At 58.6% G+C, this 56,539-nt stretch carries 52 protein-coding genes and 3 tRNA genes (2 of these 55 running past the window's edge); 24 read left to right on the top strand and 31 right to left on the bottom strand.

The genetic code is table 11. The features are described 5' to 3' along the window. Positions 1-1,458, bottom strand: the 5' portion of a protein-coding gene (locus HGP12_RS03600; protein ID WP_168839149.1) for an anti-phage dCTP deaminase. It extends 147 nt beyond the left edge of the window; the window shows 1,458 of its 1,605 coding nt (coding positions 1-1,458); it begins with the start codon at positions 1,456-1,458; its stop codon lies off the left edge, out of view. Positions 1,459-1,555: 97 nt separating this feature from the next. Between HGP12_RS03600 and HGP12_RS03595 the strand changes: the two genes are divergently transcribed. The 3 genes from HGP12_RS03595 to HGP12_RS03585 all read left to right on the top strand — a co-directional run bounded on the left by HGP12_RS03595 (position 1,556) and on the right by HGP12_RS03585 (position 4,139). After that, positions 1,556-1,726, top strand: a complete 171-nt coding sequence (locus tag HGP12_RS03595; RefSeq protein ID WP_168839148.1) for a hypothetical protein — start codon at positions 1,556-1,558, stop codon at positions 1,724-1,726. A 588-nt stretch (positions 1,727-2,314) separates the two neighbouring features. After that, positions 2,315-2,908 (top strand): hypothetical protein, encoded by a 594-nt coding sequence (locus HGP12_RS03590; protein ID WP_168839147.1) that lies wholly within the window; start codon positions 2,315-2,317, stop codon positions 2,906-2,908. 187 nt (positions 2,909-3,095) lie between these two features. Further along, complete coding sequence (locus HGP12_RS03585) at positions 3,096-4,139, top strand: NAD(P)-dependent oxidoreductase (RefSeq protein WP_168839146.1); 1,044 nt, start codon at positions 3,096-3,098, stop codon at positions 4,137-4,139. A gap of 26 nt (positions 4,140-4,165) precedes the next feature. Here HGP12_RS03585 and HGP12_RS34605 read toward each other — a convergent pair whose 3' ends face one another. The 3 genes from HGP12_RS34605 to HGP12_RS03575 all read right to left on the bottom strand — a co-directional run bounded on the left by HGP12_RS34605 (position 4,166) and on the right by HGP12_RS03575 (position 6,992). After that, positions 4,166-4,348, bottom strand: coding sequence for a DUF6527 family protein (locus tag HGP12_RS34605; RefSeq protein ID WP_246703245.1), 183 nt, complete (start codon positions 4,346-4,348; stop codon positions 4,166-4,168). 146 nt (positions 4,349-4,494) lie between these two features. After that, a complete protein-coding gene (locus HGP12_RS03580) occupies positions 4,495-5,892 on the bottom strand; it encodes a ThiF family adenylyltransferase (RefSeq protein ID WP_168839145.1) in 1,398 nt (465 codons plus the stop codon). Then, the gene (locus tag HGP12_RS03575; RefSeq protein ID WP_168839144.1) at positions 5,889-6,992 is read right to left on the bottom strand and encodes a multiubiquitin domain-containing protein; all 1,104 of its coding nucleotides are present in this window, start codon (positions 6,990-6,992) and stop codon (positions 5,889-5,891) included. The genes HGP12_RS03580 and HGP12_RS03575 overlap by 4 nt, the downstream gene beginning before the upstream one ends. Positions 6,993-7,167: 175 nt before the next feature. On the opposite strand from HGP12_RS03575, the gene HGP12_RS03570 reads away from it, so the two are divergent. From HGP12_RS03570 to HGP12_RS03555, 4 genes are all read left to right on the top strand, one after another. Further along, positions 7,168-7,755, top strand: coding sequence for a transposase (locus HGP12_RS03570; RefSeq protein WP_168839143.1), 588 nt, complete (start codon positions 7,168-7,170; stop codon positions 7,753-7,755). Further along, on the top strand, positions 7,755-8,129 hold the full coding sequence (locus tag HGP12_RS03565; protein WP_168839142.1) for a hypothetical protein: 375 nt from the start codon (positions 7,755-7,757) through the stop codon (positions 8,127-8,129). Before HGP12_RS03570 ends, HGP12_RS03565 begins: the two co-directional genes overlap by 1 nt. Further along, a complete protein-coding gene (locus HGP12_RS03560; RefSeq protein ID WP_168839141.1) occupies positions 8,116-8,901 on the top strand; it encodes an ImmA/IrrE family metallo-endopeptidase in 786 nt (261 codons plus the stop codon). Before HGP12_RS03565 ends, HGP12_RS03560 begins: the two co-directional genes overlap by 14 nt. A 421-nt stretch (positions 8,902-9,322) precedes the next feature. Then, on the top strand, positions 9,323-10,480 hold the full coding sequence (locus tag HGP12_RS03555) for a beta family protein (protein WP_168839140.1): 1,158 nt from the start codon (positions 9,323-9,325) through the stop codon (positions 10,478-10,480). Here the strand turns inward: HGP12_RS03555 and HGP12_RS03550 are convergent. The 7 genes from HGP12_RS03550 to HGP12_RS03520 all read right to left on the bottom strand — a co-directional run bounded on the left by HGP12_RS03550 (position 10,440) and on the right by HGP12_RS03520 (position 22,301). Next, the gene (locus HGP12_RS03550) at positions 10,440-11,081 is read right to left on the bottom strand and encodes a sce7726 family protein (RefSeq protein ID WP_168878677.1); all 642 of its coding nucleotides are present in this window, start codon (positions 11,079-11,081) and stop codon (positions 10,440-10,442) included. The two genes, HGP12_RS03555 and HGP12_RS03550, sit on opposite strands and share 41 nt — an antisense overlap. Before the next feature lie 158 nt (positions 11,082-11,239). Beyond that, the gene (locus HGP12_RS03545) at positions 11,240-13,036 is read right to left on the bottom strand and encodes an ATP-dependent helicase (protein WP_168839138.1); all 1,797 of its coding nucleotides are present in this window, start codon (positions 13,034-13,036) and stop codon (positions 11,240-11,242) included. Then, the gene (locus HGP12_RS03540; protein ID WP_168839137.1) at positions 13,029-14,822 is read right to left on the bottom strand and encodes an ATP-dependent endonuclease; all 1,794 of its coding nucleotides are present in this window, start codon (positions 14,820-14,822) and stop codon (positions 13,029-13,031) included. Before HGP12_RS03540 ends, HGP12_RS03545 begins: the two co-directional genes overlap by 8 nt. A 357-nt stretch (positions 14,823-15,179) precedes the next feature. Beyond that, entirely contained in the window at positions 15,180-18,983 is a 3,804-nt protein-coding gene (locus tag HGP12_RS03535; RefSeq protein WP_168839136.1) for a vitamin B12-dependent ribonucleotide reductase, read from the bottom strand. A 770-nt stretch (positions 18,984-19,753) separates the two neighbouring features. Further along, positions 19,754-20,251, bottom strand: coding sequence for a xanthine phosphoribosyltransferase (gpt, locus tag HGP12_RS03530; protein ID WP_168839135.1), 498 nt, complete (start codon positions 20,249-20,251; stop codon positions 19,754-19,756). A gap of 316 nt (positions 20,252-20,567) precedes the next feature. Then, on the bottom strand, positions 20,568-21,413 hold the full coding sequence (locus HGP12_RS03525) for a universal stress protein (protein ID WP_168839134.1): 846 nt from the start codon (positions 21,411-21,413) through the stop codon (positions 20,568-20,570). 114 nt (positions 21,414-21,527) lie between these two features. After that, positions 21,528-22,301, bottom strand: coding sequence for a competence/damage-inducible protein A (locus tag HGP12_RS03520; protein WP_168839133.1), 774 nt, complete (start codon positions 22,299-22,301; stop codon positions 21,528-21,530). Positions 22,302-22,540: 239 nt separating this feature from the next. On the opposite strand from HGP12_RS03520, the gene wrbA reads away from it, so the two are divergent. Continuing rightward, on the top strand, positions 22,541-23,140 hold the full coding sequence (wrbA, locus tag HGP12_RS03515) for an NAD(P)H:quinone oxidoreductase type IV (RefSeq protein ID WP_168839132.1): 600 nt from the start codon (positions 22,541-22,543) through the stop codon (positions 23,138-23,140). 75 nt (positions 23,141-23,215) lie between these two features. Here wrbA and HGP12_RS03510 read toward each other — a convergent pair. Continuing rightward, positions 23,216-23,301 (bottom strand) — tRNA-Leu (locus tag HGP12_RS03510). Positions 23,302-23,653: 352 nt separating this feature from the next. Here HGP12_RS03510 and ilvA point away from each other — a divergent pair. After that, complete coding sequence (gene ilvA, locus HGP12_RS03505) at positions 23,654-24,904, top strand: threonine ammonia-lyase (protein ID WP_168839131.1); 1,251 nt, start codon at positions 23,654-23,656, stop codon at positions 24,902-24,904. 37 nt (positions 24,905-24,941) lie between these two features. Continuing rightward, on the top strand, positions 24,942-25,280 hold the full coding sequence (locus tag HGP12_RS03500; RefSeq protein ID WP_168839130.1) for an HlyU family transcriptional regulator: 339 nt from the start codon (positions 24,942-24,944) through the stop codon (positions 25,278-25,280). A 114-nt stretch (positions 25,281-25,394) separates the two neighbouring features. Here HGP12_RS03500 and HGP12_RS03495 read toward each other — a convergent pair whose 3' ends face one another. Further along, positions 25,395-26,171, bottom strand: a complete 777-nt coding sequence (locus tag HGP12_RS03495) for an SDR family oxidoreductase (protein WP_168839129.1) — start codon at positions 26,169-26,171, stop codon at positions 25,395-25,397. Positions 26,172-26,276: 105 nt separating this feature from the next. Between HGP12_RS03495 and HGP12_RS03490 the strand changes: the two genes are divergently transcribed. After that, complete coding sequence (locus HGP12_RS03490; protein WP_168839128.1) at positions 26,277-26,858, top strand: TetR/AcrR family transcriptional regulator; 582 nt, start codon at positions 26,277-26,279, stop codon at positions 26,856-26,858. Positions 26,859-26,911: 53 nt separating this feature from the next. Here HGP12_RS03490 and HGP12_RS03485 read toward each other — a convergent pair whose 3' ends face one another. Further along, on the bottom strand, positions 26,912-27,526 hold the full coding sequence (locus tag HGP12_RS03485; protein ID WP_168839127.1) for an FMN-dependent NADH-azoreductase: 615 nt from the start codon (positions 27,524-27,526) through the stop codon (positions 26,912-26,914). A 137-nt stretch (positions 27,527-27,663) separates the two neighbouring features. Between HGP12_RS03485 and HGP12_RS03480 the strand changes: the two genes are divergently transcribed. Further along, positions 27,664-28,632, top strand: coding sequence for a LysR family transcriptional regulator (locus tag HGP12_RS03480; protein ID WP_168839126.1), 969 nt, complete (start codon positions 27,664-27,666; stop codon positions 28,630-28,632). 45 nt (positions 28,633-28,677) lie between these two features. Here HGP12_RS03480 and HGP12_RS03475 read toward each other — a convergent pair whose 3' ends face one another. Both HGP12_RS03475 and HGP12_RS03470 read right to left on the bottom strand, forming a co-directional pair. Further along, positions 28,678-30,666 (bottom strand): bifunctional 2',3'-cyclic-nucleotide 2'-phosphodiesterase/3'-nucleotidase, encoded by a 1,989-nt coding sequence (locus HGP12_RS03475; protein WP_168839125.1) that lies wholly within the window; start codon positions 30,664-30,666, stop codon positions 28,678-28,680. A 138-nt stretch (positions 30,667-30,804) separates the two neighbouring features. After that, complete coding sequence (locus tag HGP12_RS03470; RefSeq protein WP_246703232.1) at positions 30,805-31,182, bottom strand: PilZ domain-containing protein; 378 nt, start codon at positions 31,180-31,182, stop codon at positions 30,805-30,807. Positions 31,183-31,323: 141 nt separating this feature from the next. On the opposite strand from HGP12_RS03470, the gene HGP12_RS03465 reads away from it, so the two are divergent. Further along, entirely contained in the window at positions 31,324-32,127 is an 804-nt protein-coding gene (locus HGP12_RS03465; RefSeq protein WP_168839124.1) for an endonuclease/exonuclease/phosphatase family protein, read from the top strand. A gap of 6 nt (positions 32,128-32,133) precedes the next feature. Here HGP12_RS03465 and HGP12_RS03460 read toward each other — a convergent pair whose 3' ends face one another. Next, on the bottom strand, positions 32,134-32,595 hold the full coding sequence (locus HGP12_RS03460) for an Lrp/AsnC family transcriptional regulator (protein WP_120663731.1): 462 nt from the start codon (positions 32,593-32,595) through the stop codon (positions 32,134-32,136). A gap of 152 nt (positions 32,596-32,747) precedes the next feature. Between HGP12_RS03460 and ald the strand changes: the two genes are divergently transcribed. Continuing rightward, the gene (ald, locus tag HGP12_RS03455) at positions 32,748-33,866 is read left to right on the top strand and encodes an alanine dehydrogenase (RefSeq protein WP_168839123.1); all 1,119 of its coding nucleotides are present in this window, start codon (positions 32,748-32,750) and stop codon (positions 33,864-33,866) included. A 6-nt stretch (positions 33,867-33,872) separates the two neighbouring features. On the opposite strand, the gene HGP12_RS03450 is transcribed toward ald, so the two are convergent. From HGP12_RS03450 to HGP12_RS03430, 5 genes are all read right to left on the bottom strand, one after another. Further along, complete coding sequence (locus HGP12_RS03450; protein ID WP_168839186.1) at positions 33,873-34,382, bottom strand: DUF1203 domain-containing protein; 510 nt, start codon at positions 34,380-34,382, stop codon at positions 33,873-33,875. An 80-nt stretch (positions 34,383-34,462) separates the two neighbouring features. Continuing rightward, complete coding sequence (locus tag HGP12_RS03445) at positions 34,463-35,077, bottom strand: GNAT family N-acetyltransferase (RefSeq protein WP_168839122.1); 615 nt, start codon at positions 35,075-35,077, stop codon at positions 34,463-34,465. Beyond that, the gene (gene sseA, locus HGP12_RS03440; protein ID WP_168839121.1) at positions 35,032-35,889 is read right to left on the bottom strand and encodes a 3-mercaptopyruvate sulfurtransferase; all 858 of its coding nucleotides are present in this window, start codon (positions 35,887-35,889) and stop codon (positions 35,032-35,034) included. Before sseA ends, HGP12_RS03445 begins: the two co-directional genes overlap by 46 nt. Before the next feature lie 60 nt (positions 35,890-35,949). Next, on the bottom strand, positions 35,950-36,687 hold the full coding sequence (locus HGP12_RS03435; RefSeq protein WP_168839120.1) for an alanyl-tRNA editing protein: 738 nt from the start codon (positions 36,685-36,687) through the stop codon (positions 35,950-35,952). A gap of 4 nt (positions 36,688-36,691) precedes the next feature. Then, the gene (locus HGP12_RS03430) at positions 36,692-37,732 is read right to left on the bottom strand and encodes a cysteine synthase A (protein ID WP_168839119.1); all 1,041 of its coding nucleotides are present in this window, start codon (positions 37,730-37,732) and stop codon (positions 36,692-36,694) included. Positions 37,733-38,027: 295 nt separating this feature from the next. Between HGP12_RS03430 and HGP12_RS03425 the strand changes: the two genes are divergently transcribed. Next, positions 38,028-38,858 (top strand): SDR family NAD(P)-dependent oxidoreductase, encoded by an 831-nt coding sequence (locus HGP12_RS03425; protein WP_168839118.1) that lies wholly within the window; start codon positions 38,028-38,030, stop codon positions 38,856-38,858. A gap of 248 nt (positions 38,859-39,106) precedes the next feature. Further along, positions 39,107-40,219, top strand: coding sequence for a sn-glycerol-3-phosphate import ATP-binding protein UgpC (locus tag HGP12_RS03420; RefSeq protein ID WP_168839117.1), 1,113 nt, complete (start codon positions 39,107-39,109; stop codon positions 40,217-40,219). Between the two features lie 169 nt (positions 40,220-40,388). Here the strand turns inward: HGP12_RS03420 and HGP12_RS03415 are convergent, their stop codons facing one another. The 3 genes from HGP12_RS03415 to HGP12_RS03405 form a co-directional block, all read right to left on the bottom strand. Beyond that, entirely contained in the window at positions 40,389-41,303 is a 915-nt protein-coding gene (locus HGP12_RS03415) for an ABC transporter permease subunit (RefSeq protein ID WP_168839116.1), read from the bottom strand. Positions 41,304-41,310: 7 nt separating this feature from the next. After that, positions 41,311-42,195 (bottom strand): ABC transporter permease subunit, encoded by an 885-nt coding sequence (locus HGP12_RS03410; protein ID WP_168839115.1) that lies wholly within the window; start codon positions 42,193-42,195, stop codon positions 41,311-41,313. 99 nt (positions 42,196-42,294) lie between these two features. Beyond that, positions 42,295-43,647 carry an extracellular solute-binding protein gene (locus tag HGP12_RS03405; RefSeq protein WP_168839114.1) on the bottom strand — a complete coding sequence of 451 codons (1,353 nt, stop codon included), beginning with the start codon at positions 43,645-43,647 and terminating at the stop codon, positions 42,295-42,297. Positions 43,648-43,975: 328 nt separating this feature from the next. Here HGP12_RS03405 and HGP12_RS03400 point away from each other — a divergent pair, with 328 nt between their 5' ends. Beyond that, a complete protein-coding gene (locus tag HGP12_RS03400; RefSeq protein ID WP_168839113.1) occupies positions 43,976-44,533 on the top strand; it encodes a sugar O-acetyltransferase in 558 nt (185 codons plus the stop codon). Positions 44,534-44,537: 4 nt separating this feature from the next. Here HGP12_RS03400 and HGP12_RS03395 read toward each other — a convergent pair whose 3' ends face one another. Beyond that, positions 44,538-44,849 (bottom strand): hypothetical protein, encoded by a 312-nt coding sequence (locus HGP12_RS03395; RefSeq protein ID WP_168839185.1) that lies wholly within the window; start codon positions 44,847-44,849, stop codon positions 44,538-44,540. 116 nt (positions 44,850-44,965) lie between these two features. On the opposite strand from HGP12_RS03395, the gene HGP12_RS03390 reads away from it, so the two are divergent. Together HGP12_RS03390 and HGP12_RS03385 are read left to right on the top strand one after the other, a co-directional pair. Beyond that, positions 44,966-45,040: transfer RNA gene (locus HGP12_RS03390), tRNA-Asn, on the top strand. Positions 45,041-45,348: 308 nt separating this feature from the next. Continuing rightward, entirely contained in the window at positions 45,349-45,768 is a 420-nt protein-coding gene (locus tag HGP12_RS03385; protein WP_168839112.1) for a DoxX family protein, read from the top strand. Positions 45,769-45,984: 216 nt separating this feature from the next. On the opposite strand, the gene HGP12_RS03380 is transcribed toward HGP12_RS03385, so the two are convergent. The 3 genes from HGP12_RS03380 to HGP12_RS03370 all read right to left on the bottom strand — a co-directional run bounded on the left by HGP12_RS03380 (position 45,985) and on the right by HGP12_RS03370 (position 48,738). Then, positions 45,985-46,296 (bottom strand): hypothetical protein, encoded by a 312-nt coding sequence (locus tag HGP12_RS03380; RefSeq protein ID WP_168839111.1) that lies wholly within the window; start codon positions 46,294-46,296, stop codon positions 45,985-45,987. A gap of 210 nt (positions 46,297-46,506) precedes the next feature. Next, positions 46,507-47,613, bottom strand: coding sequence for a porin (locus HGP12_RS03375; protein ID WP_168839110.1), 1,107 nt, complete (start codon positions 47,611-47,613; stop codon positions 46,507-46,509). Between the two features lie 678 nt (positions 47,614-48,291). Beyond that, positions 48,292-48,738 (bottom strand): acetyltransferase, encoded by a 447-nt coding sequence (locus HGP12_RS03370; protein WP_168839109.1) that lies wholly within the window; start codon positions 48,736-48,738, stop codon positions 48,292-48,294. Positions 48,739-48,901: 163 nt separating this feature from the next. On the opposite strand from HGP12_RS03370, the gene HGP12_RS03365 reads away from it, so the two are divergent. Continuing rightward, positions 48,902-48,975 (top strand) — tRNA-Cys (locus HGP12_RS03365). 858 nt (positions 48,976-49,833) lie between these two features. Here the strand turns inward: HGP12_RS03365 and HGP12_RS03360 are convergent. Continuing rightward, a complete protein-coding gene (locus HGP12_RS03360; protein ID WP_168839108.1) occupies positions 49,834-50,259 on the bottom strand; it encodes a Rap1a/Tai family immunity protein in 426 nt (141 codons plus the stop codon). A 452-nt stretch (positions 50,260-50,711) separates the two neighbouring features. Here HGP12_RS03360 and HGP12_RS03355 point away from each other — a divergent pair, with 452 nt between their 5' ends. The 3 genes from HGP12_RS03355 (at position 50,712) to HGP12_RS03345 (ending at position 55,484) form a co-directional block, all read left to right on the top strand. Then, positions 50,712-51,380, top strand: coding sequence for a protein-L-isoaspartate O-methyltransferase family protein (locus HGP12_RS03355; protein WP_168839107.1), 669 nt, complete (start codon positions 50,712-50,714; stop codon positions 51,378-51,380). A gap of 246 nt (positions 51,381-51,626) precedes the next feature. Next, complete coding sequence (locus HGP12_RS03350; RefSeq protein WP_168839106.1) at positions 51,627-52,520, top strand: PopZ family protein; 894 nt, start codon at positions 51,627-51,629, stop codon at positions 52,518-52,520. Between the two features lie 120 nt (positions 52,521-52,640). Beyond that, positions 52,641-55,484, top strand: coding sequence for a valine--tRNA ligase (locus HGP12_RS03345; protein WP_168878676.1), 2,844 nt, complete (start codon positions 52,641-52,643; stop codon positions 55,482-55,484). A gap of 11 nt (positions 55,485-55,495) precedes the next feature. Here the strand turns inward: HGP12_RS03345 and HGP12_RS03340 are convergent, their stop codons facing one another. Further along, the gene (locus HGP12_RS03340; RefSeq protein WP_168839104.1) at positions 55,496-55,687 is read right to left on the bottom strand and encodes a hypothetical protein; all 192 of its coding nucleotides are present in this window, start codon (positions 55,685-55,687) and stop codon (positions 55,496-55,498) included. A gap of 299 nt (positions 55,688-55,986) precedes the next feature. Between HGP12_RS03340 and HGP12_RS03335 the strand changes: the two genes are divergently transcribed. After that, positions 55,987-56,539: the beginning of an OmpP1/FadL family transporter gene (locus HGP12_RS03335; protein ID WP_168839103.1), read on the top strand. 704 nt of this gene lie beyond the right edge of the window; 553 of the gene's 1,257 nt are visible here — the first part of the coding sequence; the start codon lies at positions 55,987-55,989; the stop codon falls past the right edge of the window.

The following is a 56,539-nucleotide window of genomic DNA, read 5'->3' as shown; positions in this document are numbered from 1 at the left end:
ATACGACGGGCTCTTGTCCTCGATCCTAGGGATCGGCTTTTTCTCCGCCCATTGAATGGCCTTTCCGTCGGAGCCCTTGCGCTTCTTCTTTTCGAAGATATCGCGGTAGCGGCGAGGGGAGATGCCGATAAACGGCTCGAAGAGCACTTTCGAATACTGCTCGGACAACGAAAAGGTGATCGAATCTTCGTGAAGGTCCTTTGCGTGGCTCTTGGGATATGGCTCAAGGAACACGACCCGCCGGATTCCGGAGGAGACGATATGCTTTGCGCACATGTGGCATGGGAAGGTCGTCGTGAAGAGGATCGAATCCGCCAGCGCCTTGCCCTTGCGAGCGGCGTCGGTGATCGCCGACATCTCCGCGTGGATGATGCGGCCGAATTCGATGATGTCCATGACGCGCGAATCCGAGATCAGTCGCTCGGTCATCATCTTCTTAACCTGGTTCGAGGTAGCGCCTTCCTTTTCCAACTTGTCCGAGAGATAGCCGAGCTGTCCCATCCGGTCGACGAGGTCGTGGAGCAGCCTCAGCTTGCGGCTGTGATTTCCATCTTCGCCTTCCTCGAAGTCGCGATGGCGGGTACCTGCGTCGTCGCACCAATACGTTCCACCGAACGCCTTCGGCACTTCGTTGCAGCCCAGAGTTATCACTTCGCCGCGATCCGAAAAGATTGCAGCTCCGATCTGACGCGAGAGATCGAGTGATCGAAGCGAGGCGCCGGCCGCGGCGTACATACCGTATTCCGCTTTGGTCGGCGAAAGCCCGTTGTGGCCGAAGAAAGCATTGACGAATCTTTCAACGACTTCCTTTGCTTCGCGGCCACCCTGGCCTGGGACGAACACGTCTCCGAGCGGGAACACGTCGGACACACGCTGGCCGAAGACCTCATCGACCTCGTTATTGTCTTTCGCGATGAGTCCTATCGCTTCCTTTTCGGCTTCATCGTCTTCAATGATTTTGGTGCCGAAACCTTTGATCTTCTTCATGAGCTGACGACGGCGCTCGTCCGGATCCGAATAGATCGAGACCTGCACGAACTTCCGGCCGTAGACCGCTCGAAGAAGCGTGATCTCCTCTTCGCGCTTAAGCTGTCGGACGATGTAGACGGTGCCAAGAGTCGGTTCGTCGGGACGGCGGCTTTCGTTGCGGCGAGCTCTCATGCGCCGGATTTCGCTGATCGCAAGGCAAGCCAACGCGGCGTTGTTGTTCACCTTCCGCCGGACGTCGTCCGAGTGGCCGATCAAGGACTCGTACCTGTTCATATAGCTCGATTCATCCACAACGATCTGCGGCAAGACATCCCGCATCACCCGTGTAATGTGGATCAGCTCGCTCTTGTACTGGACTTTGCCCAGTGCTTCCTTCAAGAACTCAACGACCGCGTCGAGGTCGACGCCTATCGGTCCGACGAGTCCCATGACGATCTCCGGATTGTCCACGGTCGCAGCAGTTGTCACTCGTGACTCCTAGGGGAACTTTAAGACTGTGATGCGATTATCATATCGCTAGTTCGTTAATACAGGTATTATCGAGTCGGATCACTTGGAGGGTGTAGTGATGAAATTAAACCTAGCCGTGCAAGACAAGTCCACAAGCCAAGAGCGGGGAGACGAACTGCGCGCCATCATGAGGGACGCTGTAAAGAACGTGCTGGAGCGGCCTGAAACCCTTCGAGGGCCGTACGTGATCCGGGACGCCGATCTGAAACTCAAAGAGCGTCGCTGATCCGCTGCGTTTGCATTCTTCGGCCTGTGGCCGATGTCTCAGGCGATTTTTGCCTGCCAGATTCAACTTTCGCACCAAAGAACGATCGCCACATTCAGAAAGCGATCATAGCGCGTTGGTCGACGTCCAGCAGCGGACTATTTTAGTTCTGTATGCTGCGTCAGCGGGGTCCCGATCCGCGAGAAGCGTTTCCCAATGGCGGGTAAGATTCGTTACAAATGCCCCAGCGCACCTGCATGAGGAAACGGTCGGCCTCATGGAGCGAGGTCTGGCTGAGGGTCAAATTCACTTTTGCACGCGCCTCTGAAGAAATCATCGGTTCGACTGACATAAGTGCTCGAATCTGACCCCAGGCTTCATCCGAGCAGATTTATAGCAGTGCTGCAGGAGCCCAATCTGGACTTGGACTGCATTGGATACCGATGCGGATCGCAAGGGGCCAAGCCTCCCCAAGACATTTATTCCGATGGAACATCGGAGACTTCTTAGAAAACGCCACAGTCTGCAACCACTTAAACGCGTAAGTGCCGTTGAGTAATTCCCGAATCACCTGTAATCAGGAGCAGTTGCTTTCGGATACGCACTTTTATGTCCTTCCTCTTCTGCAAGGCTGATCATCACCTCGAGGTCATAGACCGGGCCTCGATGACCTTTCGCTCCGAACACAGTTTCCTGCTTGAGGCGACCGTGCCGAGCCGGTTCTTCCATCACGATTACTTTTGGACTGGTTCGGGCGCCGAACGCGAGACACTTCCCGAAGTTGTCTCAGAAATTGACGATTGGGGCTTTCCGCAGCATAGGATTCATGGCCCCCTCATTGTGGAGGGAAACGCGCGAATCCTTGTGGTCGATCTGGGAAGAACACTTAGACCCGGTGAGCAGACGACAGTGCATTTTCATCATAGGATGAAAGATTTGAGAGGAACGTTTAAACCGATGCTTCAGGTGCGCCCATCGTCGCAAGTCCGCGGGGAGATCACGTTGAAGCTGACGGTGCCAAATTGGCGTGGCCTCGAGGTGAACTTCCGTCAATTCACACACGATACGGAAAAGATACTTGTCTCGCGCAAGGTTGATCCGAAAGATTTGGATAACGGCCGGCTTGAGTTTGAGGCGATAATCGTTAACCCGGATAGTGGAAATTTCGGGCACAAGCTTGAATGGACCCACTATGAAACGTAGACAAGGTGTGAAGTCCGCACTAGCTAGTAGTAGAAGAACGAAAAGGGAGCAGGAAAATGGGCGTCGACACGTAACACGATCTACTGATGAAAAATCCGCAGGTGCGAGAAGGGCAACCGCATTCTTCTCGCACCTTGTGAGCCTTCTCGGAGCTGAGCCGAACGTCTACTGTTTAGCAGTGGCCCACATGGTTCCTAACACAGTCCTGTTCGTTCCCGAAGCACTTGACAAGCTGATGAACGTAAGCGCCGTGCTGGCGAAGCCGAAATCGGTCGAGCGGGCTGAGTACGACGAGATCGCTGCAAGATTTCCAACACCGCCTCTTTCTCGTGAATGGTCGGCTGATCCTGTCGCCGTCGTAAGTGAGCTGAAAAAGCTGGGCCTTTCACGCAAGTCGGTCGTCCTAGTCGACATCGGCGGCTACTTCGCCTCGTCGATAAACGAGATCGCCAAACTCTTCGATGGCAAGATACTTGGTGTTATGGAAGGCACCGAAAACGGCGTCCAGAAGTACGAAGCGCACCTGCCAATTTCCGTACCTATCATCACCGTCGCGAGAAGCCCGCTAAAACTGCCAGAGGACCACCTGGTGGCCTCGAGCATTGTATTCTCTATCGAGGCAGTTCTCCGCGGCCAGGCCGAAATTCTGCAGACCCGAACGGCCGCCGTGATCGGCTACGGCCGCGTTGGGCGATCGGTCGCGAGCATCCTCCGAAGCAGAGGAATTAACACGGTTGTATACGATTCCGATCCCATCAAACTCGCCGAGGCCGCCGCACGCGGCTTCCAGGCCAATACAAGGCTTGACCAGGCAATTGGGCAAGCGTCTCTCATCGTCTGTGCCACCGGGAACAAATCGCTGGACCTAAGGGGATTCGGAATGCTGCAATCGGGATGCGTCGTGGCTAGCGTCACCTCGGCGGACGACGAGTTCGACCTAGGCAGCCTTTCGAGAGGCTATCGTCGGATAGAGATTGAGAAGAATTACATTCGCTACGAAGAAAACAGAGAGAGCGGGCGCCACTTCTTCCTAATCGCTGACGGCAATGCCGCAAATTTCATCCACGGCGCCGTCATCGGTCCCGCCATTCAGCTTATCGAAGGCGAAAAGCTCTACGCCATAAAAAAGTTGATCCAAGGTGAGGTTCCACTCGCAGCGGAAAGCCTTGCCGAACTCGATAAAAAGTCCCGTGGCGAAGTTGCGGAAATCTGGATCGAGCACTTCCTGTAAACGCAGGGAATGCTTGAGACGGCTGACTACTCGCACCAAAGAACTCGACCTTCTCGAACCCAGAAGTGGGACTTGCATCCTGACTTCCGCCAGACTGACGGGTGGAGCGATGGATATCCAGCCTTGTTGACGCTGATGTCCCATCGCGGGAGAGCCTCCTTCAAGATTAGGAGCTCGATCTTGTCCCCACATCCGCACGGACACCGCATGCCGACGCTCCAGTCGTCGCCATCATCTCGCACCAGGACAAGATCGCGTGCCGGCAAGTCCGACGGCAAGGCGTCGCCCTCGATAATCTGCAGCCGACGGGCTGGGCCACACTTGTCCCACAGCCGCCGGAACCAGCGAACGATCCTCATGCTACATCCTTTCTCGGCTTACGGAACAGCGGCAGCCCGAGCAACGGCTCGACAGCTCCCCGACCAAGCAGCGCATTCTCGGTTCGCTCGAAGTCGTCTTCAGTGTGGTGATCCTCGTCACAAGCTGCGAAGCTGAATGCGATGCGGGCATAGTTGCGATTCGGCTCCTGGCGATAGGGGTAGGCGCGAGCGATGAACTCGTTCACCAAGACAGAAGCGGCCCTCATGTTCAGCGTGATCACCGACGGCGCCTCTTCGTGGATACCCTTAATGTATCCTGCGGCGAGCTCGTCCTGGAACGCGGCTGGGTCGGTTCGCTGCAAATACTCGGCTCGCAGGCTTTCCTGCGTGTACACGCCGCGGTCGGAAAGCGTAGAGCCGCCTGGCTGGACGTAGTCGATCCGGCCGCTGACATCAGCAACGGCAACCTTGCCGTCGTCAAGGAATGTCGGGATCGTGACACCGACATCAAGGAGGGGGATGAGGAACGCTGATGCGATCAGATCGGCATATTGGCGACCCTCCTTGCTGTCCACGCAACAGAAGATGACGTCACACTGACCAACCGCTTCGACTGCCTTCCGGGTTCCGAGCGTGTCTGTGATGCTGATGGCAACGCCGTCGCCGCGATGTTTGGCAATAGCAGCGGAGAACATTTCGACCTTCGAACGTGCTTGCTCGGCGTCCGCCAAAGTCGCATTGAGGATGCGGTTGAGGTTCTTCTTCTCGATCTTGTCCGGGTCGACGAGGGTAACAGAGCCGAAGCCAAGACGCGCAACCTGTTCCGCGGAAATGGATCCCGTTCCTGATACGCCGATCACAGCCGCGGACAGGCAGGAGAGTTCCTCGGTCATCGCACCTGTGAAGGCAAGTGGCCGATCTGCTGGGAGGCCATTGACGATCCGGTCGTTCCACCAGTAGCTGATATCGTCGCCTGCGATCGTCACGAGATCGACGGGCTGCGGTGTCATGTCGGGCGAATAGAGGCGAGCACGAATTGCACCTTCTGGGGTCATGATCGCCGAACCGTGGCAACTGTCGAAAGCTTCGAACAGACCGGGGATAACGCGCGCGTCGCTTTCGTTGTCGATATGCGAGAACTGCAACCAGCCACCCGGATGGGAATGAAGCAGGATGATCACGAGTCCTTCAGCTTCGGCGATATCGATAGCTTCTTCAATGTAGCCGCCGGGCCAGACGATGGCGTCCGGCTTGCGAACCGGACAGGCTTCGTGCGGAACCAGCAGGGCCTGCCGAACAACGAGCCGCTGTCGGGGACCGGGCGAGGGGGCGCAGATGAGGATTGCCGCGGCCTCATTGCCGTCAGAGAGCAAATGAGCCTTGAGCATGGAGTGTGTGACGCCCGCCATCGCAAGGGTATGTTCGGGCATCATTCGCCAACCTCCTTAGCGAGAGAGGACTCTACCAGAGCGAGGTGGGTGACGACGTTGTCGCGCTGGGGATTCCACGGGACAACATTGCCACGGTGGCGCGACCAACGCTGGAAGGGAAGACCGCCGATACTCTGGACCGCCTCGGTCGCAGGGATGGGGGCTCCCGTCGCTCGCTGCAGGGGCGGATAGACGTAGAACATGTCGATCTGCGACTGCGGGTACGTAGGCGGGATCATGAGGGCGAGCGTCGTGGTGGTCGCCGTGTAGCCAGCGGGAACCGGATAATCGTGAACTATCAGCCAGCGATGACCGTCGCTGTTGCGGGTTTCCCACTGGAGGCCAAGGCCGCCCAGGTAGGACTCGTCAACTTCCAGAAGCGCGAAGTCACGGTGAGGCGCGGTGCGCGCCTCACCGTTGCTCACATCCTTTGCCGTCAGGCGGATCTTCTCAATTCCCGGCGCGCGCAAATCGATTTCGTCACCGACCGAAAGCTGACGCTTGGGCTGGCCTTGGACCTTGAGGATGATGATCCAGGCGTTCGGATCGAAACCTGCGCGGGTAAGTGCGTCCACCACCGAAATCACGGGGGTGATGGAGATGATCTTCTTGCCCTGCACGTTCAGTTCCCAGACCTCGGGCTTCTGACTGCGGAACTGTTCGATGCCGTCCTTCTTGATCTTGATGATATCGCTATCTTCTAAAAGGCGGTCAGGCTCGTCAGTGCGCTCGAGATAGATAGAGCGGTCAGCAGGGATCCGACCGAGCTTGCGGACAACGGCCCCGGAGATCTCGTCGGCGGGCCAATCGAGTGCTTCACCTTCGATGGCAATGCGATTGCTGCTGTCGCTTTCGGCGACAATGAACTTCGTGCCCTTGCCGAGGTCGGCTTCTTCCTGGGCACGGAGTTCTTCGAGATCACCGTCATCACGCCACTGGAGGACGTAGGGGTACTGGTCCGCGTTGAAGCCAGCGGCCTTCGCGATCTTGCCACCGCTAGGCGTATTGGTGTCCAGTAGAAAAGCGTGGAAGTTGAGGTCGAGACCGGCGATTTCGACAGTAGTGTTCTTGCCGCGGTCCGTTTCCTGATGTTCGATAGTCATAATTTGTGATTCCTAGTTGATAAAGTTTTGGGAGGACAGGTCGTCCACCTCCTTTGCGGACGGCACCGGCGATTCCGACACGAAAGAAATTTGTCGGAATCTGCGTTGCCGTGCGCAAGCAGACTGAAGATCAAGGAGGAGATCGACATATGTATAAGAAAATGCGGAGGAGCTGGTGGGTCAGCCTGACGAAGAACACTATGGAGCAGAAGACGCCATTGCGGCGTTCGACGCGCTTTCCGACAACGATCGGAGCAACCTTGCCCGCATCGCCCGCTTCATAGCGGGCACCAGCGGCTTCCCATCTCCAGATGACCTGATCAACGAGGCATACGTTCGAATCGCCGAAGGGAAACGACGCTGGCCGCGGGAGCACGGATTCATCCCGTTCGTGGCGGGCGTGATGAAGAGCCTACGCAGCGATAGCGTATTCGTGACCGATGAAAGAAAGGTCGTGCGCCTGGAGCAGGGCTTCGCTATCGTGACCTCCGAGGATCTCCAGATGGTGGCCGCGAACGACGACGATGGCGGGCTTGCCCGCAAGGTAATTATGGAAGACGCGATATCCAAGCTGGAGGAACATTTCGCGGATGATGACGAGATGCTGCTGCTCCTCATGGGTATCCAAGAAGGTTTGATAGGAAAGGATCTGCAGGAGGCTGTGGGAGTAGACGAGAAGCGCCTTGAAGCGTTACGCACCCGGCTGAAGCGGAAGATTGACAAGCTCGCCGATGGCTATCGAGCGAAGGAAGGGCTGGCGTGATGAGCGACAAGAAGGACGCCGTGGACAACTTCATAGACTTCATCCTCTCCGACGATAGCCCTGTCGGTCCGGAAGATGAGGCAAACATTCAGATGTTCAACAATGCTATCGAAAGTGCAAAAGTCAGGCTCGCGAAGTCGCGATTAGAGCGCGCTCGCGCCGGTGCATTTTCCAGCAATATGTCTAATGGTGTAAGCAACCTCGATAAGGAGCGTGCGAAGCGTCGGTATGACCGCGCGAAAGCGGGTGATTCAACCGCAGGTCTCACTTTGGCTGCTCGTTTTGGTGATGGTTCCATGGACGATGATCTCGAAGCAATTCTTGAAGATCTCGCGGAATTGGAAGACGAAGACAGAAACAATGAAGAGAATTGATCCGCTTCCTACAAATTTGTCTCCAGATGCATTGCTTCGCTCCCTTGGAATTACAGAACCTCGCGATATCGATATCGAGGCGATAGCTTACTATGTCGGCCTTCGCGTAAAGCGGCGCTGTCTCAAGTGCTGTGAGGCAATGATCACAGGTCTGGGGAATAAGGGCATCATATCGGTCAATCCGGGTGGCATGCCTCAGCGCGAGCGCTTCTCGATTGCTCATGAACTCGGCCATTGGGCTCATCACCGCGGCGAGACCGTTGCCTGCCGCGCAACCGACATCGGAAAGTTCTCGAAGACGAATAATGTCGAGCGCTCGGCCGACCAGTATGCCGCCGATCTCCTGATGCCGTGGTCCATGTTCAAGAACGAGTGCCGCAAGCATCCTCGTCTGGATTTGAAGGCGCTGAAGGAAGTGGCGGGTATCTTCAAGACTAGCCTAACAGCCACCTTGATTAGGATGATCGACAGCGACACTTATCCGGCATCGATGATGATCCGTCACGGTACTGGTGGTAGGAAATGGCATAGATCCGCTCCTAAAATGCCAACCTGGTGGTTCCCGAAAGAGGAATTGGATGCGGACAGCTTTGCGTTCGAATTGCTCCATAATCAGAACCAGGAAGAGCAACGCTTCCCCCGAAAAATCGGTGCGGACGCGTGGTTCGACAAGGCTTCTGCTGCCAGGTATGAAATTACGGAACAGTCGTTCCGAATTCCTGGAGAGGGCGTCGTAACGATCTTGAACCTCGACCCAAATATGGTTGGTTGAGGCTATTGGGTCCGGACGTCTGCTTGCCAAGAGAACGCTCTCGTACGGAGCGCACCAGTTCTCGGTCGGTCTTCCAAATAGAGCGATCGAATTTACTTCATCCTCAGCCAGTTCGATTCGGGCAAGTATCTCCATCGCCTTATGATGCTTGCCACGCAGCTCCTCAGGGAAAAGGTAGAAGCCGACACGCGCCTTTCTCCCCAATAGTGGTGCTATGAACATCTCGTTGATGTGCTTTGGATCCTTGATGGACACATCTTCGCTCGGACCACGTGATCAGCCGTCGCGGATGCTATGACAGGCAGTTCACGCTGTTCGGATCTGTGAATTGAAGACAGGCTGCATGCGCTGCGCTTTGTTTCGTGTCAAAGTTGAAAAGCGATTCGTTTATGCGACACGCCGTGCACAAATGGAGTCCTTGATGGTCGACGGAATATATTTCCCTTGTCTGAGTACCAAAGCCTTCGAGTTTCTGGCCTATGAGAAGAGTGACGAAGGCGTGAAGGACGGATGCATCCCCGTCGTCACGCTGACGCGATACGGCAAGGCCGAGAGTTTTCAGGAGGCTGCGGGTTTCCTTCTGTCCGCTCTCGATGGGCGTCCTGCGATCGTCGACTTCGACCCCACACCAGTGGAGGTGACTTCGGCCGCCGAGGCAGAACGGGATCGCCAGCGTCGAAGCGCAGCCAGGGTGCAAACTGGCGGGAAGCCGATCAAGGGTCGCAGCGAGAGGCAGCTTGCCAGCGATCAGCGCGACAGAGACGGCAAGGAAGCCTTCAACACGCATCTTGAGATGCTGGGCGACCCCGTGAAGGGGCCGACATCCTGGATAGGCATCATCGCTGGCTTCCCATCCCTTATTCCCACGGTTCGACTGCCAAGTCCCGAGGTTGTCGCCGAACAGATCGCACTTGCCAGGGACCTCGGCTGCGGCTGTGCGGTCCGTGTGAGGCTCAAGGAGCCCGCTGACACTTCAAACTTCCTTCGATCACTGCCACTCATCGAGTCCTGGCCTGACGGCAAGTCATTCCTCCTGGTTGATGCTGGCTACATCCGCAACAAGGTTCCTGCGAACGCAGAGGCGGTGAAGGACTTCCTTTCCCGAACAAAGGCAGCAATGGGGGATCTATTCAACCGAATCGAGGTGGTGCTGCTCTCGAATAGTTTCCCAAAGGATTCATTGAAAGACTATCCGGAGGTGATCGCGATGGGCGAGGTGGAGCTCTATCGGTCCGTTATAAGGCACTGGAAGATCAGCTACGGAGACTATATGTCCGTGGCGAAAAGACCGAAAGGCTCCGGAAGCAATGGCTGGTATCCTCACGTCGACCTGGTCGAAGCGGAGAGCTGGCGCATCAAACTCGACATGGTGAAAGACGATCCACAAGGGTTCGTGCGAGCAGCGACAGCTCTGATCGGCGAACCTGCGTGGCAGGGCCGCGAGCGTTGTTGGGGAACGACCGTGATTGAAGCGGTTAGGGAAGGGAAGCTAAAGGTCGACGGAACCACCTTCACCGTACCCGGTCCCTGGCTTTCGGTTAGAGCAAACCAGCACCTTGCGAGGATGGCCCGCAGATGATTGCCGCTCGCGCGAAAGCGGACCGCCCGTGGAGAACCTCGAACGTTGCACGTACCTTCAGCACGTGTTTCACGAAGGATGCGATATCTTTGGCCTTGATGCCGGATGTAGCGGTATCTGCGAGTTCCGAAAAGATCTTACGGCTCGCACCTTTCTGAAGGGAATGGATGGAGAGCAGTGTCATTAGCTCTTGACGTTCGAGCATGTTCACCAGCGCCCACGCACTGAGCGACCGGTTTCGGTGCCCCTTGCGGAGACTCCTCAGCCTGCAGCTTTCTCCATGCGGCCGCGCCAGGATTACCGACCACCAGTCTGGTATCAATTGCACGGCCTCGTCGAGATGCCGCTCACCGACGACAAGTGTCATGCGGTCAGCGATTTCGCCATAGAGCATTGCCTGTCTTTCGAGGCGCTCAAGTGTGTCCTTGTCACTCTTGATTTCGAAACCATCGATGAGGCCGTTCACGACGGCGACATCGATGCGTGCGGAACCCCGGCCAACGCGTAGCTCGTCCACGATCACGGCATCCTGGCCGTCATGCGTGGTCGCAAGCCGCTGCCGGATCACCTTTCGGATTATGGGGTCGTTGGTCAGGGTCATGGGCCTTCTGGGCGTGTCGAACTTCTTAGGGCACTGCGATCACGCAGCGTGGCTACTATCGTCATCGTCGGCGGCGAACAAGTCACTTTCAAAGACGATAGACGTGTTCGTGTTAACGTCAGGTTTGCTGGAGGCCGCCATTGCGTCGGCTTCGCATTTTAGGAAAGGTTTGGTTCGGCACTGATGCGGTCTTCCACTTCGGTTATGAAACGCGAAGGTCTTGGGGCAGACCAAGCCAGATGGACTTCGGATCGGGCGCGGGTGAAGCCGACGTAGAACAGGCGCCGCTGTTCTATCACGTCGTTCGGTGTAGGATTCGGTCTGGGAATCCGACCCTCATCGATCCCGAACATGATGACGACATCAAACTCCCTCCCTTTAGCGCTATGGAGGGTGCTTAGATTGATCCGATCGTTCGCTTGGCCGACCCCGAAGAATTGTCCTAGGGTTACGTCCGCAAGATCCGTGTCACTTTCCAAGCGTGACGTGAGCGTTCTCATGATGGCAATTTCGTCGGACATTGCCCTGCAGCCGATCGCAAGCGTCTGAAGAATTTGAGCATCAAGTTCCCGGAGCCATACCGTAAAGGAAAGCGAGCTATCTCGCCGAGCCCACATAAATTCCAACAGAGCACGCTTGAACTGCGAGCGATCAGCATCCGAGGTGAGGGTCTCCGAGAACATGCGCATCCCTGCTGACGCGATCCTTGCCCATCGAGGTTCGCCGGTCTGCCATCCGCCGCAGCACCAGCGCGCGCAATTTTCGATCCAGCGCATGATCCTGCTGGATCTTGGATAAAGCGCATTCGTATCAGTGCGGACAAAGGACCGCCCGTGCTCTGCTGCTGCCGCGGCTACCGCGTCGCCAATGAATGCCGCAGCATAGAGAATCGCAATGTCGCCCCGAGGAATGCCAGGATTTCGGGCTTCGATATCGGGAAGCAGCGTTGAGAACAGCCATGCAGCTTGTTCCTCATAATTCCCGGTAATCGGATGGAAGTAGACAGTGCCTTCCGACGCTCCTTCCGCAGCTTGGTAGCCGCGAGCTTCTCCGAGAGCATACTCCGAAATGGCTACGATTCTGTGGCCGCTACGGTAATTGAGGCCCAACGTGACAGTCTCGACTTCGTCGCGCTCGGAAAGCCGCTGCAGCAACTCCGGTCTGGCGCCTGTGAAGCCATAGATCGACTGGTCTGGGTCGCCTACTGCAAGAAGCCGTATGCCCGTTCGAAAGCATAACTCCAGCACCATCTGGTGGAGAGCCGTGCCGAGGTCTTGGTATTCGTCGATGGCGAGAACCGGATACTTAGCGAGAAGTGCGCGACGAAGCCATGGATTTCTGACCAGGGCCCTCAGTGCCAACAACGGCATGTCGTCGAAATCTATGAGACCTGCCTCCCGCAACGATGTCTCGTAGGCCGAGGCGAGGGCGGCACGCTGCGGGTTGAAATTGACCCACGAGGGATGCGTGCGGTCCAGATGCGTGCGACGGTGTAAATCCATGCCAAAGCGAAAATCTTCCGGATTTCCGGGTCCGCCGATCACCTCTCTGTGCGCTCGAGCAAGTGCATGCCTCTTCTGCTGAATGTCGGCCACTTGGAACTGGTCTGGGAGGCCGATGCCTAAGGAGTTTGCATAGGGGATTAGAATCTGCGTCAGCGAGAAGGAATGCACGGTGCCGATGAAGACACGCTTTCCTGGTTCGATCCCAAGGGCAGAAAGACGATCTTCTAGCTCTCGAGCACATTCGTTGTTGTAGGTGATACAGGCCACGCCGCGGGGTGCCTTAACATCCTCGCCGAGGATGCGGGCCAGCTTGATCGTCATGGTCTTCGTCTTGCCGCTTCCGGGGCCTGCGAGGATGACACAATGGCCTACTGACTGGTATGCCTGCCACTGATCCGGGTTTGGTCTCAATTCCTCCGATGCGGTCAGATAGAGAGAGGAGTCAGACACGGTCGGTCAGGTGTTCGATTGCACGCTTGATGTATCCGGGCACGTCGATCCCGCCGACGCGAGTAGCCAGTCGTTGTGCGAATCGCCCCTTGCCGATGTCCTCTATCATGGACAGCAGGTGCTCACGGTCCATCGATCTCGGATCGTCTTCCCAGGTGTCGATCCTATCCCTGCGTACCTTCCCGAAGTCGCCCTCCCGGAGACCTGTTATTATCGCGGCACTGAATCCGCCTTTGAAGAGGTCTACCTCGAGTGTATCGGCGTTGGTGAATACACCGAACTCCCCGATGCTCTGATCGAAGCGCTCCCATTCATCCGTGCCGAGAAGTTCGTCGAAGTAGTCATCATCGTATTTTTCGGTTCGTATGCCATCCAACAGCCGCGCGAGCGCGACCGTTCGCTTTTGCCCCCTGTCGGCATCCGGATCGAAGTCCGTGATTATCGAGAACGGAATCTTCAGAGACTCGAGAAACTTGGCATATGGGGTGAAGTTTGTTCCGGCGACGGAACAGACCGTGATGCCCAGTCCATCGAGGTCGATATTAAGTTCTTCCGCAAATCTCGGGACCATAAAGCGTTCAGCGTCGCCCTCTACAAGAATAATACCTCTTGCGAACAGCATTTCGGCGCGTGTGATGTCTAGGTACCGAGCGAGGTCATCAGCCTCGCTCACGCTCAAGTCGAGAGACGCCGTAGAGCATCCGACGGTCTCGCCTTCTTCTTCACGAAGAAGAACAAGCGAACGGACTGGTGCAACGCTGGCGATGTGAGGCGAGTGCGTCGTCATTATCACTGACAAGGGGGGATCTAAACCATCATCCTCGGGTTCGCTGGCATCTTGGAAAAGGCTCCGGTAGACGAGTCTCTGAAGATGCGGGTGAAGGTGCGCTTCGGGTTCCTCAATGGCAAGCAGTGAATGATCCCGCTTGTCGCCCGCGATGAGATTATGTAGTTCCATTGTCTTCAATGTGAGAAAGATCAGATTTGCTGAGCCGAGGCTCGCTTCGGCGATACCGCGCTGCCCGGAATCAATCAGCAATTTTATTTGCCGATGGAGCTTCGAGGCGTCCGTTGCTGAGAACCCTAAAGTGGGGTTGACGTCCTGGCGAGCTCCACTCATCGTGCGAAATGACTGGGCGATGTCATCCTCAAGATCAGACACCGCTTGGAAATCCATGAGCTGTCCCGTAGCCGCAGCTATCTGATCGGCAACGCCTTGCAACCCATCCCGGTCGATGGTGGCGAACGCAGAATCTATAAGTGGTCGAAGTGGTGAGCGCCGCCAGACCGCGAGGTCTCCCTCGGCATCGCGAAGGGCTGGCAGCACATCCATTGTAATTCGGCTCCGTACATCGTAGCCGAACCTCCTTGTTAGATCTCGACCGCCATAACAAACGAACTCGAAATCCTTCTCACTCGCCGGTGCCCTTAACAAGCCGGGTCGCGCCTTGAATTCATAGGTCAGTGAAGCCGTCTGAGGGTCGCCTGGGATACGAAAGTCCGTGAGAACGGCGAGCACATCGGGATCGTCTTCGAAATCCTTGATCTCGACGGAAATCTTAACCCGCGTCTCCCGCTCGTATTCTTCGATGCCATCCCAGAAGTCACCGAGCTGAAGATCCCTCGCGCTGTCCGGTAGTGATGGATCGAAAATCAGGCGGAGACCATAAACAAGGTTCGACTTTCCAACACGGTTTTCTCCGACGATCACGACGCTGCCGGCAAGTGCCACGTCAAGATTTCTAAAGTTCCTGAAGTTCTCGATCGCAATCCGTGAAAGATACATGAGAGTTCCCGCCCTAGTCATTCAAACAGATATGCGATTCTCGGAGCGGTTGCCTTTTGAAAAGAACGCCGGAGCCGCTTCGTTCGCTGTTTCGTGGCTGTTCACGACGTCCCCCTGCTTGAGCTGAGAATACTGCGAAAGCCTTGAACGATTGCTAGCAGCTCCAAGGGTGTTGGTTATGGGATAGCCAGTTTCTGCGGTATTTGGCCAGGACCAGCTTGGGTTTCTCACATAGGCTCTAACGAACAAGAGCGGCCTTTCGACCGCTCTCTGACATTTCTATCGGTACAGAATGTACGGAAACCTGGGCACAATGACTTTTGTTACAAGCCGAAGCAAAGCGGATCGATTGAACACTCAGCTGCAGCCGCTCGTTGCTCCACACGTGTCGCACTTCTCGCAGGTCCCATTCCGGACCATCGTGAAGTTCTGGCACTCCGTGCACATGTTGCCGGTATAGCCCTGCATGATGGAGCGGGCGCGGCGTTCGGATTCCAGCTTCTTGGCTTCCGTCTTCGCCGTTGCTGCGTCGTTTGCCGCCTTGTCGGTGAAGAGGCCGGTGGTTTCAGTGGTTTCGCTCGCTAGTTCCTCTGCGATCTCTTCGGCCAATTCCTTTGCGCGCTCCTCATAGTCGCGCTTGAAGGCGACCACTTCGGAGGTCGCGACCGCACTTGTCGGCTCCAGCTTGCGCACCGTATTGCCGGCGAAGGCGGTAACGGTCGAAAGCGAGGCTGCGCGCGCCGGGGCGGCCGTTGCCGAACCCTTGGCGTCTGCCGAACGGTCACCCGATGTCGGAACCAGCGTCGGCTTGTAGCCGCGGGTCAGGCCCTTGGAGACGACATCGGCCTTGCCTTCGGAAACACCGCGGCCGAGCGCCGTGTTGTTGAAGTCCGAAGTGTCGACATGGGCAAGATCGTGCCGGCCGAGATAGGAGATCGCCAGCTCACGGAACACGTAGTCGAGGATCGACGTGGCGTTCTTAATCGCGTCGTTGCCGGTGACGATGCCCGCCGGCTCGAACTTCGTGAAGGTGAAGGCGTCGACATATTCCTCGAGCGGCACACCATACTGCAGGCCGAGCGAGACGGAGATCGCGAAGTTGTTGATGAAGGCACGGAGAGCCGAACCTTCCTTGTTCATGTCAAGGAAGATTTCGCCGAGGCGGCCATCGTCATATTCGCCGGTGCGCAGGAAGATCGTATGTCCGCCGATCTTGGCCTTCTGGGTATAGCCCTTGCGGCGACCCGGGAGCTTTTCCTGCGTGCGCACGATCTTTTCGATCACGCGCTCGACGATCTTTTCCGTGATGGTCACGGCCTGTGCGGCTGCCGGCGCCTGCAGGAATTCCTCAAGCGCAGCCTCGTCGCTGTCGTCCTCGATCAGCGAGGAATTGAGCGGCTGGCTGAGCTTGGAGCCGTCGCGATAGAGCGCGTTGGCCTTGAGGCCGAGCTTCCAGGACAGCATGTAGGCGTTCTTGCAATCCTCGACGGTCGCTTCGTTCGCCATGTTGATGGTCTTGGAGATCGCGCCCGAGATGAAGGGCTGGGCAGCCGCCATCATGCGGATGTGGCTTTCGACCGACAGGTAGCGCTTGCCGATCTTGCCGCAGGGGTTGGCGCAATCGAAGACGGCGAGGTGCTCTTGTTTGAGGAACGGCGCGCCTTCCAGCGTCATCGCACCGCAGACATGGATGTTGGCGGCCTCGATGTCCTTCTTGGAGAAGCCGAGATGGTCGAGCAGGTTGAAGCTCATATCGGCCATCTGCTCGTCGGATACCTTCAGCGCGCCCTTCAGGAAGTCGGCGCCGAGCGTCCACTGGTTGAAGACGAACTTGATGTCGAAGGCGCTCTTCAGGGCTGCGTTGACGGCATCGATCTTCTCGGCGGTAAAGCCCTTGGCCTTTAGCGACGACGGGTTGATGGCCGGCGCCTGGTTCAGGTTGCCATGGCCGACGGCATAGGCTTCGATCTCGGCGATCTGGCTTTCGGAGTAGCCGAGCGTGCGCAGCGCTTCCGGAACGGCGCGGTTGATGATCTTGAAGTAGCCGCCGCCGGCAAGCTTCTTGAACTTCACCAGGGCAAAGTCCGGTTCGATGCCGGTCGTGTCGCAATCCATGACGAGGCCGATCGTGCCGGTCGGCGCGATTACGGTTGCCTGTGCGTTGCGGTAGCCGTGCTTCTCGCCGAGTTCCAGCGCCTTATCCCAGGCGGCTTTGGCATGGGCAACAAGGTCCTGATCCGGATTGTCGCCATGGATGAGCGCTACGGGATTGACCGACAGGTTCTCATAGCCCGAGGTCTCGCCATAGGCGGCGCGGCGATGGTTGCGAATGACGCGCAGCATGTTCTCGCGGTTCGGCTGGAACATCGGGAAGGTCCCGAGTTTGGACGCCATTTCAGCCGAGGTCGCGTAGGCGATGCCGGTCATGATCGCGGTCAGCGAGCCGGCGATGGCGCGGGCTTCGTCGCTGTCATAAGGAATGCCCGACGACATCAGCAGGCCGCCGATATTGGCGTAGCCGAGGCCGAGCGTGCGGTATTCGTAGGAGAGTTCGGCGATGCGGCGCGAGGGGAACTGCGCCATCATCACGGAGACTTCGAGAACGACGGTCCAGAGGCGGACGGCGTGCTCGTAATCGGCGATGTTGATGCGCTTCGTCGCCGCATCCTTGAAGGTCATCAGGTTCAGCGAGGCGAGGTTGCAGGCCGTGTCGTCGAGGAACATGTATTCCGAGCACGGGTTGGAGGCGCGGATCGGGCCGGCCGCCGGGCTGGTGTGCCAGTCGTTCATCGTCGTGTTGAAATGCAGGCCCGGATCGGCCGATGCCCAGGCGGCGTAGGAAATGGATTCCCACAGGTCGCGCGCCTTCAGCGTCTTGATGATCTTGCCGTCCTTGCGGGCGGTCAGGTGCCACTCGCCGTCATTCTCGACAGCGCGCAGGAAGTCGTCCTTGATGGAGACGGAATTGTTGGAGTTCTGGCCCGATACGGTCAGATAGGCTTCCGAATCCCAATCCGTGTCGTAGGTCTTGAATTCGAGATCCTTGTAGCCCTGGCGGGCGAACTGGATGACGCGCTGGACGTAGTTTTCCGGAACCTGGTCCTTCTTGGCGGCGCGGATCTCGCGCTTCAGGGCAGGGTTCTTGGCCGGGTCGAAGCAATCGTCATTGTCGCCTTCGCAGTTGACCGTGGCCTTCATGATCGCCTTCAGGTGCTTGGCGACGATCTTCGAGCCGGTAACGAGAGCGGCAACCTTCTGCTCTTCCTTGACCTTCCAGTTGATGTATTCCTCGATATCCGGATGGTCGATGTCGACGACGACCATCTTGGCGGCGCGGCGCGTCGTGCCGCCCGACTTGATGGCGCCGGCGGCGCGGTCACCGATCTTCAGGAAGCTCATGAGGCCGGAGGAGCGGCCGCCACCGGAGAGCTTTTCGCCCTCGCCGCGCAGCATCGAGAAGTTCGAACCGGTACCAGAGCCGTATTTAAAGAGGCGGGCTTCGCGAACCCACAGGTCCATGATGCCGCCTTCGTTGACGAGATCGTCCTCGACCGACTGGATGAAGCAGGCATGCGGCTGCGGATGCTCATAGGCCGACTTGGACTTCGTGAGCTTGCCGGTAAAGGGATCGACATAGAAATGGCCCTGGCCGGGGCCATCGATGCCGTAGGCCCAGTGCATGCCGGTGTTGAACCACTGCGGCGAATTCGGTGCGACGCGCTGGGTAGCGAGCATGTAGGCAAGCTCATCGCAGAAGGCGGAGGCATCTTCCTCGGAGGAGAAATAGCCGCCCTTCCAGCCCCAGTAGGTCCAGGTGCCGGCAAGGCGGTCGAAGACCTGGCGCGCGTCGGTTTCGGAGCCGCTATGCTGCTCTTTCGGCAGGTCCTTCATGGCCGCATCGTCGGGAACCGAACGCCACAGGAAGGAAGGAACGTCGTTTTCCTCGACGCGTCTGAGCTTGGCGGGCACGCCGGCCTTGCGGAAATACTTCTGCGCAAGGATGTCGGCGGCGACCTGCGAGAACTGCGCGGGAACGTCGATGTTTTCGAGGCGGAAGACGATCGAGCCGTCGGGATTCTTGATCTCGCTGGTCGCCTTGCGGAATTCGATATCCGCATAGGGTGACTGGCCGGCCTTCGTAAAACGGCGTTCGATGCGCATGGTCCCAATCCTCATTCGTTGGTGCGCGCCCGCATCAAGGCAGGGCGCAAAAATTTTCATTCCGGCATCGCGATTTCAACGCGCAGCCAGCTTTCAATCCGCTTTCTGACAGGAGGTGTCGTCCGGAGATGACTTTCCTGTATCTTGTGGTGATGGTGGCTGCAAACACTAAATATAGTATTAACAGCTTATTGCCGCCAGTCCCCGCACATATTTTTTCGACGGCATCGAGATCGACACAAAAACCCCCGCAGCGGTCACCGGCAAAGGTGAATCGCCTTGAATCCAGATCCGATTTCGAATTGAGAACCAGCCCTCGTTAACCCGCCTGGTCCAGTCGCCGCCGCAACGTCGTCCATTAACTTTGAAAGACCCGATTCCGTCAAGGGGTGGTTTGCGATGGATTGTTAACCACAATATCTTGTGGGCTCACCTGTGGAAATTGGGGAAACGCCAGTAGAGTAGAAGATTCAAGAGCTTGGTGGGAGATGCTCGCCCTTTGTGCGACCGAAGAAGGCGCAAGGCTCATCACTGCCGGAGTCAAAAACGACAAAATTGTGACCGTGACCGTGATGCCATTGGCAAGGCAGCGAAATCATGCCGTAGCGCATCATGATTCGCGCGGAAACCCTTGAATCCCACGCATTCTCGCTATTGTAACGCCTACTAAATCTAGTGGGCGCCGCAGCGCCCACCTCTATTACCGTCTTCCGGTTCCATTTTGACGCGCAGCAGAATCAACAGGTGATTCGCAAAGCGAACAAGCAGGCTTAACCGCGGGGACCCTTGGCGATCGGCTCCTGATAGGTGAAGCCCATGTCCCAGGGGAAGTAGATCCAGGTGTCCTGGCTGACTTCGGTGATGAAGGTGTCGATGGTCGGCACACCCTTCGGCTTGGCATAGACGCAGGCGAAATGCGCCTTCGGCAGCAGGTTGCGGACTTCGACGGCAGTCTTGCCGGTATCGGTCAGGTCGTCGATGACAAGGACGCCTTCGCCGCCGTCGACCATCAATTCCGGCGCGATGCCTTTCAGCAGGGTCATTTCGCCCTGGCTGGAATAGTCGTGATAGGAGGCGACGCAGACCGTCTCGATCAGGCGGATATTGAGCTCGCGCGAGATGATGGCGGCCGGCACGAGGCCGCCGCGGGTGATACAGACGATTGCCTTGAAATCGCGGTTGAGGCCGGCAAGCCGCCAGGCAAGCGCGCGCGCATCGCGGTGGAACTGATCCCAGGATACGGGAAAGGCTTTATCGGGCAGGGACATGGCAGAAGCTCCGGGGCATGGAATAATAACGCGCCGGCACCGCCGGCGACCCTGAGCAGACCCCGCGGCGGGCGCGGACCATGAACCAAATCCGGAACGCGATTCGCTTGCTATCTGCTTGAACAGGATCTCATCGGGAAAAAAGCCATATGCTTTTTCGGGACCATGCTCCGTCGACCGCGCGAACGGTTCCCTGGCGGGAATTCTGTCATCGGTCGCTGCTTTCTGCTGGATTTGCCGGCAAAAGGCAATAGTCGCAAAGCGGGCAATCGGTGCCCATCTATACCGGAAACCGTTTGATTCGAGCTTTCGCGGCTCAGCGGGCCAGAAGCGTCATCGCCGTCATCGATTGCAGCAGGGTACGCGTCGTGCCGCCGAAGATCATCTGCCATAGCCAGGAATGCGTATAGGCGCCCATGACCAGCAGATCGATGCTGTCATCCGCCAGGCGGTTTTCGATGACCTGCGACGGCGTCAACTTGCCGGTGCAGGCCGCCGTTTCGAACTTGGCGCGAACGCCATGGCGCGTCAGTGCCGCCGCGATGCGAACGCCGGTTTCCCGCGATGGGCGGGTTTCCTTCTCGGACGTGCTGACCGAGAGGATCTCGACCGAATCCGCGGCCTTCAGGAAAGGCAGGGCATCGAAGGTGGCGCGCGCCGCTTCCTTGGATCCGTTCCAGGCGATCAGCACGCGGCGGATCGGTTTCGGAACGGTCAATATATAGGGAATCAGAAGCACCGGGCGGCCGCTGTCGAACAGGAAGGTTTCGACATCGACCTGAGAGTCGCCATATTTGGATAGGTCCGGCTGCACGGCAACCAGCAGATCGGCGCTGCGGGCGCTTTCGATCAGCGGTTCGGTGCCATAGCCGATCGTGCTGGCAAAGCTGTGCCATTCGTAGTCGAGGCCGGCGCGTTCCATCTTCGTGCGGAACAGCCGCTCGATTTCGACCGCCTGATTATGGGCGACATCCTGGAGAGCCTGCACGGCGACAGGGTCCGGGATTTCCATCGGCGCCACCAGCGGTACGGTCGAGACGATTTCCGCATGAAGGCCGACCACGTAAGCGTCGTGCTCCTTCGCCAGCGCTGCCACAAAATCGGCGGCGATGCGCGTGTTGCCGGGATTGTCGAGAACGGTCAATATGGTCTTGTACGCCATGACGTGATCTCCCATGCGGAGGGTTGAATCTGCGCATTATATCTCTATTCCGCGATAAATTAATGCGCTTTGATCACCTCTGGTTCCCCAGCGGACGCACTTATTCGTTGAGTGTCATGCCTCAGCCGACTGATTTTCCTTGGCTTTCGACTGTCTGATGGTTTCGATCATCGCGCGTACTTCGGCCGCGACATTTTCAACCAGTTCGGCGGAGCGGCCCCTCACGACGATTTCGGTCGAGAAGAATTGGCCGACATAGCGCGGATAGGAGCCGATACTGGTATCCGGATGTGCCTTCTGGATAAGCCCGAGCGGCGTGCCGATCTCGCCCTCGCCGTAAGGGCAGGAAATGGCGGTCGACAAAACACGCGCCCCGGTCTTGAGCGTCGGTATGACATTATCGAGCATCGCCTGGAAAACCTGCGGCACACCCGCCATGACGTAGACGTTGCCGATGTTGAAGCCGGGAGCGGTCGAGACCGGATTGGCGATATGCTTCGACCCCACAGGCATACGGGCCATGCGCTGGCGCGCCTCGGTGAATTCCATCTCGCGCCGCGCATACATTTCGCCCATGATCCGCATGGCTTCGCCGTCGTGCTCGCAGGGCACGCCGAAGGCCTTGGCGATGGCATCGGCGGTGATGTCGTCATGGGTTGGGCCGATGCCACCTGACGTGAAGACATAATCATACTGGCCGCGCAGGGCATTCAGCGCCGATACGATGGCATCCTCTTCATCGGCAACGATGCGGACTTCCTTCAGGTCGATGCCGGCCAGCAGCAGCACATCGGCGAGATGGCCGATATTCTTATCCTTTGTCCGGCCGGAGAGCAGTTCGTCGCCGATGGCCAGCATGGCCGCTGTGACAATGGTATCGTTTGACATGAGGAGATCCGTGAAAATGCGCATCGGCGCGTTCGCAAAAAGTCCGAAATAGGTAGCGCCGTTTTCCGCGAATGCAAACGGTCGATTTCGCATCGTCGGCAATCATCGGAAGGCAATGCAAATGAATTTTCGTCTATAAGGGATGAACAGTGCGTTCCGGGCATGGGGGCTGCGCTGCTGTCGCATCGCTGATACAACATCCCGCAACAATCAACGCGTCCAACAAACGGGAGACGTTCATGGCTAAGGTTCTGGTTCTTTATTATTCCTCCTACGGTCATATCGAGAAGATGGCCTATGCCGTGGCGGAAGGCGCAAAGTCCACCGGTGCGGAAGTCACCGTCAAGCGCGTACCCGAACTCGTGCCGGAAGAGGTTGCCAAGGCCTCCCACTTCAAGCTCGACCAGGAAGCCCCGGTTGCAACGCCGGACGAACTGGCTGACTATGACGCCATCATTGTTGGCGCCGGCACCCGCTTCGGAACGGTCGCCTCGCAGATGCGCAATTTCTGGGATCAGACCGGCGGCCTCTGGTTCGACGGCAAGCTCGTCGGCAAGGTCGGCTCGGTCTTCACTTCGTCCGCCACGCAGCACGGCGGCCAGGAATCGACCATCCTCGGCTTCATCCCGACCTTTCTGCATCAGGGCATGGTTGTCGCCGGACTTCCCTATGCCTTCCAGGGCCAGATGGGCACCGAGGAAGTCAAGGGCGGCTCGCCCTACGGCGCTTCCACCATCACCAACGGCGACGGCTCGCGCCAGCCTTCCGAAATTGAGCTGGAAGCCGCAAAGTACCAGGGCGCCCACGTCGCCAAGATCGCGGCCAAGATCGCGGCTTGATCTCAGCTTTGCATATTATCGAAAGAGGCGCGGCGAAAGCTGCGCCTTTTCCGTTTGGGCTACTGGATTGGTCTTTGGTGCGGACGACGGGGGTCGAACCCGTACAGCCAAAGGCCGAGGGATTTTAAGTCCCTTGCGTCTACCAGTTTCGCCACGTCCGCGCGCCTTTCCCCTTCAAGCACTTGAGCGATTCAGTCAAGGAAATGTTTTTCGAGACGGACCAAGTTGTATCAGCGCCGAAATAGCCGTTGAGAATGCTGTGCAAAACAGGCGAAGCCCGCCGGAGCCGACGGATCGGTTTTGGGCGGGCCTCTAACCATCGTCATGATGGCTGTCACGTATTGGAGACAGGCAAAGCCGCACTGTCAATTCGCAGAATTAGGGGATGAGGCGGCGGACGGCATCATTGGGAAGAATATCGTTCCGGCAGGCCCAAAACCGCGCTAAACAGGCTTTCTTTACTCATCTTTCCTGTGTCATAGCGGGCGTGGATTGAAGAAGGACGGATAGACCGTGGACAAGCAGACTGTTCTCGAAGCCACAGAGGCCATGCGTGGCCTTTTCCCCGCAACGCCGCTGCAGTTGAATGAGCATCTTTCGGCCCGCTACGGCGCCGATATCTGGCTGAAGCGCGAGGATCTGACGCCGGTGCGTTCCTACAAGATTCGTGGCGCCTTCAATTTCCTCCGCAAGGTGATTGCTAAAGGCGGTACGGAAAAGACCTTCGTCTGCGCCTCCGCCGGCAATCACGCCCAGGGCTTCGCCTTCGTCTGCCGGCATTTCGGCGTGCCGGGCGTCGTCTACATGCCCGTGACGACGCCGCAGCAGAAGATCGACAAGACCCGCATATTCGGCGGCGAGTTCATCACCATCAAGCTCTTCGGCGATTTCTTCGACCAATGCTATCAGGCCGCGCGCGATCATGTCGAAAGCATCGACGGCGTCATGGTACCGCCTTTCGATCATGCCGATATCATCGAAGGGCAGGCAACCGTCGCTGCCGAGATCGCCGAGCAACTGCCTGACGGCGTTGTCGCCGATCATATACTTCTTCCAGTCGGCGGCGGCGGTCTTGCGGCCGGGATCACCGGCTATTTTGCCGACACGCTTGCCCGTGACGCCTTCACCTTTGCCGAGCCGGCGGGAGCGCCGAGCCTTCGCCGCAGCATCGAGGCGGGGCAGGTGGTGACGCTTGCCAAGGTCGATAATTTCGTCGACGGTGCTGCCGTCGGCCGTGTCGGCGAGCTGAACTTCGCCGCCCTGAAGGGTTTTGCCGCAGAACAGGTCAAGCTCATCGACGAAAACGCCATCTGCGTCACCATCACCGATATGCTGAATGTCGAGGGCGTCGTGCTGGAGCCGGCCGGCGCTCTGGCGATCACGGCGTTGGAAAAGCTCGATCGCGACAGCATCCGCGGCAAAACCATCGTTGCAGTCGTCTCCGGCGGCAATTTCGATTTCGAGCGCCTGCCCGACGTCAAGGAGCGCGCCATGCGCTATGCCGGACTGAAGAAATACTTCATCCTGCGCCTGGCGCAGCGCCCCGGCGCGCTTCGCGATTTCCTCAACATGCTCGGGCCGGAAGACGATATCGCCCGCTTCGAATATCTGAAGAAAAGCGCCCGCAATTTCGGCTCCATTCTGATTGGCATCGAGACGAAGAATCCCGATAATTTCAAGCAGCTTATCGCCAATTTCGAAAGTTCCGGCATGGGCTACGAGGACATCACCGAAAACGACATCCTGGCAAACCTGATCATTTGACTTTGCGAGCCCGCAACCTTCATGCTAAAGGCGATCCATGGCTTCGTTGTTTTCAAATATCCTTTCGATCTTCACCGGTGGCGCATCGCAGGCGGGCACCGAAAAGTCTGCCGCTCCGGCTGTCAGCGCCGAGCCGCAGATGCATGGCGGTTGCACGATCTATGCGACACCGCAGCGCGAGGGTAATCAGTTCCGCCTCATGGGCCGGATCGAGAAGGATGTGAACGGCGAGATCCTGGTGCGCAATTTCATTCGCGCCGATGTTTTCACCTCGTCGGATGATGCCGTGGAATCGACCTTCCGCAAGGGCCAGCAGATCATCGATCAGAACGGCCCAGGTCTCTTCGGCGACGGCGAAAAGGTCCGCCAGGTGTGATACCAGGCGGATTTCCTTAATATGCGCCTGCTGGTGCGGGGGCCGCATCCCACATCTGCTTAGGCGGCCCATAACACTCACTGAATCGATAGCTGGTCGGACTTTCGCTACGGCTCAAGCCGTGCGGAACATCTTCGCGCCGGCGGGGGCGTTGACGGCGCCTCCGTCGACCGTGATTTCGATCGCCGTGACATTGGCGGAATCGTCGGAGGCGAAGTAGAGCGCGGCCTTGGCGATTTCATCGGCTTCGCTCATGCGGCCGAGCGCGCTCAGGCCGCCAAAGCGGGCCTGCAACGCATCCAGGGCCTCCGGCGTGGCAGCGCGGGGCTCCCAGATCGGCGTCTTGGTGGCGCCCGGCGTAACCTGGTTGACGCGGATGCCGCGGGGCGCAAGCTCGGAGGCAAGATTGCGGGTCATGGCGCGGACGGCGCCCTTCGTGCCGGCATAGGCCGAGGCGCCGGGAATGCCGAGGACGGCATGCACGGAGCCATTCAGGATCACGGAGCCGCCATCGTTCAGATATGGCAGGGCGGCTTGCACGGTGAAGAAAACGCCGGTGAAATTGATGCGGACGATGGTTTCGAACTGCTCGAGCGTAGTGTTGCCGAGCGGGGTATCGCCGGCAATGCCGGCATTGGCAAAGACCGCATCGAATTTTCCAAGCTTCTCCGCAGCCTCGGCAAACGCCCTCTCCATGGCGGGGATGTCGGTCGTGTCGGCCTGCAATGCCAGCACGCCGCCGCCGAGTTGTTCCGCTGCCGCCGCCAATGTCTTGGCGTTGCGGCCTGTTATGGCGACCTTGGCGCCTTCGGCGAGGAAGAGGCGGGCGGTGGCCAACCCGATACCGCTGTTTCCGCCGGTGATGACGGCAACCTTGTTCTTGAGACGCATGTTCGTAGCTCCTGTTGGCTTTTGTCGCGATCTGGATTATGATCGTCATCTATAAGGATTATGATCGTAATCCATTTTGTCAAGCCGGGCACGAAAGGATTTTCGATGGGCCGCTCACAATTGGAAAAGCAGAAGACGCACGAACGCATCGTGACGCTCGCCGCCAAGCGTCTGCGCGAGGAGGGATTGGAAGGGATCGGTGTTGCCGACCTGATGAAGGAGGCGGGTCTCACCGTCGGCGGCTTCTACAAGCATTTCGCCTCGCGCGACGAACTCGTGGCGGAAGCCATGGAATCGGCGATCGGATCATGGCGGCGGCAGCAGGAGGACAAGGGGATCGATCCCGAAAGCATCTCGCTCGACGAGTACGTCGATGCTTATCTCAGCGAACGCCACCGGGATCATTGCGGCGAGGGCTGCGCCTATGCGGCGCTGACGGCGGATATGGCGCGCGGCAGCGATGCGGTCCGCTCTGTTGCGACGGATGGCCTGCGAAGGAATTTCGACGCCATGACGGCGCGCATGCCGCGGCTGGGAACCGCCGAAGCAAGGCGAAAGGCGATCATCGCCTCATGCCTGATGACCGGTGCGCTCGGCCTTGCGCGCGTGGCGAGCGACGAGGCTCTTTCCGATGAAATCCTGGAAACCGTCAAGCAATTCGTCAAGGAGCTGCCGCGAGCAGAATAGCAAAGCGGCCGATTGAAGCCGGCCGCCTGTCAGTATCTGAATATCGCAGTCAATTAAGCGGCGAGGGCCAGCTCGGAAGCGCGGACCTGGGCGGCGCCGATTGCCTTCTCGGCAGCTTCCGGACCGAAGGCAACGCCCTCGATGTAAACGGTCTCGACATCGGTGATGCCGATGAAGGCGAGAACCGACTTCAGGTAGGGAACGGCATGGTTCAGCGGAGCAGCCGGGCCTTCCGAATAGACGCCGCCGGAGGCGAGTACGATATAGGCCTTCTTGCCGGTAGCGAGACCCTTCGGGCCGGTTTCCGTATAGGTGAAGGTGCGGCCGGCGCGGGCAATGTTGTCGATCCAGGTCTTCAGCGAAGAGTAGATGTTGAAGTTGATGAGGCCGGTGCCGATGACCAGCGTGTCGGCTGCGAGCAGCTCGTCGACGAGCGCGTCGGAAACCTTGACCAGTTCCTGCTGCTCGGGCGTACGGGCGTCGGCCGGCGTGCGGATGGCAGCGGTGAAGGGGCCGTCGATGTGCGGCAGGTTGTCTGCAGCGAGGTCGCGGTGAACGAGGGTCTTGCCGGGATTGTTGGTCTTAATCTTCTCGGCAAGCTCGGTTGCGATCTTCGTGGAGAGCGAGTCCGGACGCGGGCTCGAAGTCAGAAGCAGAATGGACGACATATCCGTTTTCCTTTTCAATAGGTTGCGAAAATCGGCTGGGAGAGTCCGATCACGTTCGCCTCCATAAATAAGTCGTCAGTGCTATCGAGAAAAACTGTGATAATATGGATCGGAATTATCGATAGAATGGATGGCAGATGCTCCCCAATCCCACCCTTGACCAATTGCAGGTCTTTCTGACCGTCGCTGAATCAGGCAGTTTCTCCGCCGCCTCGCGCGCGCTCAATCGCGCTCAATCGGTGATCAGCTACACGATTGCCAATCTGGAGGCCCAGCTCGAAATGCCGCTGTTCGAACGGTCCGGTTCGCGCCAGCCGAAATTGACGGATGCGGGCAGGGTGATGCTGGAGGATGCCCGCCGCATTCTTTCCGATCTCCAGGTGATGCGTGCGAGAGTGAAGGGCCTGAAGAGCGGGCTTGAGGCGGAGGTGGCCGTTGCCATCAGCGTCATGGTGCCGGTGCATGCCACCGTCGACGTGCTGCGGGAATTTCGGGATCGCTTCCCGTACGTTTCCTTGCGGCTCGATACCGGCGAACTTGGTTCGATGCTGGAGCTCGTCACCGGCGGCAGATCGACGATCGGTATTGGCGGCTCGGTGTTGAAGCAGGATGATGCCCTGGTCATCGAGCGCGTCGGACATTCCTTCATGATGCCGGTTGCCGCCCCGACGCATCCGCTTGCTCTGCTGGGACGACCGCTGACGCTTGCCGATGTGCGCGAAGAAGTGCAACTGGTCGTCACCGACGCGTCAAACCTCACCAACGGCAAGGATTTCAACGTCCTGTCCTACAAGATCTGGCACCTCAGCGATATCGCCACCAAGCATCAGCTGATCCGCGGTGGTCTTGGCTGGGGCGGCCTGCCGGCCTCGTTCATCATGGAGGATCTGCAGAAGGGCAGGCTCGTGCCGTTGGCGCTTGATGCCTATGACCAGAGCGAATATCCGCTCTATGCCATCCGCAAGGTTGATAATCCTCCGGGTCCTGCGGCCGCCTGGCTGATCGAGGCTTTCCGCGATCGCCTGTCGCGATGCCCCAATCAGGAAGACTTCAAGGCGGCGGTCGAAATGTTCCATCCCGGCGACAAGCGATTGGCTGCCGAGTGAAAAAGGCCTCTCCCTGTAACGGGGAGAGGCCAGCAGCTGTCGGGATTACAGAACCAGCCGGTAGTTGCGGAAGCCGTCCGCACCTTCGCCGGCGTCTTCGATCTTCACGCTCTTGACCTGGTCGAGGAAATCCTTGGCCTTCGGGGAGCTCTGGAACGTCGCCGTCGCGCCGGACAGCGGCGTGAAGGTCCAGTTGCCGTCGGCGGTCGGATTGATCGTGCCCTGATCATGGACATAGCGCACGATGACGTCGCGGTTGGTGTCCGGCGCCTGATAGACGACCTTGTCCGCGGCGATCTCAGGGAAATTGCCGCCGCCGCCGGCGCGGTAGTTGTTGGTCACGACCAGGAACTTCTGCGCGACGTCGATCGGCTTGCCGTCGAATTGCAGGTTCTGGATGCGGTTGGCATCGGCATTCAGAACCTTGCCGTCATCGCCGAAGCGGCGCGGCTGCGAAAGGTCGATCTGATAGGTGACGCCGTCGATGACGTCGAAGTTGTAGGACGGGAAGCTGTTGTTGATGAGATCCGCATCCTTGGCGCCCAGCTTGACCTGGTTGAACATGGCCGCCGACATTTCCAGCCAGTTCTTGACCTGTGCGCCGTTGATGACGACGGCCTGCACGGTATTGGGATAGAGGTAGAGGTCGGCGACGTTCTTAATGGCGATATTGCCGGCGGGAACGTCCGTATAATAGTCGGCGCCGTTGCGTCCGCCGCACTTGAAGGGGGCTGCCGCGGAAAGAACCGGCAGGTCCTTATACTGCGTTTCCTTCAGCATATTCTTGATGTACCAGACCTGCGCCTGGCTGACGATCTGCACCGACGGATCGTCGGCCACCAGCGCGAAATAGGAATAGAGCGGCGCGGAGGTCTTGCCGACGGGCGTGCGGACATAGGTCAGCGTCGCCTCATGCTCGGCCTTTGCCGCTTCCACCACTTCCTTCTTGTCGGCGACGTCGGCGATGACCTTCTTCTTGTCGTCGCGGTGGTAGATCGGCCGCGCTTCGGAGGTGAAATCCACGATCTTCCAGCTCTTGCCGTCCTTCTCCAGAAGCAAGTCGATGAGGCCGAGATGCGAGCCCCAGAAGCCGGCCATGACGGCGGGCTTGCCATGCAGCGTTCCCTTGACCGGATCGGCGTCCTTGATGCTGTCCCAGGTCTTCGGGCCAGGGAAGACAAGATGCTGGTGGCCGGTGAAGACGGCGTTGATGCCATCGACCGCCGCGACATAGAGCGAAGCGTTTTCCATCTTCTCGCTCGGCCCGCTGCCGTCGATGCCGGAATGGGAGAGGGCGATGACGATGTCGGCGCCTTCGGCCTTCATGACCGGGACCCAGGCCTTGGCGGCTTCGACGATATCGCGCGTCTGCGCCTTGCCTTCGAGGTTCTTGATGTCCCAGAGCATGATCTGCGGCGGCACGAAGCCGATGAAGCCGATCTTGATCGGGCTTTCATTGCCGGCGCCGTCCTTGATCTTCCTTTCGAGGATCAGATAGGGCTTGAAGAACAGGTCGTCCTTCGTCGGGTCGGCGGCAAGCTGCCCCTTGGTCAGGTTGGCGCAGACGAACGGGAAGTTCGCGCCGGCTAGCACCTTGAACATGAAGTCGAGGCCATAGTTGAATTCGTGGTTGCCGAGCGTGCCCACGGAATAGCCGAGCGTGTTCATCGCCTTGATGACCGGATGGACGTCGCCATCCTTCATGCCGTGCTGATAGGCCATGTAATCGCCCATCGGATTGCCCTGCAGCACGTCGCCATTGTCGATGAGGAGCGAGTTGGTGGCTTCGGCGCGAATATTGTCGATGATCGTCGCGGTACGAGTCAGGCCCATCGTGTCGTTCGGCTTGTCGGCATAATAGTCATAGGGGAAGACGTTGACGTGAATGTCGGTCGTTTCCATGAGGCGCAGATGCGCCTGGTTGCCGGCGGCGCGGGCGGCGAAAGGATGCAGCACGATCAGCGCTGCCGCAGCACTCAGGCCTTGCAGCAGGGAACGGCGCGACATGCTGGGCAAATCCAGAATGGAAGACATAAGACACTCCTTCAACGATGGGGCTATAAGTCCGTCGATCATCTCTCGGGCGAGGGAGATTAGGACGATTTTCGAAGGTGTGCACCAGGAATGTGACAGGCTTATTGTGGATCGTAGCCGGCTTGCACCGGTATTCGATCAGCGCTTGAGAACCGGCTTTATGTCCTTGTGGAAAAAGCGGAAGTAGGACGCGACTTTCGCCGACGCGTTGGACGAGCGATCGAACTCGATGCCGATGCGGCCGTTATGAGCCCAGCGCACGAAACCATCCAGGAGGCCGATATCGTCGCATTCGACGCGAACCTTGCTGCCTGCGGCCGCATAGAGTGGCGACTGCAGATCGAGAGCAATGCCGCTGGTGGAAATATCGACGACGCGGCCAGCCACGAGCTTGGTGAAATAGCGGACTTGGCCCATCAGCCGTGCATGATGGCGCGGCGAACCTCGCGTCTTGATTTTCAGATTGCCCTGGACAGGTGATTTCGAAGAGAACTGCATGATGTTATCCCGGCTCATACATCTTTTTCCCCGCCTGGATATCAGGTGAGCATTGAGAGCTGCTTAGGATAAACGCTAAAATTGTAGCCGGACGTCCCGAATCGGTACCGGAATCGGTGGTGAACCCGGCCAGCTATACGAATGTCGAGAGGGCAGAACATGCGCATCGTTTCTTTGAATGCATGGGGTGGCCGGCTGCATGAGCCGCTTATACCTTATCTCGCCGAAGTCGATGCAGATGTCCTGTGCCTGCAGGAAGTGGTCCGCACGCACGACGCGCAATCCGAATGGCTGGTCTATCGCGATCACGGAATCGAACTCCCGCAGCGGGCCAAACTCTTCGACGAACTCAAACTTGCTTTGCCGGCTTACGATGCATTTTTCCTTCCGGTGGCGCGAGGCGATCTCTTCGATGGCGACCGCCGGTTTTCCTCTGAATTCGGCCTGGCGACCTTCGTGCGCAGGAGCTATCCGATCGTCGCTCAGGCCGCTGGATTCATTCATGGTGAATTTTCGGCCGATGGTTACGGACCGCATCCGCGCTCGCGCAATGCCCATTGCATCCGCCTCTTCGACTATCAGCGCGGCTATCCCATCACCATTGCCCATATGCATGGCCTGCGGGATCTGGAAGGCAAGGGCGATACGCCGGAACGTCGCCATCAGGCCAATGCGCTTGTCGAGTTGATCCGTCAGGTGAAACACGACGGCGACCGGCTGGTCGTCTGCGGCGATTTCAACGTGCTGCCGGGCAGCGAGACCTTCGAAATCCTCGGTACCCTGGGCCTTGTCGATCTTGTTACTTCACGAGGACATGACGACACGCGCACGTCTCACTATCGCAAGCAACCCCGTTTCGCTGACTACATGCTGGTGACTGCGAATGTCGAAGTGATCCATTTCGATCCCGTGGCCGAGCCCGAGGTCTCGGATCACCGCGCATTGCTGCTGGACCTGCGCTGACGAAGATCACAGGCCGACATTCGGCCGCTCGATGATTTCGCGCAGTGCAAAGCTGGAATTGATCTTCACCACATGCGGCAGCGCGGAGAGCCAGTCGCGGTGGATGCGTTCGTAGTCTTCGAGATCCCGCGCGGCAACGCGCACTATGTAATCGTATTCCCCGGACATGAGATAGCAGGCAAGCACGTTCGGACAGCGTTTTACCGCCGTCTCGAATTCCGACAGCGTTTTGGCGAACTGGCCTGACAGCGAGATGTGCACGAAGGCGATCATCTTATAATCAAGCGCCTTTTGCGACAGATGCGCATGATAGCCGTCGATAACGCCGCTCTTTTCGAGGATATCGAGCCGGCGAGAACAGGCTGAGGGCGAGAGGCCGACCTTTTCGGCCAATTCCGCGTTGGTGATCCGTGCATTCTGCTGAAGCATCCGTAGAATCGAATGATCTATGGCGTCGAGGTCAGACATTCGAAGAACTTTCGAAAAAACTCCTGTTCGCGCAATAAATCATGAAAAATGACCGCCGCGCAAATCGTCTTTGCAAGGACATTGCGGGGCGGAGGTGGTCTGATTTCCAGCGGAGAAAACGAAAGACGCAAAAGCATTCGAGGAGGAATGAAATGCGCGTTGGTTGCCCGAAGGAAATCAAGAACCACGAATATCGCGTCGGCCTGACGCCGGCGTCGGTTCGCGAATATGTCGCCCATGGCCACGAGGTCTGGGTCGAAACGAAGGCCGGTGCCGGCATCGGCGCCGACGATCACGCCTATGTGGCCGCCGGAGCTAAGATCGCCGCAAGCGCTAAGGACATTTTCGAGAAGTGCGACATGATCGTAAAGGTCAAGGAGCCGCAGCCCTCCGAATGGGCGCAGCTCCGCGAAGGCCAGCTTCTTTACACCTATCTGCATCTCGCACCCGATCCGGAACAGACCAAGGGCCTCCTTGCTTCAGGCGTAACGGCCATCGCCTACGAGACCGTGACCGACGAACGCGGCGGCCTGCCGCTGCTGGCGCCGATGTCGGAGGTCGCCGGTCGTCTGTCGATCCAGGCGGGCGCAACGGCCCTGCAGAAGGCCAATGGCGGCCTCGGCATCCTGCTCGGCGGCGTGCCGGGCGTGCTGCCGGCCAAGGTGGCGATTATCGGCGGCGGCGTTGTTGGCCTGCATGCCGCCAAGATGGCGGCAGGGCTCGGCGCCGATGTCAGCATCCTCGATCGCTCGCTGCCGCGCCTGCGGCAGCTCGATGACATCTTCAACGGCCGGGTCCACATGCGCTATTCCAGCATCCAGGCGCTGGAAGAAGAAGTCTTCTCCGCCGATCTCATCATCGGTGCCGTGCTGATCCCCGGCGCCGCCGCGCCGAAGCTGGTGACGCGCGAGATGCTGTCAGGCATGAAGAATGGCTCGGTGATCGTCGATGTCGCCATCGACCAGGGCGGTTGCTTCGAGACCTCGCATGCGACGACGCATTCCGATCCGACCTATGTGGTTGAAGGTGTCGTGCATTATTGCGTCGCCAATATGCCGGGTGCGGTTCCCGTCACCTCGGCCCATGCCTTGAACAATGCCACGATCTATCATGGCCTTGCGCTCGCCGATCGCGGCCTGCGCGCCATCGCGGAAGACAAGCACCTCCGCAATGGCCTCAATGTGCACAAGGGCCGTATCACCAGCCGGCCGGTGGCCGAGGCGCTCGGCTATGAGGCCGTTGCGCCCGAGAGCATTCTGAACGTCGCGTAATATCAATCAAATGGAGGCGCCGGCATCGGCATAGGCCGGCGCCTCCACCTTATCGATGCGGCACTGGTAGCAATTGTTGCGCGCCGAGCGGACGTGGACATAGGCGATGTCGGGGCGTTCCAGCAGCGAAGCCGCATAGGTTGCGATATCGTCGGTCGGCGTTACGGCGCCGGTTCCGTAGACGATGCGATCGTTCTTTCCATAGCCGCGCACGATGAAATCCCGGCTGGTCGTCAGCACGGGCGGCAGGATTTCTTCCGCTCCGTAGCGCCGGCACGGTGTCTTGTGGAGGAAGATCGGACCCGTTTCCGCGTAGGGCTGCAATTCGGGGAAGGGGCGATAGGCAAAGACGAACAGCGCTTCACCGGCATCGATATTGCGCAGGCAGTGGCGGCAGGGATGGCCCGGACCATCTGAGATCATGGTCTCCGGCTGGTGACCATAGGCATCGGTGCCGCCGTTCCAAAGAGTTTCGGCGTCGGACGTGGGCATGGCTGCAAAGGCGATGGAAAGCATGGCAACACTCCTTTCGAGATTTGCCATGTTATGCTCTGGAGCGAGATGCGAAACCACCCGATTCCTGCTGGGTCGACGAGTCAGCTTTTCTTGGCGAGCTCCAGCAGTTCCTTGTCGCTGAGCGGCCTGACGATGCCTTCGCCGGTCGAGATCGGCGAGAAGCCGAACATCTGGTAGAGCTGCAATGCCCGCGGATGATCGAGATTGTTCGTCGTCGTCACGATGCGTTGCGGGTTCAGCGTCCATATGGCGTAGAGCGACTGCAGCAGGAACCATTTGCCGATACCGAGGCCGAGCGCATTTTCGATGAGGCCGAAATGGCTGAGCTCAATCGTCTCCTCGTCCTGGCGGAAATATTCGAAGAATCCCCCCGGAGCGCCGTTGACGTAAAGCACGCTGATATCGTTGCGCTGATCGTGAAGAACAGCGGCCAGTTGCTCGTCGGAGAGGCGCAGCCGCTCCACCCAGTGCCAGCGGGCACCCACCTGGCGATAGAGATAGCGATAGAAGGGCAGCGGAATAGTAGGCGAACGCATGATCGCCGTCTGGATGTTGACCGGCACCGGCAGGCTTGCCTTGGGCGGCGCGGTCATTTCCAGTCGGGTGATATGAACCTTGATGGACGAGGGTGTCTTCACGGCCAGCACGCTCAATCTTGACCGGTGACGATGGGGGTATCCGTCCGGCTGCCCCATTCCGACCAGGAGCCGTCATAGAGCTTGTTGTTGCCATGGCCGAGGGATTCGAGCGCCAGCGTGATGATGGCGGCGGTAATGCCGGACCCGCAGGTCGTCACAACTGGCTTTTCGAGATCGATGCCGGCCTTCTCGATCGTTTCGCGCAGTTCCGGCAGCGACTTGAACTTGCCGTTGGTGGCAAAGACGCCCGAGGGCAGGTTTCTCGCTCCCGGCATATGGCCCGAGCGCATTCCTTCGCGCGGCTCAGGCTCTGTTGCCGCAAAACGGCCGGCGCTGCGGGCATCGGCGATCTGCAGCGAACGGCTGTGGACGATTTCTCGCATCTCGTCGAGCGAAACGACGCGGCTGCCATTGAACTTGGGTTTGAAGGTTGCGGGTTCGAAGCCGGGCAGCGCCGTCTCCAGCGGCCGCTCTTCGGCCTTCCAGCCATCCAGACCGCCATCGAGCACGAAGACGTTCGGCGCACCCATGACGATGTGGAACAGCCACCAGACGCGCGGCGAGGCAAACAGGCCGGGACCGTCATAGATGACGATGCGATCGGTCTCGCTGATGCCGAGCTTGCCGACCTCGGCCGCGAAAAGTTCGGGCGAGGGGACCATATGCGGCAGGTTGGTCGAATGGTCTGATATCTTGTCCTGGTCGAAGCGGATCGCGCCGGGAATATGTCCGCTGGCATATTCAGCATCGGCATCACGCTTCTGCGCCGGCAGATAGAAGGATGCGTCGAGGATGCGCAGGTCCTTGGTGCCCAGCTCGCCTTGCAGCCAGTCGGCGGATACGACGAAACGGCTCTTGTCCGCTGCCATGATGATCACTCCCTGCTATGGTTTATTGGTCTTGATATCGAGATATAGGCGCTTGCGCGGTCAATTCTCGTCGGCCGGCGTGCCGAACCGAATGCGGAAGCGTCGGTTTTCCTTGCCCTTCTTCTCGATCTTGGCGATGTGGATCGCGCCGACCTCCTGCGTCTCCGACACATGCGTGCCGCCGCAGGGCTGGCTGTCGACGGCCGAATCCTCGCCGATGCAGACGAGGCTGACACGGCCAAGGCCCATCGGCGGGCGTACATTCTTAGATTTGACGATGCCGGGATTGGCAATCAGCTCTTCGTCCGTGATCCAGCGGACGAAAACGGGATGGTTCTCGTTGACAAGCGCCATCATCCTGGCCGTCACTTCATCCTTGTCGATTGTCTCGCTCATGTCGAAATCGACGCGGCTTTCATCCTCGCCGACGGCCGCGCCCGTAATCGGATATTGGCAGACCACGGAAAGCAGATGGCAGGCCGTATGCATGCGCATCAGCTTGTAACGGCGCGCCCAGTCGATGTGCAGCACCAGCTTCTCGCCGACGATGGGCAGGGGCTGATTTTCGAGCGGCACGTGGATGATGATGTCCTTGATCGGCCCATGCTTCGTCTGGCCGAGCATGATCCTGGAACCGTCGCCACGCTCCAGGAAACCCGTATCGCCCGGCTGGCCGCCCGAGGTGGCGTAGAAGCAAGTCTGATCGAGCTCGATGCCCCCGTCTTCGTGAATTGCGGTTACGACTGCTTCGGCGGTCGAGAGATAGAAATCATCACGGTAGAGGGCATTGACGGTCATAAGATCACGCTGTTGTTTCGTATGGGACGGCGATTTCAGCCCGCTTTTCGAGATAGCCCGGCAGCGGCAAGCCCTTCGACTTCAGGAAATCGGGATTGAAGAGCTTGGACTGGTAGCGATTGCCGTAATCGCACAGGATGGTCACGATCGTATGTCCGGGGCCGAGATCCCTGGCGAGGCGAACCGCACCGGCGATGTTGATGGCGGTCGAGCCGCCGAGGCACAGGCCCTCGTGCTCGACCAGATCGAAGACGTAAGGGAGTGCTTCGGCATCGGTGACCTGATAGGCGAAATCGGGCGTGAAACCTTCCAGGTTTGCTGTGATGCGACCCTGGCCGATGCCTTCGGTGATCGAGGAGCCGGAGGATTTCAGCTCGCCATTCTTGTAGAATTCATAGAGGGCAGCACCTTCCGGATCGGCGATGCCGATCTTGATGTCCTTGTTGAAAGCATGCAGGCCCATGGCGACGCCCGCAAGCGTGCCGCCGGAGCCGACCGAGCAGATGAAGCCGTCGACCTTGCCTGATGTGTCGGTCCAGATTTCCTTGGCGGTCGTCTCGATATGCGCCTGGCGATTGGCGACGTTGTCGAACTGGTTGGCCCAGATCGCCCCGTTCGGCTCGGTCTTTGCCAGCTGTTCGGCAAGCCGGCCCGAGACCTTCACGTAGTTGTTCGGGTTCTTGTAGGGGACGGCGGGAACCTCGACCAGCTCGGCGCCGAGCAGCTTCAGCGCGTCCTTCTTTTCCTGACTCTGGGTTTCCGGAATGACGATGACGGTGCGGTAGCCGAGCGCCTTGGCAACGAGCGTCAGGCCGATGCCGGTATTGCCGGCCGTGCCCTCGACGATGACGCCGCCGGGCCGCAGCAATCCCTTCTTCTCGGCATCGCGGATGATATAGAGCGCGGCGCGATCCTTGACCGATTGGCCGGGGTTGAGGAATTCGGCCTTGCCGAGAATGGTCGAGCCCGTCGCCTCGGAGGCGCCCTTGAGCTTGATCAGCGGCGTATTGCCAATTGCTTCGAGGACGGACGGATGGACGGTCATTGGAATCTGCCTTCTGTTCGCAACTACTGTAAGAACGGTCTTTTCCCTTCACAAGGCGGCATAGGCAAGAAATTCTGTTCCTCGCTATTTGTTCGTGCCGCAAAATTCGACTTGGCAGCCTTCGTTGGCCGAAGTCTGCCGTATGGCGCGCCAGTCTCCATTCGGTGACATTGTTTTCCCCGTTGGGCCGCCAAACAGGCCGAAAGCGGCCACAATGATACGCTATCTCTAAAATGCCACGGACGGCCGCGGTAAAGCGTTTGATTCAGGCGGCCGCCAGCCAAGGAGAAGAGCCATGAGCCCGTTCATCGCACGTCCTGAACACGGAGTCGCCTGGATTACCGGCGCCAGTTCCGGTATCGGCCGCGCGCTGGCGTTGAAACTGGCGGAGGAAGGCTACAAGGTTGCCGTGACTGCCCGCAGCCATGACAAACTTCTGGCCTTGCAATCGGAGGCAAGCGCACTTGCAGGCAGCATCGTCGTGCTCGACGGCGATGTGACCGATGCCGAGGACATGGAACACACCGTCGCGGCCATCGAATATCAGCATGGCCCCGTCGCTTTGATGGTCCTGAACGCCGGCATCTATCTGCCCGCGCGCGGCGAAGACCTCAATCACGAGGCGTTCGAGCGCAGTTTTGCCGTCAATCTTCATGGCGTCGTCAACTGTCTCGTTCCGGCGGTCCGGCATATGCGTGCCAGGGGATACGGCCAGGTTGCCCTCGTGTCTTCCGTCGCAGGCTACGGCGGCCTGCCCGGCGGCGCTGCTTATGGGGCCAGCAAGGCCGCGCTCATCAACATGGCCGAAAGCTTGAATTTCGAGCTCGATCGCATGGGTATCCGTATCCAGCTCGTCACTCCAGGCTACGTCGATACGCCGTTGACGGCAAAGAACAAGTTCGAAATGCCCGATATAGTGTCGGCGCAGCAGGCAGCCGATGCGATATCAGCCGGATTGAAATCGTCGGCCTTCGACATCAGTTTCCCGAAGGGGCTGGTCTTCCGGGCAAAGCTTCTGAAGTTTTTGCCCTATAGCCTCTATTTCCGCGTGCTGAGATATTTTCTCGGCATCGGTCATAAACGCCGGTCCGTCGGTCCGCGCGTGACCCCGCATCCGGCGGAATAGCGCCGCCATCCATCCTTTTTCAGGGACGCGTGGGCATCTGATTTATGGCTGCCGGAACCCGTATGCGATGTCTGTCGCAAAATGGTTCCACCAATGCGCGTTTCATCGCGAAATGGCACCCGCAACTCTCGTGAGGAAATCTGGATGCGGTTTGTGATATAAGGGGTGCTTGTCACTGTTCTGTAATGCAAATTCGCTAGCAGTCCACCCGATTGACGGCCCAGAATTGACAGGCGGGGAAGATTAACATGGCGGAAATCCGCATCGAACAAGTTCGCAAGGCCTATGGACGCAATCAGGTCGTCCATGGCGTCGATCTGAATTTCCGCTCGGGCGAATTCGTCGTCATCCTCGGACCTTCCGGCTGCGGCAAGTCCACGCTGCTGCGCATGATCGCCGGCCTCGAGGATATTTCCTCGGGCGAGATCGTAATCGACGGCAAGGTGGTCAATCAGCTCGAGCCGCGCGAGCGCGGCTGCGCCATGGTCTTCCAGAACTACGCGCTCTATCCGCACATGGATGTCGCCGCCAATATGGGCTACGCGCTCAAGGTCGCCGGCGTGCCGCGCGCCGAGCGCGATCGCCGCATCAAGGAAACCGCCCGCATCGTCGGGCTTGAAGATTTCCTCACCCGTAAGCCGGCCGAGCTTTCCGGCGGTCAACGTCAGCGCGTCGCCATGGGCCGCGCCATCATCCGCGAGCCGAAGGTCTTCCTTTTCGACGAGCCGCTGTCCAACCTCGATGCTAAGCTGCGCGTGCAGATGCGCGTCGAGATCCGCCGCCTGCACAAGCGCCTGTCGGCGACGTCGGTCTTCGTGACGCACGATCAGGTCGAGGCCATGACGCTCGCCGACAAGCTCGTCGTTATGTACAAGGGCAATGTCGAGCAGGTCGGCACGCCGCTCGAGGTCTACAACACGCCGCGCACCCGCTTTGTCGGCTCCTTCATCGGCTCGCCGGCCATGAATTTTCTGGAAGGTACCTTCGCGGCCAACGGCGAGCAATTTATCTTCGACGGCATTCCGATTGCCATCGATGCCAATATCGGCAAGCGCCATGCCGGCCAGCCGGTCGCCCTCGGTGTCCGTCCTGAGCACGCGCGTCTCGTTCCCGCTGGAACGCCCGGCGCTATCCCGGCAACCGTCGATTTCGTCGAAGAACTCGGTGCCGGCCGCGTCATCCATTGCGACATCAATGGTTCGAGCTTTGCCGTTGCGGTCGCCGACCACACGACCGGCCAGACCGGCCAGTCCGTCGCGCTGGAGCTGCCGCAGCAGCACACGCATCTCTTCGCCCGGGATACCGGCCTGCGGCTCGACGCCGTCGCTTCCGTCACACCGCTCAAAGTGCTGGCAAGCTGATTTCAAACATAACTTTTCAGCAGGTGCGCCCGGAAGTCTTTCCCGACTTCCGGGTTTTTTATTTATGCGGCCATTTTTGTTGGTGCCGTCATAAGAGTCCCTTCGCGGAGAGAAGGGACCGGCTCGCAATGGCCGCACCCCACCAAGCAGGGCGCGGCAGATAAACAGATTACTTCTCGGTTGCGATCAGGCCGCGAACGAACCAGCGCTGCATCAGGACGACCACGAGGAGCGGCGGCAGCATGACGATCAGCGTGCCGGCCATGGCGATGTGCCATTCCGGAAGACCACCCACGTTTGGGATGAGCGACTTGAGCTCGTGTACGGCCGTCACATGCGCGGGATCGGTGGTCACCAGCAGCGGCCACAGATACTGGTTCCAGGCCCAGAGGAACATGATGGTGCCGAGTGCGGCCATGTTGGTGCGCGACAGCGGCAGCAGGATGTCGATGAAGAAGCGCAGCGCTCCGGCGCCGTCCATGCGTGCGGCCTCGGTCAGCTCCTCCGGTATCGTCAGAAAGAACTGACGGTAGAGAAACGTTCCGGTCGCGGTCGCGACCAGCGGCAAGATCAGGCCGATCGAGGAGTTAAGCAATCCAAGATTCAGCGAGACCTCGATGCCTGTTACTTTTTCGATGAGCCAGGTGATGCCAGTAACGTCAAGAATCCCCTGGAAGGGCGAGAGTACGTTCGCTGCGACCGCATAGGTCGGAACGATACGCACTTCGAGTGGCAGCATCAGCGTTATGAAGATCAGCCAGAAGATGAAATGGCGGCCCGGATAGCGAAAATAGACCAGCGAAAAAGCCGTGATCGCCGAAATGATCACCTTTCCCGCCGCAACCCCGGAGGCGAAGATCAGGCTGTTCAGCAGCTTGGGGCCGAGATTGGCTGTCGTCCAGGCTGTCTTCATGTTGACCCAGAAATCCGAGCCGGGGATCAGCGACATCGGCACTTTGTTGACGTCGGCGATATTGTGCGATGCGGCGATGGTAACGATGGCTATCGGTCCCACGGCCACCACGAAGCCGAGGAACAGGATCAGATGGGTGAAGAAATTAAGGATAGGTGTGCGCTCGACCATGTCAGCCTCAACGGTAATGTACGCGCCGCTCGATGAAGCGGAACTGGAAGACGGTGAGCACGATGATCAGCAGCATCAGAATGATGCTCTGCGCCGCCGCGCCGGAAAAATCGAGTCCTTTGAAGCCATCGGAATAGATCTTGTAGACCATGAGATTGGTCGAGTTGTGCGGGCCGCCTGATGTCATGATGTCGACGATGCCGAAAGAATCCTGGAAGCTCTCGGTGATATTGATGACGAGCAGGAAGAAGATGGTTGGCGTGATCAACGGGAACTGGACGTCCCAGAAGCGACGGAGCACGCTGGAGCCGTCCATGGCAGCTGCTTCGATCAACGAACGAGGAATTGCCTGGAAAGCGGCCAAGAAAAAGATGAAGCTGTAGGCGATATATTTCCACGAGAAGGCGGCGATGATGCAGGCCATGGCGGCGTTGCCGTCGAGGCCCGGATCCCAGATTCCCGGCCACCACTGATTGACCACGGCAATGAGGCCGGCTTCGGGCGCCAGGATAAAACGGAAGGCCATTGCCGCTGCGGGCGCGGCGATGCCGTAGGGCCAGATCAGCACGACACGGTAGATTTTCGAACCGCGCAGCTGACGGTCAGTCAGGGCTGCGAGGATCAACCCGCCCACCATGGAAATGCCGGTGCTGATCACCGCGAACGTGATGCTGATTGTGACCGAGTTCCAGTAGTCCGCGTTGGCAATAATAGATTTGAAGTTATCGAGGCCGACCCAGATGTTGCCGCCGCCCCAGGGCTGCTGCAGCGTCAGCGACCAGAAGACTGCCTGACCGGCCGGCCAATAGAAAAAGGTGAAGATGAGGAGCAGCTGCGGCACTGCGAACAGGATGCCGACGCTCCATTTGCTGAAAGTTATGCGCTTTTCCATTGTCTCTTCCGGCTTGGTATCCCGATGCCACGCTTGCTCTCATAACGAACGTCCGCCGGGAAACCCCGGCGGACGCTGTCTGTCCGTGAGCCGTGCTGCTTACGGCAGCTGCTTGCCCTTGTAGGTGGCTGCGAAGCGGTCGAGGACGGCGTCGCCGTTCTTGACCAGGTTGTCGATGCCTTCCTGGACGCTGACCTTGTTGGCGAAGATGGCCTGCATCTGGTTGCCGAACTCGGCGCGGATCTGCGTGAAGCTGCCGAGGCGAACGCCTCGGGTGATCGGGGTCGGCTCGGAAGCGGTCAAGCTGGCGATCGCGACTTCACGGCCCTTATAGGGAGCCTTATCGTAGAAGCCGGAGGACTTCATGAAGTCGAAACCGGACTTCTTGACCGGGATGTAGCCGGTGTTGGTCGACCAGAACAGGGCGGTCTCGGGCTTACCGATGAAGTCCAGGAACGCGGCAGCGCCCTTGTATTCGTCAGCAGACTTGCCGGAGAGAACCCAAAGCGACGCGCCGCCGACGAGCGAATTCTTGCGCTCGGTACCGGCATAGACCGGAAGTTCGGCCACATCCCAGTTCATGCCGGCTTTCTGGGTCTTGGTGATCGAACCGTGATCGCCGACCGACGTCATGATCATCTGGCAATCGCCGGAAGCAAAGGCCTGAACCATGTCCTGGCCGAGATCCTTGGACTTGATCTTGATGAGGCCCTGGTCGTACCAGCTCTTGAGGTCGGTGACGTACTTGACGAACTTCGTCTTGTTGACCGTCAGGCGGGCGTCGAGGCCGTCATAGCCGTTGTTCTTGGTGGCAACCGGCTGGTCGTGAATAGCGGAGAACTGCTCCATCAGCTGCCAGCTTTCGTTGCCGGAGATGTTGATCGCCATCGGGCAATCATAGCCGGCGCCCTTCAGGGCCTTCATGTCTTCGGCAGCTTCTTCCCAGGTCTTCGGAGCGGCGGTCTTTCCGATCTTGGCGAACGAGTCCTTGTTCCAGTAGAGCAGGGCGGTCGACGAGTTGAACGGGAAGGAGAGCAGTTCGCCCTTGGAGGTGGCATAATAGCGGGCGATGCCCGGGAAATAGTCGTCCCACTTAACCTTGTAGCCGTTTTCGGACATCAGCTTGCTGACGGGGTAGTAGGCACCCGAAAGCATCATGGTGGCGGTACCGACGTCGTAGACCTGGACGATTGCCGGCTGCTTGCCGGCGCGGAAGGCGGCAATGGTGTTCTGCAGCGCGGCGTCGTAGTTGCCCTGGCTGACGCAGGAGACTTCATAATCCTTCTGGGAATCGTTGAAGTTCTTGCACAGCGTCTGAACGACGCGCTCCAGGTCGCCCGACAGGCCGAACCAGAAATCGAACTTGGTCGGAGCAGCGGCAGCAGGCAAAGCCAGCGCTACGCTCATGACGCCGGCGGCGGCGGCGGAAATGCAGTTTTTAAGTTTCGACATAATCCCTATTTCCTTTTTGAAAGCTCGGAACCGGTGGTCTTGCGCAAGTCCGCGGTAGCGGCGTTATAGACAAGCTGTGTGACAGTTTGTTGAGAGCAAGAATCCCGTATCGCCGGGCATTTTCGGCCAAAATCAGGGATTTCAGGTGGGCCGATCTTTGAACGATCAAGTATTTGAGTCAATGCTAATCAAGGCGTGCAATATTGGATGGTTCGCGTTGAGCTTGTTGCTTGGTCGTGAACCAAAGGTTGGCTTGCTTGCCGCCCGCCCGAACGGTGATGCATGATCGCTTCGGGACGAATCCGGAAAAGCATGGGAGAAGGGATCGATGGATCTCAGCGAACGACAGAAGATGGCGGCGGGGGAATGGTATTGCTGCTTCGATCCCGAACTCGACGGCTTGCGCTGGCAGGCCCGAGAAGCCGTGCATCAGCACAATACGATGCCGCCGGTCGAGCGCAGCAATCTCGGACCGGCTTTGGCTGCACTCTTTGCCGATGTCGGCGAGAATGTTTTCATCGAGGCCCCGTTCCATTGCTCCTATGGCATCAACATCTCGCTCGGGCGTCGAGTCTATATGAATGCCGGCTGCACCATTCTCGACAGCGGCAGCGTTCGCATCGGCGATGGCAGCATGCTGGGGCCGGGCGTCCATATCTATTGCGCCGAGCACCATAAGGATCGCGAGTTGCGCGGCGCGGGCATCGAAATTGCGCGGCCGGTCACCATCGGCAGCAGCGTCTGGATAGGCGGCGGTGCGATCCTTGTCGGCGGCGTGACGATCGGCGATGGCGCAATCATCGGCGCGGGATCGGTCGTGACCAGGGATGTCGCAGCCGGTGCGACCGTTGTCGGCAATCCCGCCCGCTTGATCGGCGCAAGGTGAAAGGCTAGTTCGCCGGCCGGCGCTTCTTGGCCCACCATACGGCGAAGCGACGCCGCCAGCGGCGAACCAGAGGCATATCATGCGAGAGCACGATGAAGCCCAGCGGCAGCATCCAGAAGCCGAGTACCGGCAGGAAGCCGAGCAGGCCGCCAAAGATGAGCGCAACGCCCACACCCAGGCGGGCGAGGCGGGATCGGGGCAGGGGAATTCTCACGGAGCCGAAAACAAGCTCGCGGGTTGAGGGATCAATGCCGAAACGGCGGGTTTTCCGGCCATTTCGATCGGCATTTTCTGTCGTCTGGCTTTGGTCGGTCATCCACAGGAAATGGTAAGGCGGGGAAATAATGCAAGAGAATTCGATTTTTTTGAAAAAACCGCTTGGCAAATCGAGAAAGCATTTGTAGAAGCCCACTCACACCGCGCCAAGCGCATTCCCTGGTAGCTCAGCGGTAGAGCATTCGACTGTTAATCGACAGGTCGCCGGTTCGAATCCGGCCCGGGGAGCCACTTTCTTCCACAAGTGCAAGCACTGAGATAGCGACGACAAGCTTGTCGTTGGGTGGCCGATGGCCATTGTCTCGTGTCGATAGATTTGCCCAGCCTCTAACGGACGAAGCTGTATCAGCGCAGTTTGGCAGTTTTATTGCACATGCTTCGCATTGGCGATTTCTCGATCTTCTGGCCTTCATCCATATTTCGCTGCCCGTATTTCACCGGCAAGCCATTGTTATTGTCAGTGTTTCCAAGTCGTGGCAGGATCGCGGCGCTCATCGGACCGGCATATGGGGACGGCTAGGGGATAGGGAGATCTCGACATGGTGGAGGATGCAGTCGTCGGCAAGCCGGTTACGCGCCGCATTTCATGGGCGGGATGGGTGTTAACGGTAATCGTGACTCTCGTCTTTGCAGCCGACGCCGCCGTTAACTTGTTTTCGCCTGCCACGCTCGCGGCCGAGATGACCGCAACCGGATTTTCGACCAATCAGGCTTGGGTGGTAGGGCTGATCATTCTCGTCTGCGTGGTTCTTTACGCCATTCCGCGCACGGCAATCCTTGGGGCAATCCTGATGACCGGCTTTCTTGGCGGTGCGATCTGCACGCATTTCCGCCTCGGAGAAATCGGCTCGCCACCACAACTTATCAGTTTGCTTCTCGGGGTCATGGCCTGGGGCGGACTTTACCTTCGCGACGAGCGCCTCCGACGCCTCCTGCCCATCCGTTCCGCGATTGGATGAATCGCAAGCGATCAGTCCGCCTGCTACGCGTCCCCCGCTGAGCGCGGTAGGCGGCGAAACCAGCGCAAGCTCCTTCTAAAACAGGTCGGCCGCTACCGATATCTAAGGCGCGGCCGTATTATTTTGAATGTGGTTCGAAAGGCTTTCACCTCCGCCCGTGCGGCTTGGCGCGGAAGAATCGCTCATGACGCCATAGTCGCTACCGGTGCTGGGATATCAGGGGCGAATCTCCAATATCACACCGCTATGGTGCCGACGATAATAGCGACGGTCGTCCCGCCATCTGTCATCCCAATGACGCCGCTCCCAGCGGCGCTCCCGCCAATGACGGTGATCACGATCACGGTCGCGCCAATAAGGCCTACGGTCGTAATCTGGATATCTGCGTGTTCCGCGTTCCTGCACCAGAATGACGTTCGAAGCCGTCGATGAGCCGCCAAGCGAGGCAGACGCGGCGGGCAGGGCAGCCGATAATACGGAACCCACGGCAAGCGCGGTGGTCAAGGCGATTGAAGCGAGATGTTTCAAGGCGATAACTCCTATATTCAGCCACGTCCCTTTCAGCGGTAAACGCCATCGTGGTGACAAGGTTCCTCTCTCCGGTTGATCGAGATACCTTATGACACGCGCGCTGATCGCAGGATGGTGCTGTGATTCCAGGAGTTCTCATCAAAAAAGGGGTCCGGCAGGGAAAGCCGGACCCCTTCCTTCTCTGATCGGAGGTCAAGTCAGATCAGGTTAGAAGTTGCGTTCGAAGCGAAGAATGCCGGAAACGGTGTCGTCCTTGGCATAGTCGTAGTGAACGTAGGTCACTTCCGGCTCGACCAGGAAATCCTTGACCGGGTTGAACTTCAGGTTGGTGGTGGCTTCGAAGATTTTCGAGTCGCTGTAGGCGAGCTGGACATTCCACTTCAGCTTGTCGTTGAACGGTACGCCAACGCCGCCCCAAACAGCCCAGTCACCCCAGCCGCACTTCGATGCATTGACGGTGCCGTTCGGCGCCGTGCAAGCGGAGACGTCCTGGTTGGTGCCGGCATACTTGTTGAGCTTGTCGCCGTCGGTGTTCCAGCCGCCCATCAAGAAGGCCGTGAATGCACCGAAGTCGGCATCGATACGAGCCTTGATGGCGCCTTCTTCGACGATGGAGTCGTAACCGCCGACGACCTTGAAGCCCCAGGCACCAGCCTTGTAACCGAGGCCGGCGACGACATCAGGAGCGTAGTGATTGGACTTGTCGTCCGTCCACCAGCTTGCGCCATAAGATGCGACACCGTCCGAGGCCGAGTTGCTGTCTTCGAGCGAGACCACGGCCGTGAAGCCGTTGCCGGCGTCATAGTTGTAAGTTAGCTGGTTGAGTTCGTACGGGCCGTCATAGATCACGTCGTCGTTGATGACGTCGCCGGCGTAACCGATGTAAAGGTTGTAGGCCGAGTCCTTCTTACCGACGGTGAAGCCGCCGAGGCTGATGTAGGACCACAGCAGATTGGTGGAGGTGGAGCCGCCATCATTCCAGTCCCAACGAACGATAGTTTCGGTCTTCAACGGGCCGTATTCGGTGTCGGTCGCGGTGTCGACGTTCAGCTCGGCGCGGGTGTGCCAGAGCGTGCCCTGGTGGCTGGCACGGTTATAAGCGTTGTACCACTCGCCTTCGGTACGCACCTTGCCGCCGATCTTGAGGCAGGTTTCCGTGCCCGGAATGAAGAAGTAGCCGGCACCGTAAGCGTCGCAGATGCGAACGTATTCGAGCGGCTCCGGCTCAGCGGCAACAATAGCGTCAGCCGCGTGAGCACCGGAAACTGCTGCCAGCGCAGCAGCGGAGCCGAGAAGAAGGCTCTTGATGTTCATAGTAACTCCAATCTTTCTTGATTGGGCATGAGATATCGCGCCGAAAAACGACGTGCCCAACCCATCCCGTTCATGTTCCCTATTCAGTAGGTGCGAAGTAATAAGCTTCGCGAACTATTTCCTGAACCTGCCCCGCTGATTTGGCAAGATACTAAGAGTGGCGAACTATATGTGCGCTAATCGAAAGTGAGGGTTGTTGCAAAAATGACGCAATTCGTTAATCGGGGACCAACTGCGGCCGCTTTTGATCTCGTCCGCATGGTCAGCCTCGTGAGCGTGAAAAGGGCTGGAGTTGCGTTCGGGCGAAGGAATATGCGGGCGGCAGATGCGAAGTGGAGAGGCTGCCGCCGTATGATGGTGATCATCCCGCGCGCCAACTCCGGCCGACCACTATGCCGTTCTACAAAATTGGGGCTTTGAGGCGTGATTGCCGAAATGATTCTCCAAGAAAGAAATCGGAGAAAGGGCGCTTCCTGAACAGGCTCGGCTGCGGGTGCGTCCGACGACATTACTGGGGGCGTAGTCTCGTCGGACGCGGCACTGTCCGGTTCGGGGGTGGCATCCGAACCGGTGGTACTGAGTCTAGCATCTACCGCAGGGACCTATAACCTGCCTGAATGGACTGGCGGTGAAGTTGCCTCGGGATGGGGCTTCCAGAGAGTGGCTTGGACTACCCGGCTATGCCGGTTTCTGCCACCGCATATGAAGGATCGGGTAGGGACGTCCCTGATCGTCGCGTTCCGCGCGTCCCGTTACCACAAAGCCAAGCCGTTCGTAGAAGCCCGTCGCGGCAGAGTTCTGCTCATTAACATCGACCGTGACGACATCTTTTCCCATGCGAAAGCCATCGAGAAGCAAGCGTCCCAAGCCCATGCTTCTGCTGTCGGCATGGACGAAGAGCGAATCGATGTGGTTTCCGGTCACTCCCATAAAGCCGTGCGGCAGGTCGTGATCGTCCACTGCAACCATGAATTCCGCATTCGGCAGATAATCTTTCATCACCATCCTCGCGATTGCTTCCCGGTCCGAGGCATCGAGGAAATGATGGGTGGCGTCGACGGATGTCCGCCATATCTCATAGTTGCGCGCGGTATCGTCGGGTTTGGCTGGTCGCAGCAGGAACATCTCGGAAGTCTCCCGGTCTTGTTTGAAATGCGATGGTTAAAGTCGGTTACGCGGCAAGGCGCAACTTTAGGAATCGAAGAGGACATTTTTCAAAGATTGCCTCTTGCGGTTTTCTTTGGATCATTCTAAATCCGCGCCACCACAACGCAAATTGCTTTCGGATGGCCTCGTGGCGGAGTGGTTACGCAGAGGACTGCAAATCCTTGCACCCCGGTTCGATTCCGGGCGAGGCCTCCATCCTTTCCCCCGGTATCGATAAGCCATTGAAACGGCGCGATTTTTTTGAGGATGCGGCAGTTTGTTCCCGCTTTGGCCTTTGGCCTTTGGCCTTTGGCCTCGGGCCGTACCCTTTCAACTACCTGATGCGATCCATTTGCTGATCGTTCGGCAGACATAGGTATCCAGACCGCGTTTTGGATTGCAGTGCGTTTAGCGGCGAACTGTTCCGATCATACAGACAGGACGAGCAACGTGACGCCAAGCAGCGTCAGAGCTCCGAAGATCGGCAGCAACATCTTCATCATCAGCCGAGCGAGCTTTTTGCGCTCGCACGACCTCAGCGTCGACCACCGTGACCCCGGTAATTCCATAGATATTCCCCCGCCACAGCGTCGCATTCGAAACTGAAATGACGCTTAAGCTACTGAGGAGATGGCATTGTCGCAGACCGGGCTGCGATAACCTTGGGAAGTGCGACACAGTGTTGTGGCGAATATCGTGTCCGGAAAAAGCAAAAGCGGTCCAGTCTAGGGAAAAAACTGGGCCGCCTTTTGCTGGACTAGAGGTCACTCAAATTCAGCGTCCTAATTATAAGTTTGCCTTACTAATTGTCAACAGGAATGACATGCGCCGCGGGCGCGGCGTGGGCCGAGCAAGGGCATTGTTCGACGCGCTGGCGTGCAGGGGTGGGATCGGGATAATTCCGTGCAACTGGAGCATGTCGCGCAAAAATGTTCAGCGGTTTTGCGATTGCGACGTGCAAAAAATCAAGAATTGAAAGCGCACTCGACCAGCGACATTGGTTGCCCACAGGATCGCAAAGGCTCAATTGCTTATACGGAAGTTTGAAGCCGCCGCATCGGGCATCGGGGATGCCTATTCCTCAAGGCATGGAAAGGCGAATTTGTAGGAACGTGCAATCAGCGAGCTGGCAGGCCGTTCGAGCTGCCATGAATGTTCCGCCATCCATTTGCAGGCGATCGCCGTTGCTTTTGCGTTGCTGAGATCGGGCGGCAGGCAGAAGGCGCCGACGAACTGCTGGAGATAGTGCTCGTAGCGGGACGAGTTCTTCGGCGTCTGCTTGGTAGCGCGGATCGTCAGGTTTTTCGTCCGCTGCGCTTCGTCGAGGATGCCCTGTATATAGACCGAGGCAAGCGTGCGATCTTCTTCGCACCATTCGTCGAGCTGTTTGCCGGTCACGAGATGGCCGATGATGGGCGTTGCCTCCTTCGGCGCTTCCTCGCTCAACGCGACCTGGGGTAGGAGAAGGAGAAGCGCTGCGACGGAGAGCGAAAGCCTCATTCGGAAACCTACATCATGGAAGAAAGGCTGGCAGCCAGGAAGACCACAAGTGGCAACGAGGTTGCAACGAAAAGAACGAGAGAGACAGGCATCCCAGCCACCTTCTATTCAAATTTAGTCTTAACCCGGAGGGATATTCGGGTCGGAAGGTTGATCTGTGACCACACTCGGGCGGTTCCACGTCACGAAGCGTGGTCCTGTCAAGTTAACATTTTGCTAACGGATGTTCCGATTTGAGGCGAGGGGAATTGTGCGATGCCACTGGCGAGGGGTGCGTCGAGAGGCTCGGATGTGCATTTCAGGGCGCCGATTGTTGTGCGCGGGCGACGCCTGGCCATGAATCTCCGCCCCGGTGGCCGCAATGCCTTGAAAGCGTGACGTGAGGCGATTAAGACACGCGTAACAGAAAGTAGAGCCGGCCCGTTCGGGCATGAAGGGCGCAAGAGGATAAGATGGATTTCGAAGCAGCGCGCGTGAAGATGGTCGAGAACCAGATCCGGACGACGGACGTCACTTCCCATTCCGTGTTGAATGCCTTTTTGACGGTACCGCGCGAAAATTTCGTGCCGGAGAAGTCGAAGGTCCTGGCATATATCGACAACGACATCGAAATCGCCGCCGCTGCTGCCGGCAAGCCGGCCCGCTTCCTTATGGAGGCATCGCCGCTGGCGAAGCTTCTGCAGCTTGGCGTCATCACCAAAGAGGGCAAGGCTCTCGATGTCGGTTGCGGCACCGGATATGTATCCGCCATCCTGTCGCTTCTTGCCGAGAAGGTCATAGCCCTCGAAAGCGACGAGGAACTTGCCGCCCAGGCCCAGGCCAATATCGCCGCGCTTGGCTATGATAATGTCACGGTCGTCACCGGCGATCTCGAAAAGGGCCATGCCGGCAACGCTCCCTACGACGTCATTTTCATCGATGGCTCGATCGAGCAACTGCCGCAGGGACTGCTCGATCAGCTCGGTGAAGACGGCCGCCTGATCACGGTCATCGGCTATGGCCACGCCGCCCGCGCAACCGTTTTCATGCGCGAACGCGGCGTCTTCTCGGAAAACGTTTTTTTCAACGCATCGATCAAGCCGCTGCCGGGCTTCGCCAAGGCCAGGGAATTCGTATTCTGATTTTCCGAACGGCCTGATGATCCAGCTTGCGACAGGCGTCTTCGGGCGCCTGTTTTTTATTGCCGGCGCCTGTGGCAGAATCGCAGGCAGCAGAGCGATTCGTTGTGATCGTAACAAAACTGTGCATCACCGGGTTTAGTGCTTTGACGGTGATTTTTTTCCCGAGGGCAGTCATCTAGGGTGACCCTGATTCGGGTGCCGAGTTGGCGAGTTTCCGGTCGTTGAATATGGAAAACGGGGATGAATATGGCTCAGCCAAATGTAGTGCGTGAACCGTCCATGGAAGAGATTCTGGCATCGATCCGCAGGATCATCGAAAGCAACGAACCCGTGGGCGCCAAGCCGATTTCTTCCCCTCATCTCGCTGCTTCCAACATGCGCGACGACGATATTCCGTTGACGGTAGACGAAGAGTTCGCTGCCGCGGATCGCGCCCGCGCGGAGCAGGACCCGCGTTTCGTCGCCGCAAACTCGCAGATGCCCGTTGCCGAACCGGAGGGTGCCGGTCGCGGCTTGTCGCTGGCGGATGTCGCAGCGCGCGTCCGCGCCGCTTCCGAGCGCAACGCCGCCGCATTGCTGAACGCCGGGCGCGAGCCGCCGCAGCCGCGTGAACTGCCGCCGGCCATGGCCGCGCGTCTTGCCGAAGTCCATGTCGAGCCGGTCGCCGATGCGCCGCTGCGGCATGCCATTACCGATATGGTGGCGCCGGTCGCTCCGATGGCCGTGCAGGCTCCGGCGGAAGTCGGGGGCGAACCCGAAATGGAAGAATTGCCGGCGACGGTCTCCACTCGTACGTTCCAAATGGCTGCGCCTCGGGCAGCCGCACCGGTCGAGGCCCCGGTTTCCCCGGCACCTGAACCGATCGTAGCCGCTGCGGCGGAATTGGAAACGTCCTTGCCGACGGCCCAGGTCGTGGCTACGTCGCCATTGATGTCCGAAGCGGCCGGCGCGCAGGTTGCCCGCTCGTTTGAAGAACTTGCCGCCATCGTCGATGGAGGCCCGCGCCGTTCTCTCGATGAGCTGGCTCAGGAAATGCTGCGGCCCATGCTGCAGGAATGGCTCGACGACAATCTGCCGACCCTTGTCGAGCGTCTCGTGCGCGAGGAAATCGAACGAGTGGCCCGCGGCCCGCGCCGCTGACAGCCTGAGCTTCGGGTGACCGATCCGCCGCTCCGGCTCCGGGGCGGCTTTTTTATTGACTTGCCCACAGCCATCCTATTTACAACCCGCATCACCCAATCCTCAAGATCCGGTCATAAAATGCTCGACAAAACATATGATTCCGCCGCAGTCGAACCGAAGATCGCCCAAAAATGGGATGAGGCCGACGCCTTTCGCGCCGGTGCGAATGCCAAGCCGGGCGCGGAAACCTTCACCATCGTCATACCGCCGCCGAACGTGACCGGTTCGCTGCACATGGGGCATGCGCTGAACAACACGCTGCAGGATATCATGGTGCGGTTCGAACGCATGCGCGGCAAGGACGTTCTCTGGCAGCCCGGCATGGACCATGCCGGCATCGCCACGCAGATGGTCGTCGAGCGTCGTCTCGCCGGGCGCCAGCAGCCGGATCGTCACAAGATGGGCCGTGAGGCTTTCATCGAGAAGGTCTGGGAATGGAAGGCGGAATCGGGCGGCTTGATCTTCAATCAGCTCAAGCGCCTTGGTGCCTCCTGCGACTGGTCGCGCGAACGCTTCACCATGGACGAGGGCCTGTCCAAGGCCGTTCTCGAAGTCTTCGTCACGCTCTACAAGGAAGGCCTGATCTATCGCGACAAGCGGCTGGTCAACTGGGATCCGAAAATGCTGACCGCGATTTCGGATATCGAGGTCGAGCAGCACGAGGTCAACGGCAATCTCTGGTACCTGCGTTACCCGCTGGAGCCAGGCGTCACCTATCAGCATCCGGTTGCCTTCGATGACGAGGGCAAGCCGACGGAATGGGAAACGCGAGACTATCTGGTCGTCGCCACCACCCGTCCCGAGACCATGCTTGGCGATACCGGCGTCGCGGTCAATCCGACCGACGAACGCTACAAGTCGATCATCGGCAAGCATGTCATCCTGCCGATCGTCGGCCGCCGCATCCCGATCGTCGCCGACGAATATCCGGATCCGACGGCCGGAACGGGCGCGGTCAAGATGACGCCGGCGCATGATTTCAATGACTTCGACGTCGGCAAGCGCCGCGGTCTGCGCGTCGTCAACATTCTGACCCCGGAAGCCACCATCACCATCAAGGACAACGAGGACTTCCTCGAAGGTCTCGATCATCCGGCCGCTCTGCACGGCGCTTGGGATGAGCTGGAAGGCAAGGACCGCTTCGAGGCGCGCAAGATCATTGTTCGCATTTTCGAAGAATCCGAATTGCTGGATAGGGTCGAGCCGCACAAGCACATGGTTCCGCATGGCGACCGCGGCGGCGTGCCGATCGAGCCGCGCCTGACCGAGCAGTGGTATGTTGACGCCAAGACGCTCGCCGAACCGGCGATTGCCTCCGTCCGTGACGGCCGCACCAAGCTCGTCCCGAAGAGCTGGGACAAGACCTATTACGACTGGATGGAAAACATTCAGCCGTGGTGCGTTTCCCGTCAGCTCTGGTGGGGTCACCAGATTCCCGCCTGGTATGGACCGGATGGCCAGGTCTTCGTCGAAAAGACCGAAGAAGAAGCGCTGCAGGCGGCGATCCAGCATTATCTTTCGCATGAGGGGCCGATGAAGGCCTATGTCGAGGACCTGCTGGAGAACTTCAAGCCGGGCGAAATCCTGACGCGCGACGAAGACGTGCTCGATACCTGGTTTTCCTCCGCGCTCTGGCCGTTCTCGACGCTCGGGTGGCCGGATGAGACGCCGGAACTGGCGCGCTACTATCCGACGAACGTGCTCGTCACCGGCTTCGATATCATCTTCTTCTGGGTTGCCCGCATGATGATGATGGGTCTCCATTTCATGGAGGATGAGAACGGCGAACCTGTCGAGCCGTTCAGCACGGTCTATGTCCACGCCCTGGTGCGCGACAAGAACGGGCAGAAGATGTCAAAGTCCAAGGGCAACGTCATCGATCCGCTCGAACTGATCGACCAGTACGGCGCCGATTCGCTGCGTTTCACGCTCGCGATCATGGCGGCGCAGGGTCGCGACGTGAAGCTCGATCCGGCCCGTATCACCGGCTACCGAAACTTCGGCACCAAGCTCTGGAACGCGACGCGCTTTGCCGAGATGAATGGAGCCAAGAGCGACCCGCATTTCGTGCCGGAAGCCGCCGAGCTCACCGTCAATCGCTGGATTCTGACGGAGCTGGCGCGCGCGGAGCGCGACGTCACCGAAGCGCTGGAAAGCTTCCGCTTCAACGATGCGGCAAGTGCGCTCTATCGCTTCATCTGGAACCAGTTCTGCGACTGGTATCTTGAGCTGCTGAAGCCGATCTTCAATGGTGACGACGAGAACGCCAAGGCGGAGGCGCAGTCCTGCGCTGCCTATGTTCTCGAAGAGACCTATAAGCTGCTGCATCCGTTCATGCCCTTCATGACCGAAGAGCTTTGGGCGCATACGGCGGGCGAGGGCAATGAGCGCGAGGGCCTGATCTGCCATGCCGATTGGCCGGCGCCATCCTATGCGGACGATATTGCCGCCGATGAAATCAACTGGCTGATCGACCTCGTTTCCGGCATTCGTTCGGTGCGCTCGGAAATGAACGTGCCGCCGGCAGCGACCGCCCCGCTGGTGGTCGTCGACGCGAATAGCCTGACGCGGGAGCGCCTGTTCCGCCACGACGCCGCCATCAAGCGGCTGGCGCGCGTCGAAACCGTCTCGCTAGCCGATACCGCGCCGAAGGGCGCCGCACAGATCGTTGTCGGCGAGGCGACCGTCTGCCTGCCGCTCGGCAACCTCATCGACCTCTCGGCCGAAAAGGCACGTCTGGAAAAGGCGATCGCCAAGAACGACCAGGAGATCGCGCGCATCAACGGCAAGCTTTCGAACGAGAAGTTCGTCGCGAACGCGAATCCGGACGTGGTCGCCGCCGAGCGCGAACGCCTCGGTGAGCTCGAAGGGCAGCAGGTGAGCCTCAAGGTAGCACTGGCCCGGGTCAGCGAAGCGAGCTGAGAAAGAGGGAACTAAAGCGCATCGCAATCTTTCAGGTGCGCTCTAAGTTCCTGATCCTGCACATGTCCTGATCGCAAAACCGCAACTTGTTTTTGCGCGACCTGCTTTTGAGAATGGTGAAAGGCACGCGGCGTTAGCCGCGTGCCTTTCTTGCTTTCTTCTTCGATTCGATATCGATCAACGGGCTTTACACCCTGATTCATCGTCAGTTTCGCACAGGCGAAACATATTACACCTAAATCTGCTAGGCACTCGCGAAAAGCAGAACTGTTGTCATATTGTAACGGAATTGTTGCAAAGAAGAATAAAAATCTAACCGGGGAAGAAAATGACATTAAAAAGAAAAAATTTACCTAATCGCACGGTTTTTGCGCGGCGTAGTTCGTTTTCTTACGTAAATCAATCACTCTTTTACTGGGTTTCAGCCCTTGTAGGCCGCATTGCCAATTCAAGTGATCGTCGCAACAATCGAAAAAGCGAATGCACACGTGGGGGAGTTACAATGGCATTTTCTATTGCGTTGAGGAGCGCAGTTTCATTCATCATCGGTACGTCTTTTGCGAGTGCGGCCTTTGCGGGCGGTCTCGACCGTTCCGGTTATGACATCGACTTGCTCTTCGACAAGGGTCGTTATGTCTTCGAGTCCGGCGTTACCTATGTCATGCCCGACCGCAAGTTGAAGAACGCGAAAGACACCGATCCGAGCGACGGCAATCTCAATAACCGAAGCCACTCGACCGATGCCTCGGAAAATTATGCAATGCCTTATGCCGCCTTCAAGATCGGCATCACCGACAACATCGACTGCATGGCCGATTATTCCCAGCCATTCGGCGGGCATCTCAACGAAGGCCAGAACTGGGCCGGTGCCAACAACGAAATCGAGGTCAAGGTCCGCACGAACAATTATGGGGCGACCTGCTCCTACAAATTCGATGCAGGCCCGGGCGAATTTCGCGTTATCGGTGGCGGCTTCTATCAGGAAGTCAGTGGTTTCAAGTCACGCCTTGTCTCGGCCATCCCGGCTCCGCTTTCCTCCGTCTACGATGGCGTCG

Source organism: Rhizobium sp. P28RR-XV (genome assembly GCF_012641385.1).
GTDB lineage: Bacteria > Pseudomonadota > Alphaproteobacteria > Rhizobiales > Rhizobiaceae > Rhizobium.
This window is presented reverse-complemented; position numbering and strand designations above follow the sequence as displayed.

Excerpts from the sequence above, each read along its gene's own strand:
- HGP12_RS03590 (WP_168839147.1), top strand. The coding sequence starts at position 2,315 with ATGTCCTTCCTCTTCTGCAAGGCTGATCATCACCTCGAGGTCATAGAC.
- HGP12_RS03585 (WP_168839146.1), top strand. The coding sequence starts at position 3,096 with ATGGTTCCTAACACAGTCCTGTTCGTTCCCGAAGCACTTGACAAGCTG.
- HGP12_RS34605 (WP_246703245.1), bottom strand. The coding sequence starts at position 4,348 with ATGCGGTGTCCGTGCGGATGTGGGGACAAGATCGAGCTCCTAATCTTG.
- HGP12_RS03580 (WP_168839145.1), bottom strand. The coding sequence starts at position 5,892 with ATGATGCCCGAACATACCCTTGCGATGGCGGGCGTCACACACTCCATG.
- HGP12_RS03575 (WP_168839144.1), bottom strand. The coding sequence starts at position 6,992 with ATGACTATCGAACATCAGGAAACGGACCGCGGCAAGAACACTACTGTC.
- HGP12_RS03565 (WP_168839142.1), top strand. The coding sequence starts at position 7,755 with ATGAGCGACAAGAAGGACGCCGTGGACAACTTCATAGACTTCATCCTC.
- HGP12_RS03560 (WP_168839141.1), top strand. The coding sequence starts at position 8,116 with ATGAAGAGAATTGATCCGCTTCCTACAAATTTGTCTCCAGATGCATTG.
- HGP12_RS03555 (WP_168839140.1), top strand. The coding sequence starts at position 9,323 with ATGGTCGACGGAATATATTTCCCTTGTCTGAGTACCAAAGCCTTCGAG.
- HGP12_RS03550 (WP_168878677.1), bottom strand. The coding sequence starts at position 11,081 with ATGACCCTGACCAACGACCCCATAATCCGAAAGGTGATCCGGCAGCGG.
- HGP12_RS03540 (WP_168839137.1), bottom strand. The coding sequence starts at position 14,822 with ATGTATCTTTCACGGATTGCGATCGAGAACTTCAGGAACTTTAGAAAT.
- HGP12_RS03535 (WP_168839136.1), bottom strand. The coding sequence starts at position 18,983 with ATGCGCATCGAACGCCGTTTTACGAAGGCCGGCCAGTCACCCTATGCG.
- gpt (WP_168839135.1), bottom strand. The coding sequence starts at position 20,251 with ATGTCCCTGCCCGATAAAGCCTTTCCCGTATCCTGGGATCAGTTCCAC.
- HGP12_RS03525 (WP_168839134.1), bottom strand. The coding sequence starts at position 21,413 with ATGGCGTACAAGACCATATTGACCGTTCTCGACAATCCCGGCAACACG.
- HGP12_RS03520 (WP_168839133.1), bottom strand. The coding sequence starts at position 22,301 with ATGTCAAACGATACCATTGTCACAGCGGCCATGCTGGCCATCGGCGAC.
- wrbA (WP_168839132.1), top strand. The coding sequence starts at position 22,541 with ATGGCTAAGGTTCTGGTTCTTTATTATTCCTCCTACGGTCATATCGAG.
- HGP12_RS03500 (WP_168839130.1), top strand. The coding sequence starts at position 24,942 with ATGGCTTCGTTGTTTTCAAATATCCTTTCGATCTTCACCGGTGGCGCA.
- HGP12_RS03495 (WP_168839129.1), bottom strand. The coding sequence starts at position 26,171 with ATGCGTCTCAAGAACAAGGTTGCCGTCATCACCGGCGGAAACAGCGGT.
- HGP12_RS03490 (WP_168839128.1), top strand. The coding sequence starts at position 26,277 with ATGGGCCGCTCACAATTGGAAAAGCAGAAGACGCACGAACGCATCGTG.
- HGP12_RS03485 (WP_168839127.1), bottom strand. The coding sequence starts at position 27,526 with ATGTCGTCCATTCTGCTTCTGACTTCGAGCCCGCGTCCGGACTCGCTC.
- HGP12_RS03480 (WP_168839126.1), top strand. The coding sequence starts at position 27,664 with ATGCTCCCCAATCCCACCCTTGACCAATTGCAGGTCTTTCTGACCGTC.
- HGP12_RS03475 (WP_168839125.1), bottom strand. The coding sequence starts at position 30,666 with ATGTCTTCCATTCTGGATTTGCCCAGCATGTCGCGCCGTTCCCTGCTG.
- HGP12_RS03470 (WP_246703232.1), bottom strand. The coding sequence starts at position 31,182 with ATGAGCCGGGATAACATCATGCAGTTCTCTTCGAAATCACCTGTCCAG.
- HGP12_RS03465 (WP_168839124.1), top strand. The coding sequence starts at position 31,324 with ATGCGCATCGTTTCTTTGAATGCATGGGGTGGCCGGCTGCATGAGCCG.
- HGP12_RS03460 (WP_120663731.1), bottom strand. The coding sequence starts at position 32,595 with ATGTCTGACCTCGACGCCATAGATCATTCGATTCTACGGATGCTTCAG.
- ald (WP_168839123.1), top strand. The coding sequence starts at position 32,748 with ATGCGCGTTGGTTGCCCGAAGGAAATCAAGAACCACGAATATCGCGTC.
- HGP12_RS03450 (WP_168839186.1), bottom strand. The coding sequence starts at position 34,382 with ATGCTTTCCATCGCCTTTGCAGCCATGCCCACGTCCGACGCCGAAACT.
- HGP12_RS03445 (WP_168839122.1), bottom strand. The coding sequence starts at position 35,077 with ATGGGGCAGCCGGACGGATACCCCCATCGTCACCGGTCAAGATTGAGC.
- sseA (WP_168839121.1), bottom strand. The coding sequence starts at position 35,889 with ATGGCAGCGGACAAGAGCCGTTTCGTCGTATCCGCCGACTGGCTGCAA.
- HGP12_RS03435 (WP_168839120.1), bottom strand. The coding sequence starts at position 36,687 with ATGACCGTCAATGCCCTCTACCGTGATGATTTCTATCTCTCGACCGCC.
- HGP12_RS03430 (WP_168839119.1), bottom strand. The coding sequence starts at position 37,732 with ATGACCGTCCATCCGTCCGTCCTCGAAGCAATTGGCAATACGCCGCTG.
- HGP12_RS03425 (WP_168839118.1), top strand. The coding sequence starts at position 38,028 with ATGAGCCCGTTCATCGCACGTCCTGAACACGGAGTCGCCTGGATTACC.
- HGP12_RS03420 (WP_168839117.1), top strand. The coding sequence starts at position 39,107 with ATGGCGGAAATCCGCATCGAACAAGTTCGCAAGGCCTATGGACGCAAT.
- HGP12_RS03415 (WP_168839116.1), bottom strand. The coding sequence starts at position 41,303 with ATGGTCGAGCGCACACCTATCCTTAATTTCTTCACCCATCTGATCCTG.
- HGP12_RS03410 (WP_168839115.1), bottom strand. The coding sequence starts at position 42,195 with ATGGAAAAGCGCATAACTTTCAGCAAATGGAGCGTCGGCATCCTGTTC.
- HGP12_RS03405 (WP_168839114.1), bottom strand. The coding sequence starts at position 43,647 with ATGTCGAAACTTAAAAACTGCATTTCCGCCGCCGCCGCCGGCGTCATG.
- HGP12_RS03400 (WP_168839113.1), top strand. The coding sequence starts at position 43,976 with ATGGATCTCAGCGAACGACAGAAGATGGCGGCGGGGGAATGGTATTGC.
- HGP12_RS03395 (WP_168839185.1), bottom strand. The coding sequence starts at position 44,849 with ATGACCGACCAAAGCCAGACGACAGAAAATGCCGATCGAAATGGCCGG.
- HGP12_RS03385 (WP_168839112.1), top strand. The coding sequence starts at position 45,349 with ATGGTGGAGGATGCAGTCGTCGGCAAGCCGGTTACGCGCCGCATTTCA.
- HGP12_RS03375 (WP_168839110.1), bottom strand. The coding sequence starts at position 47,613 with ATGAACATCAAGAGCCTTCTTCTCGGCTCCGCTGCTGCGCTGGCAGCA.
- HGP12_RS03370 (WP_168839109.1), bottom strand. The coding sequence starts at position 48,738 with ATGTTCCTGCTGCGACCAGCCAAACCCGACGATACCGCGCGCAACTAT.
- HGP12_RS03360 (WP_168839108.1), bottom strand. The coding sequence starts at position 50,259 with ATGAGGCTTTCGCTCTCCGTCGCAGCGCTTCTCCTTCTCCTACCCCAG.
- HGP12_RS03355 (WP_168839107.1), top strand. The coding sequence starts at position 50,712 with ATGGATTTCGAAGCAGCGCGCGTGAAGATGGTCGAGAACCAGATCCGG.
- HGP12_RS03350 (WP_168839106.1), top strand. The coding sequence starts at position 51,627 with ATGGCTCAGCCAAATGTAGTGCGTGAACCGTCCATGGAAGAGATTCTG.
- HGP12_RS03345 (WP_168878676.1), top strand. The coding sequence starts at position 52,641 with ATGCTCGACAAAACATATGATTCCGCCGCAGTCGAACCGAAGATCGCC.
- HGP12_RS03340 (WP_168839104.1), bottom strand. The coding sequence starts at position 55,687 with ATGAATCAGGGTGTAAAGCCCGTTGATCGATATCGAATCGAAGAAGAA.